The 56,592-nt window shown below is 60.4% G+C and carries 55 protein-coding genes and 4 pseudogenes (2 of these 59 cut by a window edge); 32 read left to right on the top strand and 27 right to left on the bottom strand.

The features are described from left to right. Positions 1 to 274: the start of a ParA family protein gene (locus tag ACYQ14_RS19090; protein ID WP_283838573.1), read on the bottom strand. The gene continues 617 nt to the left of window position 1, outside the view; only the first 274 of its 891 coding nucleotides appear in the window; its start codon is at positions 272 to 274; its stop codon lies off the left edge, out of view. A gap of 97 nt (positions 275 to 371) precedes the next feature. On the opposite strand from ACYQ14_RS19090, the gene ACYQ14_RS19085 reads away from it, so the two are divergent. Together ACYQ14_RS19085 and ACYQ14_RS19080 are read left to right on the top strand one after the other, a co-directional pair. Continuing rightward, complete coding sequence (locus ACYQ14_RS19085; RefSeq protein WP_459890481.1) at positions 372 to 629, top strand: hypothetical protein; 258 nt, start codon at positions 372 to 374, stop codon at positions 627 to 629. Between the two features lie 566 nt (positions 630 to 1,195). Then, a complete protein-coding gene (locus ACYQ14_RS19080) occupies positions 1,196 to 2,233 on the top strand; it encodes a PAS domain-containing sensor histidine kinase (RefSeq protein ID WP_459890478.1) in 1,038 nt (345 codons plus the stop codon). 814 nt (positions 2,234 to 3,047) lie between these two features. Here ACYQ14_RS19080 and ACYQ14_RS19075 read toward each other — a convergent pair. From ACYQ14_RS19075 to ACYQ14_RS19060, 4 genes are all read right to left on the bottom strand, one after another. Then, positions 3,048 to 4,400 carry an FAD-dependent oxidoreductase gene (locus ACYQ14_RS19075; protein WP_459890476.1) on the bottom strand — a complete coding sequence of 451 codons (1,353 nt, stop codon included), beginning with the start codon at positions 4,398 to 4,400 and terminating at the stop codon, positions 3,048 to 3,050. Between the two features lie 119 nt (positions 4,401 to 4,519). Further along, on the bottom strand, positions 4,520 to 4,774 hold the full coding sequence (locus ACYQ14_RS19070; protein WP_459890474.1) for a HalOD1 output domain-containing protein: 255 nt from the start codon (positions 4,772 to 4,774) through the stop codon (positions 4,520 to 4,522). Next, on the bottom strand, positions 4,774 to 5,382 hold the full coding sequence (locus tag ACYQ14_RS19065) for a DsrE/DsrF/DrsH-like family protein (RefSeq protein ID WP_283838578.1): 609 nt from the start codon (positions 5,380 to 5,382) through the stop codon (positions 4,774 to 4,776). Before ACYQ14_RS19065 ends, ACYQ14_RS19070 begins: the two co-directional genes overlap by 1 nt. 1 nt (position 5,383) lies before the next feature. Further along, entirely contained in the window at positions 5,384 to 5,629 is a 246-nt protein-coding gene (locus ACYQ14_RS19060; RefSeq protein ID WP_459890472.1) for a sulfurtransferase TusA family protein, read from the bottom strand. A gap of 245 nt (positions 5,630 to 5,874) precedes the next feature. On the opposite strand from ACYQ14_RS19060, the gene ACYQ14_RS19055 reads away from it, so the two are divergent. The 4 genes from ACYQ14_RS19055 to ACYQ14_RS19040 are packed head-to-tail and all read left to right on the top strand — an operon-like array spanning position 5,875 to position 9,357. Beyond that, complete coding sequence (locus ACYQ14_RS19055) at positions 5,875 to 7,068, top strand: MBL fold metallo-hydrolase (RefSeq protein ID WP_459890470.1); 1,194 nt, start codon at positions 5,875 to 5,877, stop codon at positions 7,066 to 7,068. 20 nt (positions 7,069 to 7,088) lie between these two features. Then, positions 7,089 to 7,646 carry a YeeE/YedE family protein gene (locus tag ACYQ14_RS19050; protein WP_459890468.1) on the top strand — a complete coding sequence of 186 codons (558 nt, stop codon included), beginning with the start codon at positions 7,089 to 7,091 and terminating at the stop codon, positions 7,644 to 7,646. A 55-nt stretch (positions 7,647 to 7,701) separates the two neighbouring features. Continuing rightward, positions 7,702 to 8,163 carry a YeeE/YedE family protein gene (locus ACYQ14_RS19045; RefSeq protein ID WP_459890466.1) on the top strand — a complete coding sequence of 154 codons (462 nt, stop codon included), beginning with the start codon at positions 7,702 to 7,704 and terminating at the stop codon, positions 8,161 to 8,163. Between the two features lie 24 nt (positions 8,164 to 8,187). Continuing rightward, positions 8,188 to 9,357, top strand: a complete 1,170-nt coding sequence (locus ACYQ14_RS19040; RefSeq protein ID WP_459890464.1) for an inorganic phosphate transporter — start codon at positions 8,188 to 8,190, stop codon at positions 9,355 to 9,357. Between the two features lie 27 nt (positions 9,358 to 9,384). Here the strand turns inward: ACYQ14_RS19040 and ACYQ14_RS19035 are convergent. Continuing rightward, positions 9,385 to 9,761: pseudogene (locus ACYQ14_RS19035) on the bottom strand (thioredoxin family protein). A 159-nt stretch (positions 9,762 to 9,920) separates the two neighbouring features. On the opposite strand from ACYQ14_RS19035, the gene ACYQ14_RS19030 reads away from it, so the two are divergent. From ACYQ14_RS19030 to ACYQ14_RS19010, 5 genes are all read left to right on the top strand, one after another. Further along, positions 9,921 to 11,945, top strand: a complete 2,025-nt coding sequence (locus tag ACYQ14_RS19030; RefSeq protein ID WP_459890463.1) for a heavy metal translocating P-type ATPase — start codon at positions 9,921 to 9,923, stop codon at positions 11,943 to 11,945. A 138-nt stretch (positions 11,946 to 12,083) separates the two neighbouring features. After that, positions 12,084 to 12,638 (top strand): class I SAM-dependent methyltransferase, encoded by a 555-nt coding sequence (locus tag ACYQ14_RS19025; RefSeq protein WP_459890461.1) that lies wholly within the window; start codon positions 12,084 to 12,086, stop codon positions 12,636 to 12,638. Between the two features lie 235 nt (positions 12,639 to 12,873). Continuing rightward, complete coding sequence (locus ACYQ14_RS19020) at positions 12,874 to 14,352, top strand: dihydrolipoyl dehydrogenase (RefSeq protein ID WP_459890459.1); 1,479 nt, start codon at positions 12,874 to 12,876, stop codon at positions 14,350 to 14,352. A 64-nt stretch (positions 14,353 to 14,416) separates the two neighbouring features. Next, complete coding sequence (locus ACYQ14_RS19015; protein ID WP_459890457.1) at positions 14,417 to 14,704, top strand: ZIP family metal transporter; 288 nt, start codon at positions 14,417 to 14,419, stop codon at positions 14,702 to 14,704. A 27-nt stretch (positions 14,705 to 14,731) separates the two neighbouring features. Then, positions 14,732 to 15,163: a ZIP family metal transporter gene (locus ACYQ14_RS19010; protein ID WP_459890455.1), complete on the top strand. Its 432-nt coding sequence runs from the start codon at positions 14,732 to 14,734 to the stop codon at positions 15,161 to 15,163. A gap of 161 nt (positions 15,164 to 15,324) precedes the next feature. Here the strand turns inward: ACYQ14_RS19010 and ACYQ14_RS19005 are convergent, their stop codons facing one another. Further along, entirely contained in the window at positions 15,325 to 15,903 is a 579-nt protein-coding gene (locus ACYQ14_RS19005; RefSeq protein ID WP_459890453.1) for a cytochrome C biogenesis protein, read from the bottom strand. A gap of 57 nt (positions 15,904 to 15,960) precedes the next feature. Beyond that, complete coding sequence (locus ACYQ14_RS19000) at positions 15,961 to 17,241, bottom strand: RNA-guided endonuclease InsQ/TnpB family protein (protein ID WP_459890451.1); 1,281 nt, start codon at positions 17,239 to 17,241, stop codon at positions 15,961 to 15,963. A gap of 162 nt (positions 17,242 to 17,403) precedes the next feature. On the opposite strand from ACYQ14_RS19000, the gene ACYQ14_RS18995 reads away from it, so the two are divergent. Then, positions 17,404 to 18,516, top strand: coding sequence for a transposase (locus ACYQ14_RS18995; RefSeq protein ID WP_459890449.1), 1,113 nt, complete (start codon positions 17,404 to 17,406; stop codon positions 18,514 to 18,516). A 269-nt stretch (positions 18,517 to 18,785) separates the two neighbouring features. On the opposite strand, the gene ACYQ14_RS18990 is transcribed toward ACYQ14_RS18995, so the two are convergent. The 5 genes from ACYQ14_RS18990 to ACYQ14_RS18970 all read right to left on the bottom strand — a co-directional run bounded on the left by ACYQ14_RS18990 (position 18,786) and on the right by ACYQ14_RS18970 (position 21,817). Continuing rightward, entirely contained in the window at positions 18,786 to 19,367 is a 582-nt protein-coding gene (locus ACYQ14_RS18990) for a TlpA family protein disulfide reductase (RefSeq protein WP_459890447.1), read from the bottom strand. After that, on the bottom strand, positions 19,368 to 20,066 hold the full coding sequence (locus tag ACYQ14_RS18985; RefSeq protein WP_459890445.1) for an SCO family protein: 699 nt from the start codon (positions 20,064 to 20,066) through the stop codon (positions 19,368 to 19,370). A 102-nt stretch (positions 20,067 to 20,168) separates the two neighbouring features. Beyond that, a complete protein-coding gene (locus ACYQ14_RS18980; RefSeq protein WP_283838589.1) occupies positions 20,169 to 20,435 on the bottom strand; it encodes a DUF7521 family protein in 267 nt (88 codons plus the stop codon). Beyond that, positions 20,435 to 20,800, bottom strand: a complete 366-nt coding sequence (locus ACYQ14_RS18975; RefSeq protein WP_459890443.1) for a helix-turn-helix domain-containing protein — start codon at positions 20,798 to 20,800, stop codon at positions 20,435 to 20,437. Before ACYQ14_RS18975 ends, ACYQ14_RS18980 begins: the two co-directional genes overlap by 1 nt. A 702-nt stretch (positions 20,801 to 21,502) precedes the next feature. Then, entirely contained in the window at positions 21,503 to 21,817 is a 315-nt protein-coding gene (locus ACYQ14_RS18970) for a thioredoxin family protein (protein WP_459890731.1), read from the bottom strand. A gap of 213 nt (positions 21,818 to 22,030) precedes the next feature. Between ACYQ14_RS18970 and ACYQ14_RS18965 the strand changes: the two are divergent. Next, positions 22,031 to 22,677 (top strand): annotated as a pseudogene (locus ACYQ14_RS18965) (DUF2270 domain-containing protein). Positions 22,678 to 22,684: 7 nt separating this feature from the next. Here the strand turns inward: ACYQ14_RS18965 and ACYQ14_RS18960 are convergent. Together ACYQ14_RS18960 and ACYQ14_RS18955 are read right to left on the bottom strand one after the other, a co-directional pair. Further along, on the bottom strand, positions 22,685 to 23,239 hold the full coding sequence (locus tag ACYQ14_RS18960; protein WP_459890441.1) for a hypothetical protein: 555 nt from the start codon (positions 23,237 to 23,239) through the stop codon (positions 22,685 to 22,687). Further along, complete coding sequence (locus ACYQ14_RS18955) at positions 23,236 to 23,784, bottom strand: hypothetical protein (protein ID WP_459890439.1); 549 nt, start codon at positions 23,782 to 23,784, stop codon at positions 23,236 to 23,238. The genes ACYQ14_RS18960 and ACYQ14_RS18955 overlap by 4 nt, the downstream gene beginning before the upstream one ends. Before the next feature lie 239 nt (positions 23,785 to 24,023). Between ACYQ14_RS18955 and ACYQ14_RS18950 the strand changes: the two genes are divergently transcribed. From ACYQ14_RS18950 to ACYQ14_RS18940, 3 genes are all read left to right on the top strand, one after another. Next, positions 24,024 to 24,755 (top strand): DsbA family protein, encoded by a 732-nt coding sequence (locus tag ACYQ14_RS18950; protein ID WP_459890437.1) that lies wholly within the window; start codon positions 24,024 to 24,026, stop codon positions 24,753 to 24,755. Between the two features lie 288 nt (positions 24,756 to 25,043). Beyond that, complete coding sequence (locus tag ACYQ14_RS18945; RefSeq protein ID WP_283838596.1) at positions 25,044 to 25,475, top strand: PKD domain-containing protein; 432 nt, start codon at positions 25,044 to 25,046, stop codon at positions 25,473 to 25,475. A gap of 92 nt (positions 25,476 to 25,567) precedes the next feature. Continuing rightward, a complete protein-coding gene (locus ACYQ14_RS18940) occupies positions 25,568 to 25,915 on the top strand; it encodes a DsrE family protein (protein ID WP_459890435.1) in 348 nt (115 codons plus the stop codon). Positions 25,916 to 25,963: 48 nt separating this feature from the next. Here the strand turns inward: ACYQ14_RS18940 and ACYQ14_RS18935 are convergent. Both ACYQ14_RS18935 and ACYQ14_RS18930 read right to left on the bottom strand, forming a co-directional pair. After that, positions 25,964 to 26,309, bottom strand: a pseudogene (locus ACYQ14_RS18935) (SHOCT domain-containing protein). 98 nt (positions 26,310 to 26,407) lie between these two features. Beyond that, on the bottom strand, positions 26,408 to 27,244 hold the full coding sequence (locus ACYQ14_RS18930; protein ID WP_459890433.1) for a universal stress protein: 837 nt from the start codon (positions 27,242 to 27,244) through the stop codon (positions 26,408 to 26,410). Positions 27,245 to 27,681: 437 nt separating this feature from the next. Here ACYQ14_RS18930 and ACYQ14_RS18925 point away from each other — a divergent pair, with 437 nt between their 5' ends. From ACYQ14_RS18925 to ACYQ14_RS18905, 5 genes are all read left to right on the top strand, one after another. Further along, a complete protein-coding gene (locus ACYQ14_RS18925; RefSeq protein ID WP_283839101.1) occupies positions 27,682 to 27,831 on the top strand; it encodes a DUF7512 family protein in 150 nt (49 codons plus the stop codon). Beyond that, complete coding sequence (locus ACYQ14_RS18920; protein ID WP_459890431.1) at positions 27,832 to 28,857, top strand: sulfite exporter TauE/SafE family protein; 1,026 nt, start codon at positions 27,832 to 27,834, stop codon at positions 28,855 to 28,857. It begins immediately after the preceding gene. Positions 28,858 to 28,930: 73 nt separating this feature from the next. Beyond that, a complete protein-coding gene (locus ACYQ14_RS18915) occupies positions 28,931 to 30,784 on the top strand; it encodes a cation:proton antiporter domain-containing protein (RefSeq protein WP_459890429.1) in 1,854 nt (617 codons plus the stop codon). Between the two features lie 171 nt (positions 30,785 to 30,955). Then, a complete protein-coding gene (locus ACYQ14_RS18910) occupies positions 30,956 to 31,360 on the top strand; it encodes a helix-turn-helix domain-containing protein (RefSeq protein WP_459890729.1) in 405 nt (134 codons plus the stop codon). 8 nt (positions 31,361 to 31,368) lie between these two features. After that, positions 31,369 to 32,622 (top strand): M20 family metallopeptidase, encoded by a 1,254-nt coding sequence (locus tag ACYQ14_RS18905; RefSeq protein WP_459890427.1) that lies wholly within the window; start codon positions 31,369 to 31,371, stop codon positions 32,620 to 32,622. 97 nt (positions 32,623 to 32,719) lie between these two features. Here the strand turns inward: ACYQ14_RS18905 and ACYQ14_RS18900 are convergent. Beyond that, positions 32,720 to 33,356: pseudogene (locus tag ACYQ14_RS18900) on the bottom strand (vitamin K epoxide reductase family protein). A gap of 303 nt (positions 33,357 to 33,659) precedes the next feature. On the opposite strand from ACYQ14_RS18900, the gene ACYQ14_RS18895 reads away from it, so the two are divergent. The 5 genes from ACYQ14_RS18895 to ACYQ14_RS18875 all read left to right on the top strand — a co-directional run bounded on the left by ACYQ14_RS18895 (position 33,660) and on the right by ACYQ14_RS18875 (position 38,666). After that, on the top strand, positions 33,660 to 34,778 hold the full coding sequence (locus ACYQ14_RS18895) for an aminotransferase class V-fold PLP-dependent enzyme (protein ID WP_459890425.1): 1,119 nt from the start codon (positions 33,660 to 33,662) through the stop codon (positions 34,776 to 34,778). A gap of 149 nt (positions 34,779 to 34,927) precedes the next feature. Continuing rightward, the gene (locus ACYQ14_RS18890; protein WP_283838933.1) at positions 34,928 to 35,332 is read left to right on the top strand and encodes a helix-turn-helix domain-containing protein; all 405 of its coding nucleotides are present in this window, start codon (positions 34,928 to 34,930) and stop codon (positions 35,330 to 35,332) included. Positions 35,333 to 36,346: 1,014 nt separating this feature from the next. Beyond that, the gene (locus ACYQ14_RS18885; protein ID WP_459890423.1) at positions 36,347 to 36,511 is read left to right on the top strand and encodes a hypothetical protein; all 165 of its coding nucleotides are present in this window, start codon (positions 36,347 to 36,349) and stop codon (positions 36,509 to 36,511) included. A 648-nt stretch (positions 36,512 to 37,159) separates the two neighbouring features. Next, positions 37,160 to 38,140: a DUF8073 domain-containing protein gene (locus ACYQ14_RS18880; protein WP_459890421.1), complete on the top strand. Its 981-nt coding sequence runs from the start codon at positions 37,160 to 37,162 to the stop codon at positions 38,138 to 38,140. Between the two features lie 355 nt (positions 38,141 to 38,495). Continuing rightward, positions 38,496 to 38,666, top strand: coding sequence for a hypothetical protein (locus ACYQ14_RS18875; protein WP_459890419.1), 171 nt, complete (start codon positions 38,496 to 38,498; stop codon positions 38,664 to 38,666). Between the two features lie 42 nt (positions 38,667 to 38,708). On the opposite strand, the gene ACYQ14_RS18870 is transcribed toward ACYQ14_RS18875, so the two are convergent. Next, positions 38,709 to 39,659, bottom strand: a complete 951-nt coding sequence (locus ACYQ14_RS18870; RefSeq protein ID WP_459890417.1) for a bifunctional 5,10-methylenetetrahydrofolate dehydrogenase/5,10-methenyltetrahydrofolate cyclohydrolase — start codon at positions 39,657 to 39,659, stop codon at positions 38,709 to 38,711. A 240-nt stretch (positions 39,660 to 39,899) separates the two neighbouring features. Here ACYQ14_RS18870 and epsC point away from each other — a divergent pair, with 240 nt between their 5' ends. After that, positions 39,900 to 40,760, top strand: a complete 861-nt coding sequence (gene epsC, locus ACYQ14_RS18865; RefSeq protein WP_459890415.1) for a serine O-acetyltransferase EpsC — start codon at positions 39,900 to 39,902, stop codon at positions 40,758 to 40,760. 5 nt (positions 40,761 to 40,765) lie between these two features. Here the strand turns inward: epsC and ACYQ14_RS18860 are convergent, their stop codons facing one another. The 3 genes from ACYQ14_RS18860 to ACYQ14_RS18850 form a co-directional block, all read right to left on the bottom strand. Continuing rightward, positions 40,766 to 40,894, bottom strand: a complete 129-nt coding sequence (locus tag ACYQ14_RS18860) for a hypothetical protein (protein WP_459890413.1) — start codon at positions 40,892 to 40,894, stop codon at positions 40,766 to 40,768. Next, entirely contained in the window at positions 40,891 to 41,757 is an 867-nt protein-coding gene (locus tag ACYQ14_RS18855) for a methylenetetrahydrofolate reductase (protein WP_459890411.1), read from the bottom strand. The genes ACYQ14_RS18860 and ACYQ14_RS18855 overlap by 4 nt, the downstream gene beginning before the upstream one ends. Before the next feature lie 80 nt (positions 41,758 to 41,837). Then, positions 41,838 to 43,214 carry an aminomethyltransferase family protein gene (locus tag ACYQ14_RS18850; protein WP_459890409.1) on the bottom strand — a complete coding sequence of 459 codons (1,377 nt, stop codon included), beginning with the start codon at positions 43,212 to 43,214 and terminating at the stop codon, positions 41,838 to 41,840. 493 nt (positions 43,215 to 43,707) lie between these two features. Between ACYQ14_RS18850 and ilvA the strand changes: the two genes are divergently transcribed. From ilvA to ACYQ14_RS18835, 3 genes are all read left to right on the top strand, one after another. Beyond that, positions 43,708 to 44,943 carry a threonine ammonia-lyase gene (gene ilvA, locus ACYQ14_RS18845; protein ID WP_459890408.1) on the top strand — a complete coding sequence of 412 codons (1,236 nt, stop codon included), beginning with the start codon at positions 43,708 to 43,710 and terminating at the stop codon, positions 44,941 to 44,943. Positions 44,944 to 45,251: 308 nt separating this feature from the next. Continuing rightward, on the top strand, positions 45,252 to 45,557 hold the full coding sequence (locus tag ACYQ14_RS18840; protein ID WP_459890406.1) for a hypothetical protein: 306 nt from the start codon (positions 45,252 to 45,254) through the stop codon (positions 45,555 to 45,557). A gap of 317 nt (positions 45,558 to 45,874) precedes the next feature. Next, positions 45,875 to 47,671: a BCCT family transporter gene (locus tag ACYQ14_RS18835; RefSeq protein ID WP_459890404.1), complete on the top strand. Its 1,797-nt coding sequence runs from the start codon at positions 45,875 to 45,877 to the stop codon at positions 47,669 to 47,671. 86 nt (positions 47,672 to 47,757) lie between these two features. Here the strand turns inward: ACYQ14_RS18835 and ACYQ14_RS18830 are convergent, their stop codons facing one another. From ACYQ14_RS18830 to ACYQ14_RS18810, 5 genes are all read right to left on the bottom strand, one after another. Then, positions 47,758 to 48,180, bottom strand: coding sequence for a universal stress protein (locus tag ACYQ14_RS18830; RefSeq protein WP_459890402.1), 423 nt, complete (start codon positions 48,178 to 48,180; stop codon positions 47,758 to 47,760). Positions 48,181 to 48,257: 77 nt separating this feature from the next. Beyond that, complete coding sequence (locus ACYQ14_RS18825) at positions 48,258 to 48,413, bottom strand: hypothetical protein (protein WP_283838945.1); 156 nt, start codon at positions 48,411 to 48,413, stop codon at positions 48,258 to 48,260. A gap of 37 nt (positions 48,414 to 48,450) precedes the next feature. After that, positions 48,451 to 48,651, bottom strand: a complete 201-nt coding sequence (locus ACYQ14_RS18820) for a hypothetical protein (RefSeq protein ID WP_459890400.1) — start codon at positions 48,649 to 48,651, stop codon at positions 48,451 to 48,453. 96 nt (positions 48,652 to 48,747) lie between these two features. Then, positions 48,748 to 49,173: a universal stress protein gene (locus ACYQ14_RS18815; protein ID WP_459890398.1), complete on the bottom strand. Its 426-nt coding sequence runs from the start codon at positions 49,171 to 49,173 to the stop codon at positions 48,748 to 48,750. Positions 49,174 to 49,510: 337 nt separating this feature from the next. Continuing rightward, positions 49,511 to 51,229: a formate--tetrahydrofolate ligase gene (locus ACYQ14_RS18810; RefSeq protein ID WP_459890396.1), complete on the bottom strand. Its 1,719-nt coding sequence runs from the start codon at positions 51,227 to 51,229 to the stop codon at positions 49,511 to 49,513. 346 nt (positions 51,230 to 51,575) lie between these two features. Between ACYQ14_RS18810 and folP the strand changes: the two genes are divergently transcribed. Together folP and ACYQ14_RS18800 are read left to right on the top strand one after the other, a co-directional pair. Beyond that, positions 51,576 to 54,041 carry a dihydropteroate synthase gene (folP, locus tag ACYQ14_RS18805; RefSeq protein WP_459890394.1) on the top strand — a complete coding sequence of 822 codons (2,466 nt, stop codon included), beginning with the start codon at positions 51,576 to 51,578 and terminating at the stop codon, positions 54,039 to 54,041. A gap of 389 nt (positions 54,042 to 54,430) precedes the next feature. Continuing rightward, positions 54,431 to 56,592 carry the 5' portion of a GcvT family protein gene (locus tag ACYQ14_RS18800; protein WP_459890392.1) on the top strand. Its footprint extends 370 nt past the window's final position, so only the first 2,162 of its 2,532 coding nucleotides appear in the window; its start codon is at positions 54,431 to 54,433; its stop codon lies beyond the right edge, outside the window.

Here is a 56,592-nt window from a genome sequence, read left to right as displayed (position 1 = left end):
GAAGTAAATCGAACTGATGATCTGTTGATTGAATAATGTCGGATGGAGTTGCATTACCTTCGAGGATTACGTTTCCAAGATTGGTGTCGCTTTGATATGCCTCTCTAAATCCCAATCCATTGGTTGCGTGTCCGTTCGGGTCAAGATCAGCAAATAGTGTCCGGCCATGCTCTGCAAGTTGTCGTGCAAGATTCATGGACGTTGTTGACTTTCCAACTCCTCCCTTCAATATTACTACACTCACTGCCTGTGGCGTGTCTCTCTCTATTTCCATGTTTACATCCGCGCACTCCTCATCCATAATAGGTCACTATTGTACCTATTGTGGGGTTGGGAGATTTTATTGCTGGACGAGAGAGTCATGACAGTTGATGGGCTTAAAACTACCGGGAATAGCTACTAAAGATACAATAGGTGGCTTAGGAAGCTTTTGTATTGAAGGTAGCTCACCTATCGGAACTATTGGGGCTATTGGTGCTATTGGATCTGTTGGTACTATTGAGCCTGTTGGTTCTGTTGGACCTACTGGGTCTATTGAACCTCCTGAAGGTGTAGGAAATGTTGTGTCTATTGAGGATATTCTATCTATCGTCTCTGTTATGGGGATTGGGACTGTGTACCTATTGTAACTGATGTACCTATTGTGGCAAATGGGGTCGATATACGAAAACTTTCAACACATGCTCATCCGAAATTTCTATTCGAGTTCAATACCTTGGTCTCTGGATCGCTTTTCTCCACGTGTCCCGGCCGTTCGTCCGAATACTTCGGTCACACGCCCACCTCTTCTTCCAAACCTTCTTCAGTTGCGGATCTATATGGGTCAGATAGAGAAATAGGTCAAACAGGTAACTCAGTAGAAATAGGTAGCTATCCTACCTATTGTGGCTTAGCTCGCATGTATTCGATAGCTGTCTTGGCTAAGGTAGCTATTGTAACTTCGGGACCTATCCTTACTCTGGTACTGTTTAGATTTAGGATCTCGATTGTGGATGACGATCGCGATCCTCTGTACTATCTATATGATCAGATCCACCTACTGCCTCGAGTGTAGCAGTGACATCGATGTTTACCTCATTCGAGTAGTACAGGGCATTCACGAATCGTCTAGTACTGTAGCTATCTAGTTTGTTTACATTCACAACCTCCTCGTCAAAGGCTTTTTAATGGTATTATGAGTTATCCCATTCAATTCATGAGCAAGTCAGCGGAGCCGGATTTTCAGTCGCTCGTTGACTATCTTGATGGCATAGCAATCTGGATCGTTTCTGATTTGGGAGAGTTTGAACACGTCAGTGCTGGTGCTGAGGATATTTGGGGTATCTCCGCCGAAACCATACGGAATGACCCGTCCAACCTACTCGATCAAATCCACTCGGAAGACGTTAAAACAGTTGTGTCACATATGGAAGCAGCTCCTCAGCAAATCTCTGAGGAATCATACGAGACTCGAGCTGTTCATCCAGATGGGACAGTACGGTGGGTTCATACAAGACAGATTCCGATACGAGATAGTGATGGCACTCTGCAGAGAATTGCCGGTATCTGTACGGATATTACAAGTCAAAAGCACCGTGAGCAAGAGTTTGAAGCACTCAACCGCGTTCTCCGCCACGACATCCGTAACGATTTAAGTATTCTCCTTGGGTGGGGCGAATTACTTGAAGCGTACGTCGATGACGACGGTGAAGCCATATTAGAGAAGATGATGTCGGCTGCAGATCACGTCGTGGAACTCACCGATATTGCCCGGGACTACGCCAAGACCATCGCAAATCGTGCGGAGATGGAAATCAAACCGGTTTCACTCCGTGCCATCCTCAAACAAGAGGTTGAACTGCGACGCGAATTTTTCCCACAAGCGCAGTTCACGGTCGTTGGCGAAATTCCGGATGTCGAAGTGAGAGCCAACGAGATGCTTTCTTCTGTATTCTGTAATCTCTTGAATAATGCTGTACAGCACAACGATAAGGATGAGCCTGTCGTTGAGATCCGTGTCGAGCAACGGGACGAGAACGTGACCGTTCACATCGCGGATAACGGCCCAGGAATCTCCACCGAAGTGAGAGATTCACTTTTCAATGAAGGACAGAAAGGGATAAACAGTTCAGGAACCGGTATTGGACTCTATCTTGTAAAAACCCTACTTGAGCAGTATGATGGGGATATTACGGTCACGGAAAATGACCCAACAGGGACAGAATTTTACGTTGAACTTACTCAACCCGAATAGTTCTCCCTCAACGGTGAACAACTCGTCCTACAGCCTTACTTACCGATTACTCTCCGTGAGAATCTGTGGAATTAACACTGTGAGAATACGTCTATGATACCCTCTTATCTTTCCTTGTCCGTAATAGACATTCGCCTGATTCTGAGAATAGGTGCCTATTGTAGGTAGGTAAGCTACCTCGTATGACTAAGGTAGCTATTGTACCTGAATTAAATTTTCTGGACGATAGTGCATTGGTAGTTTTCCCCGACGATGGTGCCATGGTAGTTCCTGAGGTAAGTTCTGCAATTGTGCGAGTGTCGACCTCATCCATAGGCCCTCATAGCTGTAGTCTCGTCCGAGCGGACTGATCTGAACTTGCAATTCTCTCTTGATCACTAGTCAGCCACGACCGACACTGTATACTCTATCTCGCTATACTGAACAAGGTGATCTGACAATCTCAATTTCGGGATGTGAATATCTACAAACCACTAGAATGCATACAAATTATGTGGGAACAGCGGTTGAACCTATTGACATCTCCATTTAGAACGCTATTGGAGTAAAACACCGGTCACTACACGTGCAAATTGAGCGAGAACCATATAGTACAAAGTGTCTCATCAGTGTGAGTCCGCAGATCGCCTTGCAAATCACCCAGCACACCTGAAAGACTTCGGGACGGACAGACCATCAACCTACGAATGTTGGCCAGTTCGTCCACTGATTATAGTGATGACACCGGTAATACACCCAACTTGATCGATCGCTAGGTGTGGTCTCCAGGTCGGACCAAGTCGATGAATCAGCCTGACCTATGTGCTGAATCGGCTTACGGATCAAGTTTCCCTACGAGTACCTTTGCGGCGGTGAGAATCGGGTCCCAGACAGGACTGAACGGGGGCGCGTACGCAAGATCAAGATTCTGGAGTTCGGAGACGGTTAGTCCGGTGGTCACGGCGGTCACAACCGTGTCGATTCGCTTTGTACCCTCGTGGCCGACGAGGCTCGCACCCAGCACGCGCTCGCTTTCCCGATCGGCGACCAGCGTCACGGTGAGGTCGGTCGCACCGGGATAGTAGTGGGGCCGCGTCGGCGCTTCGATCGTCACGTGAACCGGGTCGAATCCAGCCTCACGGGCGCGCTCCAGATCGATCACCCCGGTGCGTGCCACACCGAGGTCGAACGCCTTGACGATCGCGGTGCCGGCCGTTTCACCGGTCGGTGTCGGGTCGTCGGAGACCGTCGAACCGATCGCTCGGCCGGCCCGGTTCGCGGTTAACGCCAGCGGGGCGTGATCGGGTTCGCCGGTCACGGCGTTCGTCGCTTCGGTGCAGTCGCCAGCGGCGTAGACGTCCTCGACGTTGGTGCGGCTGTACTCGTCGGTCGCGATCGCACCCGTTGGACCGAGCTCGACCCCGGCTTCTTCCGCGAGTTCGACGTTCGGCGTGACGCCGACACCGACGATGACGAGATCCGCCGGAACCACCCCCTCGTCCGCGAGTTCGACCGACTCGACCGCGTCGCCGCCGGCGAACCCTTCGACGGCCGTCTCGAGGCGGAGGTCGACGCCCTGCTCGCGGAGGTGGTCCTCGACGACGCGGGCCGTCTCCTCGCCGAACGGTTGGAGGACGTGCGGGAGCATCTCGAAGATGGAAACGTCGACGCCGCGTTCGACGAGCGCCTCGGCCATCTCGACGCCAACGTAGCCGCCGCCGACGATCGCTGCCGTCTCCGGATCGACCGCGGTCACGTAATCCTCGATCGCGTCCGCCTCGTCCATGCTACGGAGGGTGAACACGCCCTCGAGGTCGATCCCGTCGAACGGCGGTTCGATCGCACGAGCGCCGGTCGCGATCAGAAGATCGCTGTAGGGCTGATCGAATCGTTCGCCGTTCGCCTCGACGGTGACGGTCTTCACCTGGGGATCGATTGCGACGACCTCGTGGCCCGTTCGGAGGTCGATGTCGCGCTCCTCGCGGAACTCCTCGGGCGTCACGGCGACGAGATCCTCAAGGTCCTCGACGGTGCCCTTCACGTAGTAGGGCATCCCGCAGGCCGCATACGAGACCCACTCCCCCTTCTCGAAGACGATCACGTCTCGGTCCGGGTCCTCGCGCTTTGCCTTGCTCGCGGCGCTCATTCCGGCCGCGTCTCCGCCAACGATGACGAACGGTGCTGTCATGGGAGATGCTAGGCTTGCGACCGCATAAAGTATTACGCAGAGTTCACAATATTGTGGTGACAAACGACGGCCATCCCGCTACACCCGTGATCGGCGGGGTCAGAAAACTCGCTGGACCGTTACTTAAGAACGACGCGACCGTCTGCGTGGACCGTCACGTCGCGCTCCCGGTAGCGAAACGAGACGCTGCCGCGGTGGGTTGGGCCGTCCTGGCGGGTCGACTTGAACAGCCGATCGAGCGCACCCGTGTCGACGATGCCGTGAGGCGGCGGTTCCAGATCGACCGGATCAACGCCATCCGCTTCGGCAACCCGTTCAACGACGCGCAGGCTCGGTCGCTCCGCCGGTCCATCGCGCTGTTCGGTTCTCGTCATCAGACGAGCAACTGGATGTCGGACTCGGCCATATGCTGGAGTGCAGTCGCCGCGCCGACACCCGTGGTGACGCCGTCGTAGAAGTCGTCTTCGTCGTAGTCCATCAACTCGATCGTCATCTGGCAGGCCTGCAGGTCGACGCCTTGATCGAGCGAGAGTTCGATCAACTCTTCGATAGTGGCAGTCCCGTTCTCGTCGATTTTCTTCTCCATCATGCGCGTAGCCATCCGGTCCATGCCGGGGATTGCGGCGACGGCGTTCGGGACCGGCATGTTCGGGTTGCCGACAGCGGAAAGCTTGAGATTCTTTGACTTCTCCTCGTGGAGAATGTCGAGTCCCCAGAACGTGTGGAAGATGACGACGTCCCAGCCGAAGGCGGCGGCTGTACTCCCGAGGATCAGCGGCGGGTACGCCATATCGAAGCTACCCTGTGTGGCGACGATGGTCATCTTCTTCTGATTGTCGCTGGTGTCTGCGTCGACCATCGACTCCTCAAGGTCCTCGACGCGCTCACGCAATTCTTGCATCTCGGCGGCGTCGAATTCCGCTTCGGGATCGGAGTTGGGATCAGCGTCGGCATCCGTCGTCGATTGGTTGTCCGTGCTCATGTTACTCCGTTTTCTTGACGTAGTGGGTGTAGCGGTCGCCGTCCTCGACCTGGTCGAGGAGCTCAACCCCGTCGGTACCATCCGCCCAACCCTGAATGTCGCTCATGCTGCCTGAATCAGTCGCCACGACTTCCAGCACGTCCCCGGCGTCGAGGTCGTCGATCGCCTGCTTGGTCTTGACGATAGGCATCGGGCAGGACTGTCCTTTCACGTCGAGCGTCTCCGTGGTCTCGTATTTTGAACTCATAGTCGATCTCTGTGCTCTGTATTGGAGCTACCATACAATATCAACCACTGCCATAAAAGGATATCGATTATTGCACTGTATACGAACATCCTCTGTTTGCAGGTCCGGCGCATATATGCCTGTAGAGCTCTGAACGCGCGTTTATAGGGTTATTATCTGATTCACTTTGCACACTATATTGTGGAATTTGGGGACAACTATGCAAACGCTTAAGGGATCGTGGCCGGTACTGAGCAGTGTACAACATGAACGACATGGACTTTCCAACGGCGGACGTCGAGATCGAATCGGTGACGCCAGCCGAGTTGAAAGGACGTATCGACGGAGGAGAGAACGTCACACTGCTCGATGCGCGGATGGAGTCGGATTACGAGGAGTGGCGCATCGACGGTGAGAACGTCGACTCAATCAACGTTCCGTACTTCGAGTTCCTCGACGAGGATCTCGATGAGGACGTTCTTGCACAGATCCCGGACGATAGGGAAGTTACGGTTCTCTGTGCGAAAGGCGGTGCCAGCGAGTTCGTCGCTGGCTCGCTCAAAGAACGCGGCTACAACGTGAACCACCTCGAGGACGGGATGAACGGCTGGGCCCGCATCTACGAGCGCGTCGAGGTCGAACGCTACGACGGCACCGGAGCGCTCTACCAGTACCAGCGCCCCTCGAGCGGTTGTCTCGGCTACTTCGTCGTCGATGGCAACGAGGCGGCCGTGATCGACCCGCTGCGTGCGTTCACGGACCGCTATTTCGAGGACGCCGCAGAACTGGGCGTCGACCTGAAATACGCCATCGACACGCACATCCACGCGGATCACATTTCGGGCGTCCGCACCCTCGTTGAAGAGGGCGTCAAGGGCGTCATCCCCGAAGCATCCGTCGACCGCGGCGTCACCTACGCCAACGAGATGGTCCTTGCCGAGGACGGCGACGAGTTCCAGATCGGTGACGCAACGATCGAGACGATCTACACGCCCGGCCACACCTCCGGTATGACCTCGTATCTGATCGACGACGAGTTGCTTGCGACGGGTGACGGCCTCTTCGTCGAGAGCGTCGCCCGCCCCGACCTCGAAGAGGGTGATGACGGCGCGCTCGAGGCGGCCTCGCAGCTCTACGAGTCACTCCAGGAGCGCGTGCTGACCCTGCCCGACCAGACGCTGATCGGCGGCGCTCACTTCAGCGCCGCCGCCGAACCCGCCGAGGACGGCACCTACACTGCACCGATCGGCCAGCTCGAGGACGAAATGGACGCCCTCACGATGGAGGAAGACGAGTTCGTGGAACTGATCCTCTCGGACATGCCGCCCCGTCCAGCCAACTACGAGGACATCATCCCGACGAACCTCGGCCAACAGGAGGTCGACGACGAGGGGGCATTCGAACTCGAGCTCGGTCCGAACAACTGCGCCGCCAGCCAGGAGTCGCTGGCAGGTGACTAACTCAACCCACACCACGTCGAATGGTAACTGAACTCTTCGCACCCGCGCTGTACGAAACGCTGTTCCCTGTTGGCATCAGCCGGTACGCCGTTGGGGGACTGCTCGTCGGTCTTGGTGCCGTCGTTATTTACCTTGGCACCGGCATTCCGGCCGGCGCGAGCACGTTTCTCGAGTCGACGCTGTCGTACGTTTCGGACCAGCCGCGGTTCCAGCAGTACGTTAGTTCGCGTGATTGGCGGGTTGTCTTCACGCTTGGGATCATCGCGGGCGCAGCCGTCTACGCCCTGACCTTCCAGTCGGGACTGGTCTCGAGTGGCCTTTACGAGCCCGGGACAACCGGCGAGTTGTACGAGGTCGGCGGGATCACGCTCTGGCTCACCGAGGTCCAGCCGTGGCGACTGTTCCTCGGCGGCATCCTCGTCGGGATCGGCACCCGGATCGGCAAGGGGTGTACCTCCGGCCACGGCGTCTGTGGCGTTGGATCGGCCTCGAAAACGTCGATCGTGGGCGTGATCACGTTCCTGATCGTGGCGGTCGGGACTGCCCAGGTCGTGATGGCACTGGGGGTGAGTCCGTAATGAGCGAGATTCTCGGACGAGAATCTCGGAAACGCGAACGGGGAGGTGACGCCCCGTGAGCGCGAAAAGACACCCGCTGTTCATGCCGTTGATCTTCGTCGGCGGCCTGATCTTCGGCTTCGGGCTCGGCTTCAGTCACATGGCCCGCCCGGAAGTCGTCCTGAACTTCTTGCAGTTCGAGGACTTCGGGCTGCTGTTCGTCATGGGCGGCGCGGCGGTCGTCTCCGGCATCGCCTTCGCGCTGGTGCCCCGACTATTCGACCGCGCACCGTTGACGGGCGACACCTACGGCCGACGGCTGAAATCGTTCGACCGCAACGTCCTGATCGGCGGCGCGATCTTCGGCGTCGGCTGGGGCCTGTCGGGGATCTGTCCCGGCGCGGCCTACGCCAGCCTCGGCGTCGGTAACGTCACGATCCTCTGGGCACTGGCCGGCATGTTCGTCGGCGCCTATATCCAAGGCTACTGGCGCAGCCACCGTACCGCGTCGGAGACGTCGGCCACAGGCGCTGACTGACGCTGTTACACGTTTCGAGCATCAATGGAACTCGCAACGATACTCCTGTTTGTCCTCGCCGCGCTCTCGAGTTTGTTCATGGCCTGGGCCATCGGTGCCGGCTCGAGCGGCGCGACCCCGTTTGCTCCCGCAGTCGGTGCCAACGCGATCGGGACGATGAAAGCCGCGTTTCTCGTCGGAACCCTCGGTTTCGCCGGCGCGGTAACCCAGGGGGCGAGCGTTTCCGAAGCCGTCGGCGGCGACCTTGTCGTTGGTATCTCGTTGCCAGTTACGAGCGTCATCGTCGTCCTCTTGATCGGAGCGGGGTTGATGGCGATCGGTATCTCCACGGGCTATCCGATTGCGACGGCATTTACGGTCACTGGCGCTGTGATTGGCGTCGGGTTCGCGCTTGGTGGCGAGCCAGCTTGGGGGAAGTACGCCGAAATCGGCGCGATGTGGGTCCTGACACCGTTTGTCGGGGGCGGACTCGCGTACGCTATCGCCAGCGTGCTTCCCAGACCGGGCGTTCCCGAACGGATCAGCGTTGCGCTGCTGGCCGGTCTCGTCGGAATAGTTGTCGCAAACCTCGAGTTCGTCCTTCTCAAAAGCGTTGGCGGGACACTTGCGTCAGCCGGCGCTACGATTCTCCAGCTCGGCGACATCGGCGTGGTCGTCGTTTCGTTCGGTGTCGGGACGGTCGCAGCACTTCTCGTTTACTGGGACGTCAGACAGGACGAGACGGGCGGGCTGCGTCGATTCCTGCTCGTTCTCGGGGGGCTCGTCGCGTTCTCCGCAGGTGCAAGTCAGGTCGGTCTCGCCGTTGGACCACTATTCCCGCTGATCGACGACGTTTCGATCGTTTCACCGATCGCAGTGTTGCTCGGTGGCGGGCTCGGGATCCTCGTCGGTTCCTGGACCGGTGCACCACGGATGATCAAAGCGGTCTCACAGGAGTACGCCTCGCTGGGACCGCGTCGCTCGATTGCGACGCTAGTCCCGTCGTTTCTTATCGCCCAGACGGCGGTCCTGCTCGGCGTTCCAATCTCGTTCAACGAAATAATCGTCAGCGCTGTCATCGGAGCCGGAATCGCTGTCGGCGGGACCAGTGGTATCAGCCCTCGAAAACTCGGGATTACCGTACTGGCCTGGATCGGATCATTTGTCCTCGCGTTCGGGCTCGGTTACGGCGCGATGGCTGTGATCAGTCTCTAATTTCGCCTTTGCTAACGAAAACCGCGTCTAGCTGTGCTGTTCGATTAGTCCCTTCAGGGTCGATCGGTCCTGAGAACCGATCAGTCGCTCGACCGGGTCACCGTCGGCATAGAGTACGAATGTCGGGACACCAGCTGCTGGGCGAGTTGCTGGTGGGCGTCAACGTTCACTTTCGCGACACCGGCATCGGTTTCGACAGCCAGCGTCTCGATCGTCGGCTCGAGCATCTGACAGGGCCCACACCAGTCGGCGTAACAGTCGACGAGGACGACGTCGTGCTCGTCGACGACCTCATCGAGGTGGGTTGCTCCCTCGATCACGATCGGTTCCGAGGGATTCTTCACCGTGCTCGTTCGTCCTCCAGTGAATCGGTCATCGCGTCCGCGTACGCACTCTGGGGGAATGAGTTGTACGTAGAGAACAATACTGTATGATCAACAGTTGATGCCGATGAGGGAGTTGCTCCGAGACCTGCTCCTTTCACAGCGCACTGTTCGAGATGCTGATTCCCGCACGCATCAAGTGACCTGAACGCTTATTCACGGCAGGGTACAACGATTCGTATGAGGTCATCTTCGAATTCCGCTTCGGCCACCGTCGACCAGCCGGCGCCGACGGAACGGCTGGATACTCGGCGGCAAGCAGTCTTCGTTATCCTCACGTTTCTCGGGATGGTCGGTGGACTCCTCGGAAGCTGGTTCGGTGCGCCACCGTGGTTCGTTTGGGGCGCGTACGGAGCTGCGTACGTGTTCGGTGGCTGGTACGGGCTCAAAGAGAGCATCAAAGCCCTTCGGGAACCGGCAGTGGAGATCGATCTGCTGATGATCATCGCCGCACTCGGTGCGCTCTACATTGGCGCGCCGTTCGAGGGGGCGATGTTGCTGTTCCTGTTTTCGCTGTCGGGCGTCCTCGAGGAGTACGCGATCGGCCGCTCGCGAACGGCGATCAAATCGCTGGTCGACATGCGTCCGGAGTCGGCGCAGATTCTTCGCGATGGGTCGGAAGCGACGACGCCGATCGAGGACGTCGAGGTCGGCGACGTGTTCGTCGTTCGCCCTGGCGAACGACTACCACTCGACGGTGTCGTTGAGTCCGGCGAGAGTACGGTCGACCAGTCGTCGCTCACCGGTGAGTCGGTTCCCGTGACGAAAGAACCCGGCGACGAGGTCTTCAGCGGGACAATCAACGAGACGGGCAGCCTCGAGGTGCGAGTCACTCGAGAGGCTACGGAGTCGGCGATCTCTCGGCTCATCACCATGGTCGAGGAGGCACAGGAGAAACGAGCACCGACCCAGCAGCTTATCGACCGCTTCGAGCAGCCCTACGTACTGGGCGTCTTCGCGATGACCGCCATCGCGATCGCGCTCCCGCTCTGGCTGCTGGATCACTCGTTCGAGCCGACGTTCTACCGCGCGATGACGCTCATGGTCGCCGCTTCTCCCTGTGCGGTCATCATCTCGACGCCGGCGGCCGTCCTCTCGGCAATCTCAACCGGCGGCCGACAAGGGGTCCTGTTCAAAGGTGGCGAACACATTGAGACGGCAGGGAACGTCGACGCAATCGCGTTCGATAAGACGGGGACGCTGACGGAAGGCAACACGCGGTTGACCGACGTCCGCGCTCGCAAGAACGGCCTGTCCACCGACGGCGGTGCGGTCAGTAGCAACCTGCTTGCAAACAGTGCCCTCGAGAACAACTCGCTAGCCGATGATCGACTGCTCTCAATCGCAGCGGCCGTTCAGGCCCGGTCGGAACACCACCTCGCCGAGGCGACCGTCGAGGCTGCCGAAGAGCAGGGGATCGAGGTGCCCGACGCGGACGACTTCGAGGCGGTCGTCGGCAAGGGCGTCCACGCGACCGTCGACGGCCAGACGATTCACATCGGAAACCCGCGGTACGTCGAGACCGTCCTCGGCGATCAGCCGATCGACGGCCGCGAGACAGGACTCGACGCGGTTCGCGACCTCGAGGACAACGGGAAGACGAGCGTCCTCGTCGTGAGCGAAACTGCCGATGACCTGCGCGTCCTCGGCTGGCTGGCCTTCACCGACACGATCCGCCCCGACGCGGCCGAGATGATCTCAAAATTGCGCGAGCGCGGCGTCGAACAGATCGTCATGCTGACGGGCGACAACGAGCGGGTCGCCCAGTACATTGGCGAGGAACTTGGCATCGACGAGGTGTACGCGGAGTTACTCCCCGAGGAGAAAGTCGACCACATCGAGGAACTACAGGAGCGCCACGAGGCTGTCGCAATGGTCGGCGACGGCGTCAACGACGCGCCCGCGCTCGCGACGGCCGACATCAGCGTCGGCATGGGTGGGGCAGGGACCGACGTAGCGCTCGAGACGGCCAACATCGTCCTCATGTCGGACAAACTCGATCGGCTCCCCTACGCGTTTGCACTCAGCAAGGAGACACGACGCACGCTGTACATCAACTTCGCTATCGCGTTCGGCGCCATCGCTATCATGGTGATCGCGATCCTCACCGCCGGGATTCCGCTGCCGGTCGCGGTGATCGGCCACGAGGGATCGACCGTTCTCGTCAGTCTAATCGGGTTACGTCTACTCCGATTCGGTGACTGAGACGAAATTATGGGCTGGGTTTCCGGTCCAATTCGACTGGAACGTGTTTCTCAACCGAAGGCAGTGGTCCGTACAACGGGACGTGCCGACCGAACACGAAAGCGCACACTCTTGTGTATCACGCCCAAAATTGTATGCATGGGATTTCACACGTTCCCCGTTGAGCGCGCCGATAAACTCGAGGACCCGTCGCGGTACCGTTTCTGTTCGCGCGAGGAACTGGTCGAGATGCTCGCGCCGGAGACCGAGGACGTCGTCGCGGATCTGGGCTCGGGAACGGGTTTTTACTCGCGGGACATCGCGCCGTTCGTCGATACGTTGTACGCGGTCGACCTGCAGGAGGAGATGCACGAGTACCATCGCGAAGAAGAACTCGCGGCGAACGTCGAACTGGTCACGGCCGGTATCGATTCGTTGCCCTTCGAGGATGACGAGCTGGACGGTGCCTTCTCGACGATGACACACCACGAATACTCCACGGATGAAACGATGGCGGAGCTCGCACGCGTGATCCGGCCGGACGGTCGTCTCGTCACCGTCGATTGGTCGGCCGACGGGACGGGCGAGGACGGACCGTCGATGGACGAACGGTTCAGAGTCGACGAGGTCGTCGATCAGCTCGAGGACGCTAGCTTTACCGTCGAGCGCGTTCACGACCGTCTGGAGACGCTGGCGGTCGTTGCTCGTCGGTAACGTCTCGCCGAGCTGTCTGGCGGTGGACCGACTTCTCGACTCGCTCGATCGGCGATAATTGACTACAGCTGTCCGTCTCAGAGTCTGACCAAGGGACGACGATTTCGATGACGCTTCCCGCAGTCGGCGCATACGATCTCGATCCCGACCCCGATCGTGCGCCGCAACGAAACCCGCCAGCGACTAGGAACGAGCGCGTGTGAGTTTAACGGCACTGGACGTCGCGATGGTCCGTATGGGAACGATCGACGAAACGTTCGATTTTCTTGTGATCGGCTCGGGGTCGGGACTGGACGTCGCGAGCGCTGCGGCCGCTCGCGGACAGTCGGTCGCCGTCGTCGAGAAAGGGCCGCTCGGCGGCACCTGCCTCAACCGGGGCTGTATCCCTTCGAAGAAACTCCTGTACCACGCCGAGGTGATGAAGACCGTCGAGCGCGCCGACGAGTTCGGTATCCACGCCGACGTAACCGACGTCAACTTCGCCGACATCGTCCGCGAGGTGAACGAGGACGTCACCGAAAGCGCTGAGTCGATCCACCACGGGTTACGAACGTCGACCCAGCACACGCTCCTCGAGGGCGAAGGGCGATTCGTCGACGACCGAACAATCGAGATCGGCGACGGCCCCGACGTCGGTGCGCGCGCCCACGCCGAGACGGTCCTCATTGCAGCCGGGACGCGACCGACGGTTCCGCCGATCGACGGCCTCGAGGACGTCGACTATCTCACCAGTACGGAGGCACTGGGACTCGAAGCGCCGCCCGACGACCTCATCATCGTCGGCGGCGGCTACATCGCGGTCGAACTCGCGCACTTTTTCGGCACGTTCGGGAGCGACGTCTCAATCGTGGGTCGTCGCCCGCACCTCCTGCCGCAGGCGGACGAGGAGGTCGCTACAGCGTTCACCGACCGTTACGCCGACCGGTTCGACGTCTACACGGGCTACGAAGCCGTCAGTGCGTCCGAGTCCAACGGCGAGATCGAGGTCGAAGCGCGACCGTATCCGGCCGCGTGGCCTGACTTGACCGAACACGAGGACGCGACCGTCACCGGCGACACGCTGTTGATCGCGGCGGGTCGGCGGCCAAACACAGATCTGCTGAACCTCGAGGCGACCGGCGTCGAGACCGACGAACGAGGGTTCGTCGCAACCGACGAGTATCTCCGTACGACAGCCGAGGGCGTCTGGGCGCTCGGCGATATCGTCGGCGAATACCTGCTGAAACACAACGCGAATCACGAAGCCGGAATCGTCGTCCGGAATCTGTTCGGCGACGACCTCGAACCGGTTGACTACACGGCGATGCCCTTCGCAGTCTTCGGCTCGCCGGAGGTGGCCGGCGTCGGCGCCACGGAGCAAGAATTGCAGGCGGACGACCGCGATCACGACCGCGAGTACGCCACACGGACGTATCGGTACGAGGACACCGCCCGCGGGAGCGCGATGAAGGTCGAGGGATTCGTGAAAGTCCTCATCGAGCCGAACGGGACGATTCTCGGCTGTCACATCGTCGGTCCCGAAGCGTCGAATCTCATCGAGGAAGTCGTCGTCGCGATGAAAGCGGGGACCGGAACCGTCTGGGATATTCGCGAGTCGGTTCACGTCCATCCCGCGCTCTCGGAGGTCGTCGATCGGGCCTTTGCGGGACAGTTCGTCCGTCGTGGGCCCGAGGCACACGACCATCACGGTCACGAGCACGACCATCACGACTGAGCGCCGTTCGAGTCCTCGTCTCCACGCATCGTGAACAATCGCGAGCGTTTGACACACCCGAAGAATGCAGGGATCGACGATGATCGCGTTTTCAGTGGAGTTCTACTGGATTGCCGCGTTCGCCATCGTCGCCGCAGTGGTGAACAGCGCGGGAATCGTCGCGATATTTCGCCACCGGGAGTGGGCGGAACGATCGCTCCCTTCCCTCATGTGTTTTGCTGCAGGGATCCTCATCACGACGCCGCTGATACACACACTCCCACACGCGATCGCGAACAACGCTGCCGCCGAATTCACGGCCCTGTTCGGATTCTTGTTCATGTACCTCTCCAACGAAATGATCAAACGCTGAACCGGCGAGGAGACGCTCGCGTTCGGGGTGACAGCCGCCGAGGGCATCGGGATCCACTCGCTGGTCGACGGCGTCGTCTACACCGTCACGTTCAACATCTCGCTTTTGACCGGGGTATTAGCCGGAACTGGGCTTGTCGTCCACGAATTCGCCGAAGGGGCGATCACGTATCTCGTCCTGTTGAAAGGAGACGTCGCGGAACGACAGGCGGCGATGTACGCGTTTTTCGTCGCGGCGTTGACGACACCGATCGGTGCCATCGTCGCCTATCCCCTGGTGAGCCGGTTGGGCGAAAGTCAGCTTGGTCTCCTGCTCGGGTTCGTCTCCGGGGTACTGATTTACGTCTCTGCAGCCCACCTGCTCCCGGAGGCACGGACCTACGAGACGGAACACTCGATGCTCGCCCTCCTGGCCGGCGTGGCGCTGGCGTTGGTCATCGTGTTCGCACGGGCGATGTGAGCTGTTCATCGCTCATCGTTCGGCGCTCATCGCGTTTTCGACCAGCCCGTCGCACCTCGTCGTCCAGGCAACCACACACTGCTCGACAGAACGACGGAACGCGTCGGGCCACCGATCGGCTCGCGGCCGTGATACGACGTGTCCCGTTAGACCGGTCGTCGTCAGTAGACGACGAGCGCTAGGTAGAGTTGGCTGACTCCGGCGACGATCATCACGGCGCCGGCGAGTCGCTTCAGATGGCCAGCGTACGCCGCGAGTCGTCCCGCACTCGCGACCAGCCCCATCCCGGTCGCGACAGTCATCCCGAGCATCAACATCACGACGCTGCCCACGTACGTCACCACCACGACTGCCGCTGCGTCGGCCGACAATGACAGCGCGCGGGCGACCACGGCGAGAAACACGGGGGCGACACACCCGGCTGCAGCGAGCGCGTAGCCGGCCCCGAATATTCCGAACCCGAGCACGCTCGAGCGGCGTTCTGGAAGCGGGATCGACAGCGACGGTACCCACCCCAGAATGACGAGCACCCCCAAACCCACCAGCAACCCGCCGACGAGCGACTCGAAGAACGTGAGTCGTGAGACCGTCGACTGGCCGAGCCAGAACGTCGCTCCCAGGAGGACAGCAAGCGTCCCCATCACACCGATGCCGGCGACCCCACCGCGGAGGAGCGCGCCACCGAGCGTCGCGTCGTCACCGTCGGTCTGACTGACGTAGAACCCGACGTACCCCGGCATTGACATCCTCTCCGCCCTGAAGGGCGAAGATTCCCGACCGCGTTGGGATATTGTGGTTTACGACGTGGCCTGGTCTTGAGGTGCGAATGCACCAGTTTCCTTGTCAAACAGGAACGCCGATGGCTGTGCCAACCAGCCGTTACTCCTATCACCGCCATCCGTGGCGGGACTCGGAGATACTTTCTGTCGAATGTTCTCAGCGCCGTTCACATCAGCGTTTGCCGTCATCCCGCACTCATCGCAGACGTACAATCCACGTTCAACACGGTTCGCGTCACGTTTGCGACCACAGCACGAACACGACTTCGACGTATCCTGCTCAGACACCTGTTCGACCGTGATACCTTCCATCTCGGCCTTGTATTCGAGCAGGTCGATGAAACGGTCGAATGCCCACGAGTGCAGGTCGAGGTTGCCGTGTTTGCCCCAGTTCTTTGCCTCGTCGTTCTCCTCGTTCTCACGAATACCAGAGAGGTCGCCAATCACGATGGTTCCGACTCTCTCCTCAACACATCGCTGGACGATGTGTTTCGAAAGCGTGTGGAAGTAGTGGGTACGCCGTCGAGACTTCTTCTGGTTTAACCGCGTAGCCTGCTCGGAGTCCGAATCATCACACCGAGCGATGCGCTTGCTGAAGTAGTAGTCGTCCTGTTTCAGACAGTTGAGTGGGTACAGTTCGGCGTGGCCGTCTTCGTAGGCGAGTGCCACGAAGTTGTTGATACCGAGGTCAACACCCACCGTCTTCTCACCGGGTGCTTCGGACACTTCGATCTCAACGTTGCAGACGAAGTGCAGTTCCCATCTATTCCCTGTCCAGACAACCCGCACCTGTTGAACGTTCTCCGCGGTGGAAAGGTCAACGTCGGGCCGGGTCTGGTACTCACAGAGGATGAAGTCCGACCAGTATTCCTTGAGATTCGAGCCTTTGGAGAGTCGAACTCGGTTGTACTGGGTGTCGAGTTTGAAGCCTTTCTGCTTGAACGTGACCGTGGAACGTGGGTGGTCGTCGCCGTGTTTGCGGTAGCCTGGTGGGTTCGCTCGCGTGTCTCCGTTGCGTCGTTTGCCGTACCAGCCGTTGAACGCCTCAGCGAGTTCTTGAAGGACTCGCTGACTTGACTGAGAATGCAGGTCATCATAGCGTTCGTGGCTCTTGAGGTACGCGGTGAGCTCACCGTGTTCGGGGATGTAGCCGATTTCATCCCAGACACGACTGATTGTCCACCGTCCGACGTTCCAGAGTTTGGACGCGGCGAACCCGAGCGAATCAAGGTCATCGCGCACCTGTGGCTGATTCCTGATGGAAGCAGTGTAGGTGCGGGTGACGACCTGTTTCGCCATAGATAACCTATGTTGATAAACCTACTTGAAAGTGTGGATTACTAGCGTGGAATATTCTACCATGCCGTTGAACGGTGGTTAATGTAGGGTAGAGCCGGATTCATTCTCGCCCTTCACAGTAGACGCCGAACCTAATTCACGACACTGCTGGTGAGGTTGTCTATGGTCAAGACAACCGAAGCAAAACAGGTCTGTGGTGCCGCATCAACCCTTGTCTATCCAGAACTTGATTTTGATATCAAGTCGTGTGGACGGTTCACGAGAGAGGACTTCGAGAAAGTCCTCTCTCGGATCGCTTTCGACCAAGAATTCGCCAACACAGGCGGAAAAACACACCAGTTGAACCAAGATGAGCCGGTTGACGTCACATCCACAGCTCGAAACCCACTTGCAAAATCGCTCCTCTACCATCTACGGAATCTGGAAGCGGACGCCATCGACGATCAGTTCGATGGCGTCCGTGACGATCTCTTCGAGATTCTTCGGAAACGTCGGCTGTTACCGAACTGTGTCGACGTTGCGATCGACCTTCACGAATGGCGGTTCTATGGCTCAGCCGAGACAGACCACGTTCTCGTCACGTATCCTGATCAGGGAACAAATCGGACGTATTGTTTTGCGACACTGTGTATCGTGGCACCTGGAACACGGTTTACGCTTGCGGTGCTCCCGCTCAAAGAGAACGGCTTTCGCGCCAAGCGCGAAGCCGTTCGAACCCTGTTAGAGACTGCTCAGACGTATGTCTCGCTTAGACACGTCTATCTTGACCGTGGCTTCTATCAGGTTCACGTTGTCGCGGAACTGGAACAACTCGGTGTCGATTACGTCGTTCGTGCACGCCCAAGCAAGGGAATGAAAGACCGTCTCAGCGTCGGCGCTGAGACGGTCGTCGATGACTATCTCATGCAACGAAAGCGAAAGCCGACTGCGTCAGTGGCTGTAACAGTCTTTGCTGTCCCACACCGATCGAAAGAGGACGAACACGTGTGGTTTGTCACAAACCGAGAGATAGAGCCAGAAGCAGCACGGGCGTACGCGGCAGCTTTCCGCCGCCGATGGGGGATTGAAACCTCATACCGGCAGATCGGTGACTTTCTTCCGAGAACGTCGTCGCCGACGTTCTCGGTGCGACTGTTCTACTTTCTGTTTGCGGTTGCACTGTACAATCTCTGGGTTCTAGCGAATGTTCTCGTCACAGATGGTACAATTCCAGGGAAGCCACCGATCTCGACGAAGATCTTCCGGGAATTTGTTCTTCCAACCGACTACGGATAGAACTCCACTCCAGACGACCGAGCTAATCGGTTAGGAAGCACCCAATGAGTGATAACGCTACGGAGCGCCGACGAGCGGCGCTCCTTCGCTCTCTCAACCGCTCCTCCACTCTCTGGACCAATTGCTACCGTCACGGAAAGTGACGAAGCAATTTGTTTCAGTCTGTTCTATATTTTGGTTCGGCGACGACTGTGAAGGGCGAGGCTTTCTCCTCGAATCACCGTAAGTCCGAATCCGATCGCCGAGAGGAACGCGGCGTCGAGCATCGGTTACGTCGCTGCCTCCGCCTCGAGCGCTCGTTCGATCCCTGCGACGAGTTTGTCTGCGGTTTTGACACCGGAGTCGGACCACTGAACGCGTCCGTCCGTATCGATCGCGACGGCGGAGGGGTAGCCGCCCGCGAGATACCGCGCGGTCAGTTCGGCAGCCGGGTCGAGGCCGAGCAGCCAGTCACCGTCGTGTTCGTCCCACCAGTCGACCAGTTCGTCCTCGGTGACGGACGAGCCGACCGCCTCGTTCGTGACCGCGAGAAACAGCACGTCCGATCCAATGCGATCGTTCGCCTCGGCCAGTGCGGGCATCTGCTCGATACACGGCGGACACCACGTCCCGAAGAAATCGACGAACGTCACCCGCTCGGTCGCCGGAATCCGAACCTCGCCAGCCTCGCTGCCAGGCGCCTCGACCGTTTCTATCGTGATCGGATCGGGAGCCGTCGTCCCCGCTCCATCCGTCGCTTCCGGGTCGTCGCTCTCGGTTTCGAACGAAGGTACCCCACGGACCGCCAGTACGCCCCCACCACCGACGACCCCGACACTGGCGAGACCAGCGAGGACGTCTCGCCGTCGCATCTACGCCGTCACCACCGTTTCGAAGTCGTCGACCACCTGCGACGGGTCGACGGTCGCTCCGTCCGGATACACACGCTCGATGCGTCCCTGCTCGTTGACGAGGAAGATGTAGTTGTAGTGGGGAAACATATACTCGAGATTCTCGTACTCGTCGGCGTCCCGTTTCTCGAGTGGCAGTCCGAACTGTTCAGTGAGGCTCGCTTTTGCATCCTCGTATCGGTTCGGACGCAAGAAGTGCCAGTTACCGGTATCGAGATCGGCCCCTTGTTGGTCAGCGTACGCTCGCAACTCGGCTTCGGTGTCGCGTTCGGGGTCGAATGTCATCGCGAGGAATGCAGCGTCGTCCCCTTCTTTGGCCGCAACCTCCTGGGCTCGCCGTAACCGCAAGAGAAGCGCGGGACACGCTCCGTCCGGACACGACGTATAAAAGAACGTCATCAGCGTAGTACGCTCGCCGACGAACTGCTCGGTTGAGACGGTCTCACCCGTCAGCGGATCCGGAAACTCGACCGCTGGAAACCCCTCACCGTAGCTCGGATGCGACGCCTCGCTCAAATCCTGTTCTGGTGACCCAAGTATGACGCCATCCGCGTGTGCTCGATTCGACTCGTCATCACCGGACGACAGCGACTCGAGACAGCCTGCAGTGGCGACGAGACTCGAGGCGACGATCGATCGGAGGCATGTACGCCGATTCATAGCTCGGTATTTCGATTCGGCTGATAAACGCTATCCGACGATTCCCTGGCTCGGAAAAATTGGTGTGTCGAGAGGATAAAATTATCTCCGGCGAAACTCGTATTACTGTTTCCAAAGCGATAGCAGTACGAGAACCATGCCGCTCGAGACTATGATCCCCTGTACGAGTGCTGCGGACGCGATCGTCGTTCCGAATACCTGATAGATGAGCCCCTCACAGATTGCGCCGACGCCAATGAAAACGAATCCGCCGGAAACGTACAGCATGGGCGTCTGTCCGCTTCGCCGGTAGCCGTGATACGCGAGGTACGCAACCACGAGGCTCAAGACGAGCGTAATTAGCTTGGCCATCAGAAACGACACTTCCACTAGTCACCACCCCGGAGATCGCTCCACAGCGACGTGAAATTGTCCGCGAGTTCGTCGCGCGTTTCGATCGTCAACGAGAGTTGGCCGTCGCTGATCTCGACGTGAAGTTCCTCGAGTGATGTTTCGAACTCGCTTCGGTGAGAGCCGTCCGAGTCGACGGTGTGGTGCTCCTCGACGAGATCGTGTTCCTGCAACGTCGAGACTCGTCGATAGATCGTCGTCAATGAGGCATCGCACTCCTCGCTGAGCGTTTTCGCAGTCTTCGGTCGATCGGCTGCAAGAAGAATCTTCCGTGCGTACTCGTCCGCAAGAATTTGGAATATATCAACCGAGTCTGCGGTGCCTCCGTGTTGCACGCAATACATTCTATTAATCACGCTCAAATAGGCCACGGTTTGCTGGTTCAGCAAATCACCGAGAGCGTCTTATACTTGCGTCAGCGTATACTCCCGGCGTTTCGCTAGTCCTCGTATCGAGTCCTGTGACAATCAACGAACTGCTGACATGGTTATTTGGGAGGGGTCGGAATACATCGAGTTATGGATCCGACGGTCGAACGGCGATGTCACCTCTTGTTCGTCTCTCGTTAGTACTCCTGACGTTCGGGATCGGATACTGTGTTATCGTCGGTACGTGTCTGGCCGACTTCATTATCGTCATCGCGGGCCTTTTCGTCAGTTGGGTGGCGTTGTTTTACTGTCTCGGTAACGCCTCGTTCTGGGGATGATTGGAGACCAATTTCCATATGATCCGTCGCTCGACGTTGCCACGACGTTCGTTCGATTCCGGTCCACAATGTCTATCCGTGTCATCCACATAGAGTGCCCGAATGGATTCAAAGACTGCGTCACGACGGTCGCTATTCGGCCTTGCAGGCGCGGCGAGCCTCTGCTGTCTGGCGCTTGCTCCTGGCGCTGTTGGGCTGGCAGGCGGTGGCGCCGCGGCTGGACTAGGCGCCGGCCTCGGACAGATCATCGTGACGGTGCTGACGCTGGGAGTCATCGGATTCGTCGTCCGCTGGCGGGCGGGCTGTTCGGCATGCGAGTAATTCAAGCGAGCCGTCGTCATCACTCTTCAGCGTGCGTTTCGAGGACGTCGACGAGCGTGTCTGCGGACTGGAAGCCGTCATCGAGTCGGTCGACTTCCTCGCCGTCTTTTAGGACGACGAACGTCGGGACGCGTCGTACGGTGAACTCGTCGGCGAGGTCCGGAACGAGCCCGGCGTTTACCGTCACCACCGCACCTGGGGCGCTCCATGCGACTACACTGAGCACCGGCCCCCTGGACGCACAGATACCACACCCGGACGTGACGAACTCGAGGAGCACGAGATCGTGGGCCTCGAGCAGGTCGTCGTACTCGGCCGCGTCGTTCAGCTGAATCGGCGTCTACGGTGCGTTCTCTGCAACACCAGTCGTTTCGTATACCGTGTCAGTCATTGAGATTTCTACGTGCCGGGACTATTTGAGAATTGTGCAATAAAAACAAGATCTTCCCTCGCCCACCGTTATTTTGAGTTGCATTCCGAAGGACGATCGAAGGCCGATGGCTGACGACACCGATACCGAGGAGCAGCGGCCGATCCGGGGTGCGAGATGGGACAAGACACGTCAGAGTTGAGTACGGTCTTTGGCGACGCCTATCGCGGAGAGTTGGATCGTGAAACGACCTGGCGATCCCGACTGGACCAGACGACGACGTGGAGCGTTACGATCATGGCTGTGATCCTCACGTGGGCGTTCTCGAGCCCCGACAATCCCCATTACGTCATTCTCGTCGGCGTGCTGGCTGTCGGCCTGTTTTGCTGGATCGAGGCTCGTCGGAACCGCGACTACGACGTCTACCGTTCTCGCGTTCGCCTCTTCTAGCAGGATCTCTTCACGAATGCGCTCGATCCGTCACGGGAGGTCGAACACGATGATTGGCGAACCGAACTGGGGGAAGATTACCGATACCCGACGTACAAGATTACGATGTTCGAGGCCGTGTCGAATCGACTTCGACGTATCTACTTCGCCCTGTTGCTCATCCCGGTCTCGTGTGGCTCTTTCGCGTGACGGCGTTCGTCACAGACGCCGCTCTCCCCGCCGCAGCAGTCGGAACGGTCCCCGGATCTGTCGTTCTCGGTGTCGTCGGAACGTTCTACGCGGCGTTACTCGTCGTAATGTTCTGGCCGCGCGAACGTGAGGCCAAAGGAGAGTTTCGTGAGGTCGAGGCTGGCGAGTGGAAAGACACGGATTGATCGTCGGTCACGCCGATGACGCACACGTCGGACACGAGCGTCGGTGGCGAACGTAAATCAACCCCACAAGCAGTGCGACCGAGACCGCACCGAGCAGGGGCCGCAGAGGATCGAAGTACGTCATGAGCGCGGACGAACCGAACAGCGCCAGAAGGACGGCGTTACAGATTGGACAGCTGACCGCCAGAAATCCGCCGACTAAACCGCCGAACGCCAGCCGATCCGTATCGGCTTCGCCGTTCTCACCGTGGCGATGATCGTGATTGAGGTCGTAATCGTAATCGCCGCCGTCGTCTCGGTCGGCTGCCTCGCCCTCACGGTCACCAGCGTTGCGGACGTCAGTCGCCAGACGCTGGGCGACGTAGACGCCCGCGAGAAGTGCGGTCAGGGTGAGAAACAGATAATCGAAGCCCGTCCGTGGCACCATCCGAACGAAAAGCGGGTTCGGAACGAGTCCGGTGACGAGACCGAACAGGGCGAACACGCCCATCGACGTGATGGCTCCCCGGACGACCGCCCGCCGGTTCGCGCCGAGTAATCGGTGGTGTCCTCTTCTTGTCACTGTGATCCCTCCAGCGAGACGACGCACTGTTCGGGATGGCCTGCTCGTCCGAGAAAGAACAACAAGAGCGTGAGACCCCCGAGTTGGAGGAACGTGCCGTCGAACGGCAGTAGCGTCAGTCCGCCGGCAAACCCGAGGAAGGCGAGCAGACCTGCCCCACAGCTCGCACAGCCGGATGCGACAAGGCCCGGAAGGATGCCGGATACACTCGTCGCACCCGAGAGGCCAACGAGCCGAAGCTGTGCGACGGCGTTGACGACGGCAACGCCGGTCAGGAGCGCGTAAGACACGATAATCGCCAGCCCCGTGATGCCGTCGGTTAGGTAGACGGACTCCGTCAGAGAGACGAGGACGTAATCGAACCAGTGGAGGCCGTCGCCCAACAGTTGCAGCGCGAACTCCGGCATCGTACTCAGTATCAACAGGCTATAGGTGCCGACCGTAACGAGGACGAAGCCGACCGTCCCGCGCCAGGACTCGAACGGATACCGTAGCGCATCCGAAAGGTTCCGGCCAAATCTGGCGGTCGAGTCGTTCCAGTTCATAACACCTTCACCCAGTTTGTGGACAGACATCTTCCGACGGGTTTCACGGACCGACGGTCGCCACTGGGCTTCGAGGACGGGCGACTCACGATTCGTCTCCGAACTGTCTCGAGCGTGCTCGATACCACGAGTAGGTGTCTCGTCGCACGATTACCACAAAGGTACTCCTCCGTTTTGCTGACTCAGCAAATCGGCGCGTCGGTTACGAGGAAGCGATGTGAACCAGCAACCGAACACGAATGTCGCTTGATCAAACGACCCGTCGGGCCGTGCTCGCCGGTTCGACCCTCGCGCTCGGTGGCGGTGGTGTCTACTATCTCTCCCGCTCGGACGATACCGACGACAGTAGCTCCCTTTCGCCGACGATGCACGCGAGCGAAGAGACGTCAGCACTCGGCGTCGACCTGGCGGGAAAACCGATCATGGGCGATTCGGACGCACCGATCGAGATCTACTACTGGACCGACTTCCAGTGTCCGATCTGTGAACAGTTTGAGCGGGAGACGCTCCCCGAACTCGTCTCGGAGTACGTCGAGTCCGGTGAACTTCGTCTCGTCTTCGTCACGCTCCCTTTCTTTGGCCCGGATTCGATGACCAGCGCTATCGCCTCCAGGTGCGTCTGGGAGCAGGTCCACGAATCGGACCCGTATGCCTACTGGGACTGGCATGCTGCGGTCTTCGCCGAACAGGGCGAGCGCAATTCGGGATGGGCCAGCGCCGACAGCCTCCTCGAAATCACCGACTCGGTTCCGGACGTCGACGCCGCCGAACTCGAGGCGTGTCTCAAGGGCGAGCGCTCGGAGTTTGAAGATGCGGTCGAAGCCGACGCGGAACAGGCAAGGGCGTTCGACATCCGCGGGACACCGACGTTCGTCGTCTTCGACCCGGAAACGGAGGCGGCTGGGACGCTAGTTGGCGCCCAGCCACTAGAGCGGTTCGCAGACGCACTCGAGCAGATACGAGAAGCGTAGCGAGAAGTCCACGGCTGAAGTTCCGAACTGACGTGCAACGGTTGTCGATTCTTGCGTTCCATTACTGCAGCGAAGGTGCTCGTCAGAAACTTGTGTGGAGGATCGATCGCGTCGCTGTTCCGTTCGGTCGCTGTTTCTGATGACGTCCAAAGAGGAATACCAGGTCCGGTCCACAAAGACAGTCTGTCTAATGCCTAATGCCGTTTATGAGGCCGTCTGGTGATAGAGATCTCCATGTATAATGATCTGACACGTCGTGTGTTCCTTGGAGCGAGTGGCGCAGTTAGTATGGCAGCACTGGCAGGATGCGGAGGACCTGGAGAAGAAAACGACACGGACGAGGAGGAACCAGATGGAGCGGATAATGGCGAGGCCGACGACGAGTGGGAAGATGTCGACGAGTTCTACTTCGAAGGCCATGTCGAGGCGTGGACCGGGCTGGAACCCGGTATCATCGACGGCGAGGACAATCCAACTATCACGCTCATCGAGGGGAACGAATACGACTTCAGGTGGATCAATGCCGACGGCGTGACGCATAATCTAGAGATACGAGACGAGGATGACGAGATCATTGACGACTATCAAAGCGACGACGTCAGCGAAGAAGGCGAAGAGACGACCCTCGAGGGTGTAGTTGCCTCTGAAGAGATGTCGGTGTACATTTGTACGTACCACGAATCGACCCAGGTCGGAGATATCGAGGTTCAGACGGACTGATTGCCGAGCTCTTCCCGTGAACTCGTTTCACTCACTTTCTCGATGGGAGGAGGGAATAGTTTATACTATTGGGACTACAATACATATCTATAATGCAACAATCGAAACCGGCAGTTGACAGTATCGGAATCGTTCTCGAGACTGCAGATCCCGAACGCGCCTGGAATGCGCTACGGTTCGGTATTACGGCAGTCGAGAACGGACACGACGTGTCAGTATTCCTGCTGGGAGAAGGCGTCGAGGCCGAGGAGATCACTGATGACCAATTCGACGTTCGTGACCGAATGGAAGCGTTCGTCGATGTCGGTGGTGACCTGCAGGCGTGTGGAACGTGTCTCGAGATTCGCAACAGCGAGGAAAGCGAGTACTGTCCGATGTCGACGATGTCGGATCTGCTCGAGATCGTGAGGGCGGCTGATCGCGTGCTGACGATCGGTTAGTAAGTGCAGAGTGACATCCAGTACAGTGCTCAGACCTCTTTGTGCTACTCACTCGTCCCGCCGTAGTCGCTCACGTCGTTGCTTGAACTCTTCGTCCGAGATATCGCCGCGGGCGTAGGCGAGTCGGAGCTCCTCGAGAGCCGGGTCATCTTCGGCGCGAGTCGAGCGGACGATAGCCCTGTACACTAGGTAGCCGACGACGAGGAGTACCAGGAGGGGGACCCAGCCAACTAACCACCTTCCCGGGCCAGTCCACGCGCCATCATTCCACATGTGCCCGCCGCCCCACATCCCCATCATCGGCCAAGGCGACAGCCATCAGGACCAGCGGGACGAGTGTGACGAGTACCGCGATGAACAATACCGTTCGGAGGAGCGTCGTGTCGTCGGCCATACGTGGCGATTCGACCGCCCTCATGATAAATGCCGGTCACAATTTCGACGCCGTCACAATATCGCTACGGTTCGAGACGCGACGGGCTGGGCCGGCATTTAGGCCGGTGGGACGAGCATCACGTTTCCGTTCGCCTGTGCGACGAGATCCTCGGAGACGCTGCCGAGCAGCAGTCTACGAAGCCGACTGTGACCACGCGAGCCGACGAGGATCGTCGTCGGGTCGACGGTGTCTTCGACGGCGAGGATTTCGTCTGCAGGATCGCCCTGTTGAACCTCGATTCGCGTCTCGATCCCCCACTTCTCGAGCTGGTCGGCCAGTTCTGCCAGCCGAGCCTCGGGGTCCGTATCTTCCGCGAGCCCCGGATCTTTCGGCGTCTCGACGTGAACGAGCGTCGCCTCCTGGGTTGCGTGACGCAGGTACGAGAACGCCTCGAACGCGCGCTCGGCGTTTTCGGAGAAGTCCGTCGCGTACAGCATCCGCTGGAAGAGGTGTTGTCTCACGACGGATGGATCGTCAGCCTCGCGCTCGATCCGGTTGACGAGCAGCGGGGTCTCCGTCGTTCGTGCGAGGTTGCGCGCCGTCGAGCCGATAACGCGGTTTTCGAGCGGGCTCTTCCCGCGCGAACCGACGACGGTGAGACTCGCGCCGATCGTCTCGGCGATGCCTCGAATGCGTCGGTGGGGCGTCCCGCGGACGACGTGTACCTCGACATCGAATCCAGCCCGTTCGATGACGCGCTCGTAGTTCCTGATCGCCTTTCGGCGTCGCTTCTCGAAGTCGATCCCGGGCATTCCTCTGTGGACGTTCGACGGAATGACCGTCACGAGATGTATCTCCTCGATCCCGATTTGTCCGAGACACTCGAGGCCGGTCTCGTTCTCGATGGTCGCCTCGCTGGCAGCCGAGAGGTCAGTGGCGAGTACCGCTTTCATACCGGCTGTAGGTACTGGCAGTATAATATTGTTTGGGTATCCCAATACCAACCGAACTCGATTGGCGATAGGGAATGATCGAGGGTGATCACGCATCGACTCGTTGTATCCGTCCGGATGCTCGATCGGACGCGGTCGTTCGCTCGTGCACCTGGTTCGCTCCCACGCTCTCGCGACGCGAGATCCACTGCCTTCGCGATGTCTATCGCGCGGAAATGATAATGCGGACGACACGACGTGCCGGCACGAATCGGCCGGTCGGCGAACCGCCTGTATCTTCATAACTTACACAGATATTTTCGTTGGATAGCCGTCGCATACTCTATAGTAATATTGTGCGTTAGTCCCAAAAGCGTTATACCGACTCTCCGAATAGAGAGTAATGAGTAGAAATCCATGATCTGTACACTATCGAACGCGAACGGGGGGTCGGACGAATGATCGAATCCGCAGCCCTCTCCGCACCGGTACAGGCGACGCTCCTCGTTGGCGTCATCCTCATCCAGGCGATCGCCCTCTACGCCGGCTACGGCGCCCTCGAGCGAGTCGCAACGCCACTGATCGACACGATTACGGACGCACGATAGATGGAGATATTCGGGCTCAGCCTAGTGCTGTTGGCGCTGTTCGTGAGCTTCGGCTTCATGGTCGGGGTTTTGTTCGGCTTCTTCGGGATGGGCGGCTCGTTCCTGATCACGCCGACGCTGCTGCTCCTCGACTATCCTGCTTCCGTCGCGATTGGGAGTGGGCTGGCGTTTTACTTCGGCACCTCGGTCATCGCCGTCCTGAAACACTACGACGTCGGTCAGGTCGACTACAAACTTGGTGCGATCCTATTCGTCGTCCTCTCGATCGGGATCGAACTCGGCAGTCGACTCGTGTTCGGCCTTGAGGCGCTCGGGATCGCCGGCCTCGTTACGGGCGTTGCGTACGTCGTCCTGCTGGCGGGGATCGGGGCGCTGTTCCTCCGCCGCGCGTCTAGGCTCGACGACGGGGACGACGAGGATGAGGACGTCGACGACGAGGACATTCCGGCGATCGGCCAGAAGATCCAGTCGTACACCGTTCCCCCAATGATCTCGTTGACATCCGGCGGTCGAGCGTCGCTGTGGACGATTTCGGGCGCCGGCGGGAGCGTCGGCCTCGTTTCGGGCCTGATCGGCGTCGGCGGTGGCTTCATCCGTATGCCCGCGATCTATTACCTGATCGGGACGCCGCTTTCGGCCGCGGTCGGGACCAGCCTGTTCGCCGGGCTGTTCTCGGGCGCGTTCGGGACGTTCACCTACGGAATGTCCGGCAGCGTCGACCTGACGGTCGTCTCCTTGCTGCTGGTCGGCAGCGCTCTCGGAGCGCGAATCGGCTCCGCGGCGACGACGACTGTCGAGGAGGACGACGTGATCGTTTACTTCGGCATCATGATGGTGCTCGCAAGCGCCGGAATTGCCCTCTCGGAACTGGCGAACTGGCTCGGAACGGGTGCGCTCGATCTGGTGAGCGTCTTCCTACTCGTCGGTTCGTCGTTTGCCGTCGCATCGATGATCCTCTACCAGGTCGTCAAGTCGACCGATAAATCGGATCCGAGTGCACAGCCAGAGACCGACAGAGGTGACTGATGAACGTGATGGAGTACCAATTCGGTATTGAACCACGTCCTACCGTGCCCGAGAGGGGCACCCACAACCAGCTGTGAGCCTCGTCGCGATCGTCGCGCTCGTGCTCGCACTCGGCGTCGCATCCCGCGTCCTCGCGGACCGGCTACGGATTCCCAGTGTCCTCTTCCTGATCTTCGCGGGGGTTGCGATCGGTCCCGAGGTGCTCGGCTTCGTCTCGCGGGAGACGTTTGGCGGCGGGCTCTCGGCGGTTGTCGGCGTCAGCGTCGCGATCATCCTCTTCGAGGGTGGGTATCACCTCCACCTCGACAAACTCCGAGAGAGTCCCACCGCGCTGACCCGCCTCGTCACCATTGGTGCAGTGGTCACCTGGCTCGGGACGGCCGCCGCCGTCGTCGTTTTCCTCGAGACGAGTCTCGAAGTCGGCCTACTGGTCGGCGCACTATTGATCGCAACTGGCCCAACTGTGATCGGGCCGATCCTCCAGGTCGTCACCGTCCGGGATCACGTCGCCGCCGTCCTCGAGGGCGAGGGCGTGATCAACGACATCACGGCGGCGATCCTGGTGGTCGTCGTCTTCGAAGTCCTCGTTGCCGGGAACGGAACGCCGGCCGCACTCGTCGGCGACTTCGCGATGCGGCTGTTCGTCGGTCTCGCGTTCGGCGCGCTCGTCGCGGGTCTCGTCTGGCTGGTGCTCGATCGCGCACGGTCCAGACCCTGTGCGGCACCGCTGCACGCTCGGTTGGTCGTCCTCGCCGGCGTCATCGTCGCCTATGCCGGTGCAGAGACGATCGCCAGTGAAACGGGCATCGCCGCCGCCGCGACGGCCGGCTTCGTTCTCGGGAACGTCGACCTCCCCTACCACGAGGACGTGATCGACTTCCTCGACGACCTCTCGGTCGTCGTGCTTTCGTTTATCTTCGTCGCGCTGGCGGCATTGATTGACTTCGCGGATATCCGCGCGGTCGGGCTGGCGGGTCTCGCCATCGTCGTCGCGGTCACGCTGGTGCTTCGTCCAGCAGTCATCTACCTCTCGACGACCGACGCGCGGTTTACGCACAACGAGCGGCTCTTCCTGAGCGCCGTCGGCCCGCGCGGAATCATCCCCGCGAGCGTCGCGACGCTGTTTGCCGTCGAGTTGCAGGCGCTCGGCCGGCCACAGGAGGCCCAGCTGCTCGCCGGGACCGTCTTTCTCATCATCTTCACGACGGTCGTCCTCCAGGCCGGCCTTGCACGACAGATCGCGGACTACCTTGAGGTATCACCAATGCGCACCATAATCATCGGCGGGGGACGGGTCGGCCTGTCTCTCGCAGAACGGCTCGAACAGGACGGAGAGAACGTACTACTGATCGATCTCGACCCCGACGCGGTCGAAAAGGCCCGCAAACGCGGCCTTCGCGCGCTCGAGGGCGACGGCACTGATGCCGACATCCTCGAGCAGGCGGGCGCTGACGACGCGAAGACGGTCATTGCAACCACGCCCGACGACGACGTCAACCTGCTGGTCTGCCAGCTCGCGAAGACGACCTACGACGTCGAGAGCGTCGCCTCCCGGGTCAACCAGCCCGACAACGTCGACGCGTTCGAATCGCTCGGCGTCCACGCGATCGACCTCTCGATGGCGACCGCGTGGTCGCTCGAGAACGTTCTCGAACGGCCGTCGCTGTCGGCGTGGATGAACGAACTCGGCCGCACCGGTGACGTCCAGGAGATCGAAGTAACGGCCACGGACCTCGTCGGGAAGACGATCGCCGACCTCAACGCGGAGATCCCCGACGGTGTCATCGTCGGATTGCTCACCCACCGAGACGGTGCGACGGAAGTCCCGACGGGCGATCACGAACTCCGGGATGGCGACCGCGTGACATTCCTCGGCCAGACCGACGCCGTCGATCGCGCCGTCAAGCGATTCCATCCCCACGACTGATACGGAATGTCGTACCGGTACACCGACGCAGCCGCTGTTCACGTCGCGGTCGCGCCGGAAACGACCGTCTGAGTTGGAAGCTTCGGTCAGCGTCCTCAGTGCTCGCCAAACCAGTATTGTGCAATACGAGCAAATCTTATGCCAGTGCGCCGCTTATGTTCGAGTATGACTATGCAGCCGTCGATAACCGATCAACTGAAACGAGATATAGCCTGTGAAGGGCTGCTCGAATGCTTACACGGACTCAAACCGCTCGACAGAGATTGCTACCGCGTGATGGTCGAGAGCGACGACCCGTTTACCATCGACGAGGTCGCCGACCGGATCGACCGCGAACGCTCGACCGCGTACCGCTCGATCCAGCGATTGCTGGGACGTGGCCTGCTCGAAAAAGAACAGATCAACTATGATCAGGGCGGCTACTACCACGTCTACTCCCCGACGGATCCCGGGCAGGTCGCGACCGACATGCGACACCAACTCAACGACTGGTACGCGAAGATGGGACAGCTCGTCCAGGAGTTCGAGGATAAATATGACTCCGTCGACGAACCGACGCCAGATGAGGCGTTCTGACTGACCCCATGTCCAGTCACGAACGTCCGCTCGAAATTCCTCGGGAACGGCTGATCGAGACGACGCTCGACCTCGTCTCCTTCGATACGTCGAATCCCCCAGGCGACACCCGCGAAATCGTCGACTGGATCGAATCGACAACCACCGACCTCGGTCTCGAAACCGAACGGGTGGCGACCGATCCGACGAAACCGAACCTGCTGGCGACGCTACCTGGTGAACGATCGACGACCCTGCTGTTCAGCGGACACCTCGACACGGTTCCGTACGATCCCGACGGCTGGTCGTACGACCCACTTGGCGAGCGCGTCGGTAATCGCCTCTACGGGAGAGGGACGACGGACATGAAGGGCGGGGTGGCCGCGATGCTCGAACTCGCCCGTGCCTTCGTCGTGGCCGATCGACGCCCACCCGTGACGCTCGAGTTTGCGTTCGTCAGCGATGAGGAAGTTGCCGGCGACGCTGGACTGCAGACGGTACTCGACGCGGATCGGCTCGCGGCCGACGCCTGCGTGATCGGCGAACCGACTGGCCCACTGAATGCCCCGTCGATCACCGTCGCCGACAAGGGCAGCCTCTGGTTGACGCTCGAGGATACCGGTGAAGCGGCCCACGGCTCGCGGCCGATGCTCGGCACTAACGCGATTGATGCGCTCTGGGACGCCCTCGAGCTGATTCGGGCGCGACTCGAGGCCTATCCCATCGCAGTTCCCGAACCGGTTGCGCCGATTCTCGAGGAGTCGATCGACTACTACGGAACGTCGATGGACGAGGACGTCGCTCGGCGCCTATTCGACCGGCCGACCGTCAATCTCGGGACGATCGAGGGCGGGGAAGCCGTCAACAGCGTCCCCCGCTTTGCCAGCGCAGAACTCGACGTGCGGCTTCCGGCAGGCGTCGACACGGAGGCCATGCTCGAGAACGTCAGGGAGTGGCTCCGCGAGAACGAGGGCGAGACCGTCTCGATCGCCGACGTCAGCTGGAGCGTTGGAACGTACGAAGCGCCCGAGTCACCGCTCGTGGACGCAACGACGGCTGCAGCGACTGCAGTTCTCGACGGCCGAGTCTACCGACGTAGCGCGACCGGCGGTGGCGATGCGAAGCGACTCCGCAACGCTGGAGTTCCGACTGTCGAGTTCGCCGTTGGAACCGATACAGTCCATGCCTGCGACGAATACACGACGGTCGAGGTGCTCGAGACGACGGCAGCGGTGTACGCACAGCTCCCGGACGCGTTCGCACGTTGGTACGCAGGCGAGTAACTCACTTTTGTTGGTTGAACACTCCTATTTTCGGATCTCGTTACAAGAGCGCTTCACCCTGAGCCCAGTGGGTTGGGAAACTCGCGCTGCCTTTCGTTTAGACGAATGGGACGGCTTCTGGCAGCGGGAGCAGGGGCACTATGAAACAGACCTACGATGGTGACCAGTCCCATCAGGACCGGGACAAGGACGACTGCGTAGTTCGTCCGCTCGAGGACGCGACCGAGGTCACTACCCATGCTGGACAACGACGGGGTCGTGCTCTGGCGGACGATCACCAGTTCGAGAGCGAACAGGACGACCGTCGCCGCGGCGGACACCATGCAGAACGGGCAGGTTTCGCCGATGACGCCCAGCTGCAGGTAGACGAAGTACGTCGAGAACACGACGCCGCTCGCCGTGATCGGCGTCAGGATCTTGATGAGCAGCGGGTGCCGGGTGTCGAACCACCAGAGGGCGAGCCCGATCGTCGTCAGGTAGTAGAATCCGCCCAGCGTCGCGAGCGGGATTCCGAAGACGTACGCCCACGGGCTGGTAATCACTTCGATACTTCCTTGAACCGGTGCATCGGCTGGGATTGCGGGAATCGCGAACAGATGGATCGCTGTCAGAATGACTGTGACGAACCAGCCGAGAATCGCGACGAACGCGAATAGGCCAAATAGCGTCGTTACTCGTGGTCAGTACTCCCACTCGTAGTCGAACGCCATCGACGATTGTGTTTCGGTCGACATACAATACTGCGTTAGCAGAGCTGGTACAAATGCGTTGTGTGTATTGCCCAATTCTATAGAAACGTATTCGAGACGAATGCTCGCGAAGTCAGTATTCGAACTGTATCGGGAATCTTGTAGTACGGGACTCTTTTCAATTCAACAGTACAGTCGCTAAAATCCACTTATACAATATCTGGCTTCGACTATCGTAGCTACCGTTGTTGATCGCCCCAGGATCTAATATTGTGTGTTAATCCCAAAACTATTATGTGGGCAACACCTTCGTTTTGACATGGGCGTATCTACAATGGGGTTGATCCGATGCTAACCCCGACAGAGCTCCGAGCCGACATTCCTGCACTGCAGGAGGCCACATATCTGAACTATGGTGCACACGGACCGAGTCCGAAGTACGTAGTCGAGGCCGCTACGGACTTCGTTCAACGCCACGAGTACGACGTGCCTGCTTCGGCTGACCCCTACGAAACGGCGTTTGGCGAGTTTGATGAAACGAGGAGCCAGGTCGCGTCATTTATTGGCGCACAACCGGACGAGATCGCCCTTACAGAGAGTACGTCCGCCGGAATCAACGCGATCGCCGGCGCGATCGACTGGCAACCCGGCGACGTCGTGGTCCGTACCGACCTCGAGCACCCGGCCGGGATTCTTCCCTGGAAGCGTCTCGAGCGTGAGGGCGTTGAGGTTCGAACCGTCGAGACCAGTGGTGGCCGACTCGACCACGAGGCATACATCGAGGCAGTCGCTGATGCGAGACTCGTTTCGTTTAGCGCCGTCACCTGGACTCACGGGACGAAACTCCAGGTGTCGGAACTCGTCGACATCGCGCACGATGCGGGCGCACTCACGCTTATCGACGCCGTTCAGGTACCGGGACAGCTGCCGATGGATGTCGCCGAGTGGGGCGCGGATGTCGTCGCCGCCGCCGGCCACAAGTGGCTGCTCGGACTTTGGGGCAGTGGCTTTCTGTACGTCGATGCCGACGTCGCCGACCGGCTCGAACCGCGTGCGGTCGGCTACCGGAGCGTCGACACGCCTACGGCGGCCGAACCAGTGTTCGCCGCGGGTGCTCGTCGCTTCGAGATCGGATCTGCGAATCCGGCCCCACACGTCGCGCTGCGAGAGGCCATCCACACAGTATCAGACGTCGGTCTCGATACTATCGAACGCCGAATCCGTGACCTCTCCGGTCGACTCGCGTCGGGCGTCCCCGAGGACCGTCTACTCAGTCCCGCATCTCCCGAGTCGGGCCTCGTAACGATTGACGTCGATGCACCCGACGAAACCGTTAGCCGCCTCAGTGACGAGGGGATCGTCGTCCGGGCGCTTCCGTCTCCGAACGCAATTCGAGTCTCGGTTCACGCTGTCAACACCGCTGCCGAAATCGACGCGCTTCTCGACCTGCTTGCCGACGATTGGTAACAGTCACTATCGGATGTCCAAGCAACGACGTCACGGTTTGATCGTTGGATCCAACCGTGGGTCTCAAACGCTAGATCCGGTGCTCATCGAACTTGCGCAATATTCACATAACCCTTATACCTGCACGGTCTCTACTTCAAAACAGAATAATGGCTAATTCGATGGCAGAACAACTCCAGCAGGACATGGAATGTGAGGGATTGCTAGAGTGTATTCACGGTCTCAAGCAACTTGATAAGGACTGCTTTCGGGTGATGGTCGAAAGCGACGAACCACTGACGATCGACGAGGTTGCGGAGGGCGTCGACCGTGAGCGATCGACCGCCTACCGCTCGATCCAGCGGCTGCTCCAGTCCGGATTTATCCAGAAAGAACAGATCAACTACGATCAGGGCGGCTACTACCACGTCTACTACCCGACGGATCCGTCCCAGATCGCCGACGATATGCAGCGAAAGCTTAACGACTGGTACGCGAAGATGGGCCAGCTCATCCAGGAGTTCGAGGACAAGTACGAGAGCGTCGACGAGAGTGCTGCGGTTGCCGAAACCTAAGCGAACGCTCCCGGCTGACCAATTTGAACTCGTCAGCCCGTCCGACCTGCGCTCGGTTCCGCGCTCGTTTTCCCGTTCGTCACCCGCGGTTGCTATTCGTCACCCACTCGCTCACTGAGACCGACCGCTGCCCGTCGGTTCCGGTGCAGCCGTCGTTTTCCGACCGTATCGGATTCCTCGAGCAAGGGCCGGGCGGTCTACCTGCGGAAACCACGACTTTTGAATTGCTTAAAGATAGCAATACTGTGGCCCTTAGCCGACAAGAGCGCTGCAATAGTCTGGCAGGGGTGTAGCCTCTTCTCGAAACGTACCCGATTAATTCGTTCGCGACGCCGACTCGAGGGAGAGGCAAACCGACAATCTCTCCGTCCGTGTCGTCGGTACCCACGATCGGAGACGCCCGATTTCGTGTTCCTACTCACCATGGAGGAAGGCAAACGGGTGATTGAAACCGGGGCGAAACTGGTACCCATACATGGCTAACACCGGAGGGACAAAGGCTGACAACTAGCCAGTCCACTCACACCCTAGTTTTTGGAACGGTGTATATCGATCAAAGTAATAACATATATTCTATTTAGACACCTACAATAATCGATATACGAACATCAGTTCCGCTGGTCTACAAGTAATTCTCTGAGTAGTTCAGTTGAAGAATTCACACACATCAGTTCTCATAACTTCACCTACTGTGTCACACGAATTGACCCCAACGCTAGACGACGATGCTCCCGCGGTGGCGGGAGCAATCGTCTATCACGCGAAGATACTTTGTAATAATGTTGATGAATTTTTGCCGGCTGCTCAACCGGGTCTCGATTCCAGTTGCTGAACTCACCGATACCTGCGACCAGAACAGAGCAGTCTTTAGCACCGAGTCGATGGTACGGCTCTACATCTACCAGACGGCCCATGACCTCACACAGTGCGAACTTGCAGATCGCCTTGCAAACCGACCAGCACTCCTGAAGGGTTTTGGGATGACCAGACCACCGATCCAGCAGAACATCTCGTATGCGGCTGTTCACATTCACCTTCGCAGCACTGCTGTACAACCTCTGGCGACTCACGGATTATCTGGTGAAAGTCGGGATGGGCCGTAATATTCGTTCACCACCCGCCGTGACCGCCAGGACGTTCATCCGGGCGGTCGGACAATATCTCTGCGAGGGTGGCTAAAACTGCGGTCACGCTCTGCAGGCCGCTTGTGGAGAGCCGCAGCACTCGTACTCTCCGCTGGATCTTGCGTGGTGAGTCGTCGTTTACTGCATATCACCAGTCGTCGGTGAACTACACCAGCCGGTCCAGATACAAATGTCTCAAATCGGACTACCTTCTCTCCGATCTCGTTTGTAGCGGTGTTAGATCCCGAAAACGTGGACGATGGGCACGTAGAATATAATCGCTTGGATTGGACGGGTTATGGATCTAACAGAATTTTTATCAGTGCGGCTTTCGCGAACCCGCCTCTTCGAACGTGAGCCGTTTTCTCGAGAAACAGGCGTTCGTTGGCTCCCAGCCAGCTCGTCGCATGATCTTGAGAACATCGCCTGGCCGGTCCCGTGGTTATCGTCGAAGTTGCAGAATTCGGAAGATGGTTTCCTACAAACCACTAGATCTCATATGTGTATTTGAAGTAACCGTCGGACAGTACGACGCGATCTATCGATCGATGAAACGGACGGAGAGTTCCGTTTCGAGACCGGAACCTTCGGCGTCGGTTGTACGTAGACACTCGCTGACTCGTTCTGGACTCGAACTACACTTAAACACCTGCAGTATTCCTCATATATTCTCATGCTTGTGCATGGTGAGATAACATATACCATGGATGTCGGCAATACCCTTCAGAACCTGGGTCTCTTTCTCGAGGAATTCGACGAGGAGGTCGGCACCATAACGAGCGTCGAATTCGCCGATCGACTCGATTCGGAAACGAGGCCGACCGCCGAGGTCGAACTGACAATACCGTCGTTATCGAGCCAACAGTGGATGTCGATCGGCCCCGACAACGTAACTGCTGACGACGACGGCCGACTCCAGTTTACCTTGGAGTCGGTACCGCTCGTTCCAACGACCAGTCCGGATTTCGAGGTCGATCCAACAAGCGTGACGATCGACGACGGGACGATAACGATCGCGCTCAGTGTCTCCGTCGCTACCGAGGATAACTCGACTGGTGGTGCTACTTTTGAAACGGACGAACGGAACTCGAGTCCGCTTGCGGTTTCCGACGACACCGACGACACGGCGACTGACGATCGAGAACGGAACGTGCCGCCGTTCAAAGACCCGGAGCTACTCACGGAGGTGTACGAATCCTGTGACACGTTCACGGAAATGAGCGAGGTTATCGAGATGGACGTCACCGCGGAGACGGTCAGGCGGTATATGATCGATTACGATATCCACGAGCCGAACTCGTATACCGACGGAACCGAGGACGGCGACTCGGGCGGGCGTCCCCAGATCGACAGCGATTCGGATGCGTCGGCACGGAGTCCCTCCGACGTCCGGTCGGCCGACGGCTCAGAACACACGCAGTCGTCGCCGGTCGTTCTCACCGACGGAATTGGGCTTCCCGAGGATGTTACCGCTGAAACACTCGTCGAGACGGTGTCGCGGTCGAATACGATCTACGAAGTCAAACAGAATCTCGGACTGGATCGAGACGAGACGCTCGAGTTGTTACGCCAACTCGACCTCGTCGACCTCGTGGTGGGTCGCGTTGCCAACGAGTCCGAGCGCAGGATCGGCCGCGAAGAGATCGTCGACCGCCTCCGCGAAGCCTCCGTTCCACAGTCCTGACGAGATAGGATGGGCCCTCGAGAACGATCGCACAGTTCGTGACGGGACGCCAGTCTCGGCGGTCGACAACCGACACCCGCGGGGAATCGAGGTCGACCCGGAAACGAGACTGCTCGGTTCGGAGATCACGAGGGAGGGAGGGGGTCGTGTTAGACGCCCGAAGTTCGAGGGTAGACGACGTGACATCCGCGTGGCGCGAGCGGTGGTTTTTCCCGGACCCCGTCGGGCTCCGAAACGTCTGACAGCACACGCGAGTCGAGGAGGTCCTCGACGACAATTGTCAGTAGTGAATGTTCGTTACGCTATCACATACCATTCCAGAATTTTTAATCCGATCGAGGCCCACTGTTCGAATATGAGTCAAGAACGTACCACGTCGGAAGAACAGCGCGGCGCGGAATACTATCTCCCCGGGACTCCCGCGATGTCTCCCTTCGATAGCCGACTCGAGCGATTCCTCAAAACCTTGTTCCGTCGTCGAGGGCGGATTCGGGCGGACCGACAGCACGAGCGCAGCGATCGCTGAAGCGGTTGCCCGGAGAGACTCCATCCTGTAGGTCGTCGAATTCTATCTGTTGGTACCTCGCCGCTCGGCGGCGCGAACGACGTTCTTCACGAGCATCGCGAGCGTGACCGGGCCGACGCCGCCGGGAACGGGAGTGATCGCGCTCGCTTTCTCCCTGGCGCTCTCGAATTCGACGTCGCCAACCACGTCGGCGGTCCTTGAACCGTGTCGACTGCTCGAGCCGTCATCCGTTTTGCTAGTTACGGGTTTGCGGTTCGCGCTCACGTCGACGACCACGGCGCCGGAGGAGAGCATCGAGCCGTCGACCAGTTCCGGAGCGCCGCTAGCGGTGACGACAATGTCCGCCTGACGGGTCACCGACGCGAGGTCGGCCGTCTTCGAGTGACAGACGGTGACGGTCGCGTTTCCCGGCGTCCTGTCTTGGAACAGCAGGTTCGCCAGCGGTTTCCCGATGATTCCGGATCGGCCGACGATTGCGACGTCTGCTCCCACGAGCGGAACGTCGTAGCTCGAAAGTAGCCGGCACACCGCTGCCGGCGTGGCCGGAACGAACCGTGGTTCGCCGGCGACGAGTCGGCCGAGGTTCTCGGGGTGGAAGCAGTCGACGTCCTTCTCGGGCTCGAGCCGCTGCCTGACCGCGGACAGCGCGACGTGGTTCGGAAGCGGAACCTGGACGAACACGCTGTCGATCTCGGAATCGGTACACAGATCCTCGATCTCCCGATGGAGGCGTCGTGACGGTTCGGACGGCTCGAGACGGACGTCCCGCGTTGCAACGCCGACATCGTCGCAGGCAGCGTGCTTCAGGTCCATAAAGCGCTCGTCGGCCGACTCCTCGCTCATCAGTACGGTCCCGAGCGTCGGAACGGTACCTTGCTCGCCGAGTTCGTGGACCCGGTCGCTCACCGCCTCGCGGATGTCCGCCGCGACCGGTTCGCCGAGGAGCAGTTCCGTCGACACGATCTGAGTTCGACGGCGACGCTCTTGTAGCATTCGGCCCGGTAGCCGATGGTTCACTACGTAGGCGGCTCCCGCGGGCAGCTCTGGATCGAGTACCGCGCGGTGTCCAGCCAGGAATCGCTCTGTGAGGCGATCTCTTGGGCCTTCGGTACTGGCTTGCCGTTATCGAACGCTCGAATAGTGTCGGCTCTTCGGCGCGACGATCGTCCATTGATTCGCGATGCGTTCGGCCATTCAACGACTTTGTACCTAGCACGCGAAGGACCAACGGACATGGAGTACAGATACACGGGCGATGCACACGCGCAACTCCTCGAGGCCTACGAGGCGGACGCCGATCCCTTCCCGACGCAGTCGTCGATGAACTTCCCGAAATCGGAACGGCGGGCGGAGATGGGACTGCTCAGACAACTTCTCTTTCCCAGGTGCTGGAACGCCGACGCCCTGCTCGAGGACAAGTCGGCGATACGGGACGTGCTGTCGGAACTGGGGCCGCTATACTGTCGCGGGATCCGCCCGTATTCGGGAACGGATCCGTCCGAAACGGTCGACGACGTGCTCGACCGGCTGCCCGAACTCCGGGCGACGCTCAAGAAGGACGTCGAGGCCGCCTACAAGGGTGATCCCGCCGCGAAGTCCTACGTCGAAGTCATCCGGTCGTATCCCGGCTTTCAGGCCATCACGATGCAACGGGTTGCACACGAACTGTACGAGGCCGGGACTCCCGAGTACGCGCGGGAACTCACCGAGTACGCGAAGACGGTGACGGGGATAGACATCCACCCGGGTGCAAAGATCGGCGAGTACTTTTTCGTCGATCACGGTACCGGCGTCGTCATCGGCGAGACGGCGACGATCGGTGACTGGGTTCGCCTCTACCAGGACGTGACGCTTGGGGCACTCCACTTCGAGGAGGAAGAAGACGAGGAGAAGACGCTGAAGAAGGGGTACAAGCGACATCCGGACATCGGAGACCACGTCGTAATCGGAGCCGGGACGAAGGTACTGGGAGCGGTCACCATCGGCAACCACGTCAGCATCGGCGCGAACTCGTGGGTTACGGAGGACGTGCCGGACAACATGATGGTGTACATCTCCGAGCACCCGACGCAGGAGCGAAAACGGGGCGAGTGAGCTGTTCAGGACCGGACCTCGACTGACGGCGGGTGATCGTCGGATCCCGATGGTGTTGTCGCCGTGAGGATCTCGAGCGACGGGTGAGAGGTGTTCTCCGAGTCGACGGCGAGCGTCGCCTCCTGCAGCGTCACTGATACCGGGCGAGGGTGTCCGCACGCCACGACTCGAGGTCCGGAACCTGGTTGAACGCGTAGATGTGAACGCCGCGGATGTCGTGGTAGGGGTCGGTCGCGTACGGCGCGAGACCTTCGATGAGTTCTTCGGGCACGTAGGTCCCCCGGGAGCCGACGAGCTGGCGGATGAAGCCGAGGACGCCGCTCGTCTTCTGGAGGAAACGGACCGAATCGCCGACGCCGACCTTTTTCGAGATACCCAGTAACCGCTGGTACTTCATAACGCCCGGAATGCCGACCTCGACCGGGAGCTCGATCCCCCGGTCACGGACGTCCGCGATCCACTCGAGGATGATGTCGGAATCGTAACACAGCTGTGTTACGATATACGTGGCGTAGGGCTCTTTCCTCTCCATTGACTCGGCGAGCACCTCGTCGTCGAGGAACGCGTGACCCTCGGGGTAGCCGGTGATGCCGACCTCCTCGAACGCGTAGTCGAGTTCCTCGAGCGCCGAGAGGAGGTCGTACGCCGAGTGAAACTCCCCCGCTGGCTCCTCGCGATCGCCACCCGGGACGAAGACGTCGGTAACTCCGGCGTCGGTGAGCCGTCCCGCGATCTCCTCGAGGTGGTCCTCGTTGCGAACGTAGCGCGCCGCGACGTGCGGGACGATCTCGTAGCCGCGACCGGTCGCTTTCTCGGTCCAGTCGATCGTCGCCTCGAGGCCGAGCGTCGGCGAGGTCGTGATCGCGACCTCCGCGCCGTCCGGGAGGTGCCCCAGTTGTTCGTCGATACTCTCGAACGGCATCAGCTCGAAGCGCGGCTCCTCGAGTAACTCCACTACCCCTTCCGCCATCGCAGTTGACTGTATCTCAGATGACATGGTCTCACTCCTGTGGTGGCTGGTCCGTTCTTCGGCACGAATGCCCGTGACCGGTTGGTTCCCACTCTCCCGGTCACGATTCACTCGGAGGACTCCTCTCTGGCGTTCAGTTTGGCCTGCTCCCGGGCGCTCGGGTTGACCGACGGCTTGAACGGGACCTCCGAGACTTTGGCGTACACCGGCTCGCCGGGTTCCTCAGCGTACTCGTCCGGAAGGTGGACCTGGAACTCCGTCCCGATGTCGCCGTCGTAGACCTCCATCGGATCGCCGTCGAGTTTCGCCGCCGGAACGAACCCGAGCGCGAGGTTCGTCTTGAGTTCGGGGTTGTACCACGGCGACGTGACGTAGCCGCAGTTCTCGCCGGTGTCGGGGTCGGAGATGAGCCAGAAGTCCGGCGCGTAGTCCCGAACCGGCTCGCCAGCCATCTTGAGGCCGACCATCTTGTGGACGAACGGGTACTCGCCGCTCTCGATTTGTGCCTGCTGCCGCTCGAGTTCTTCCTTGCCGATGTAGTCGACGTCCTTGTCGTCGGGGACCTGGTAGCCGAGGTTGACTTGGAACGGTGAGGTCTCGTGGTCCATGTCCTGGCCCCACGAGAGGATCCCTGCCGCGATACGGCGGTGGTGTGCCGGCGCGACCTGCATCCCGCCGTGATCCCTGACGGACTCGAGGACGGGATCCCAGACCGCTTCGGCGTTTTTCGAGGCGTCCCGGACGTAGATCTCGAAGCCTTTCTCGCCGGAGAAGCCGGTCTGGCTCACCAGCACCGAACAGCCGTCGATCTCGGCTTCCATCAGGCCGTAATAGGGGATTTCCTCGACTTCCTCGCCGACGACGTCGGCCATTGCGTCGACGGAGCGCGGGCCCTGAATCTGCATCGGCGCGACGTCGATCTCGTCGATCTCGACGTCGAAGTCCATGCCGACGTTGACGCCCTGGAGCCACTGCATCAGCGTCGAGTCCGAGATCGAAAACCAGAACTCGTCTTCGCCCGGTCGCAACAACACGGGGTCGTTGAGGATGCCGCCGTCCTCGTTGCAGAGGATGACGTACTTGCCACGCATCGTCTCGATCTCGGTCGCGTCCCGGGTGATGACGTGATTGGTGAGCGCCTCGGCGTCGGGCCCTTGCACGCGGATCTGTCGTTCGACCGCGACGTCCCAGAGCGTCACCCGGTTGACCAGCGCATCGTACTCCTCCATCATGCCGCCGTCTTCGGGCTCGACGAGGCCCCTCGGGTGGTAAATTCGGTTGTAGACCGTCGCCCGCCAGGCGCCGTTCTCCACGAACGATTTGTGGAAGAACGGTGACTTGCGAACGCGCGTGGAAACGAGCATCTCGATTCCTGGATCGCCGGACTGGCGCAGATTTCTCGGGAGGGTTCGATCCGACTGATCGACGCTCGGGTAGTTTGGGTGTTCCGTACTGTCCTGTTCCGGTGGCTGACTGTCAGACATTACCATGCATATGTCCCCCGTAGAATATAAAAGTAGGAGATCTCCACCACTTCAACACTCTCGAAACCGGCAATAGTGCGCCAGAAAGGGCCTCGAGAAGGGTGATAGCTTGGATTCGACGAGGCGCGGTTGCGGGAGATTTTCGTCCGACTATACATAACGTATATTTTATACGATGTGGAATTTGATCCGAACGGGTCCCGAAATCCGCACTCGATTCGGGTGATGCAGTGCATTGATAACTCTTTACACTGCTAGCTTTCAGTATCGCCCGACGTGCGTGGACGGCCACAGGAACGACACAACGCACTCGTCGGGAGCGACGCAGCGGTGAGAGAGAATGACCTTCGACGCAACCGACACGTACGATAGGACCGACGGTGAGTTTCCGTGACCCACATCATCGACGGCAACACAATGGCGAACCGAATTCAGGACGCCCTCCGCGACTGTATCGACGGCCTCGAGCCGATCGAATCCCCGTGAGACGACGATGAGTCGAGACGAACTCCCCGTCACGTTCGCTGACGTCGAAGCGGCCCGTGAGCGACTCGACGATCCGTCGATTGTCAAGCGGACGCCGGTCGAGCGGAACACGTCGCTCGAGGCGATGACCGGCGCCGCGGAGGTCGTACTCAAACTCGAGCACCTCCAGTGGACTGGCTCGTTCAAGACCCGCGGGGCGTACAACAAGATCCAGCGCTGTCTGGAGGAGGGGGAACTCGAGCGGGTCGTCGCGGCGAGCGCCGGAAATCACGCACAGGGCGTTGCCCTCGCCGCGACGAAACTCGGCGTCGACTCGACGATCGTCATGCCGACAACCGCTCCCCAGACGAAGATCGACGCCACGCGCGGCTACGGCGGGACCGTCGAACTCGTCGGAAAGGACTTCCAGGAGGCGACGAACTTCGCGCGCGAGCTAGCCGGGGAATCGGAGGCCGAGTTCGTCCACGCGTTCGACGACCCGGCGATCGTCGCCGGCCAGGGAACGCTCGGACTCGAGATGGTCGAAGACGTTCCCGAGGTCGACACCGTCGTCGTGCCGATCGGCGGCGGCGGTCTGATCAGCGGGATCGCAACTGCGTTCGCCGAACGCAGCCCCGAGACGCGGATCGTTGGCGTCCAGGCGGCGGAGGCGGCGACCGTCTCCGACAGCCTGGACAAGGGTGCCCCGCAAACGCTCGACTCGGTCGATACAATCGCGGACGGAATCGCGACGGGCGGCATCTCCGAGCTGACGCTGTCGATTATGGAGCGACACGTCGACGAGGTCGTCACGGTGACGAACGGCGAGATCGCCGAAGCCGTACTGGTTCTGCTGGAGCGAGCGAAACAGTTGGTGGAAGGGGCTGGCGCCGCCGCGGTTGCAGCGATCCGAAGCGACGCGGTCGACGTCGACGGCGAGCGCATAATGCCGCTGCTCTGTGGCGGCAACCTCGACATGACGATGCTCCGCGCGATACTCATCCACGCACTGACTCACCGCGAGCAGATCCTGCGATTGCGGGTACACATCGACGACCGACCCGGAAAGATGGCGGAGCTCTCCGGGGTTATCGCCGACCACGGTGCTAACATTCAGACCGTCCGCCACGACCGTGTCCTCGAGGACCTGGACGTCGGCGAGGCCTACCTGATCTTCCAGGTCGAAACCAGCGGTGCGGAACACGCCCGAAAGATCATCGAGGCGATCGCTGACCACGGGTACGAGGTCGACGTGGTGAACTGACCGAATCCGTCCGGTTAGAGGGAATGAACGTATTTGCTGGTTACCAAAGATAAATTCGCAATTCTTAATCCCCGGTAGTTCAAATGTCTAAGTGAATGAGAACGGAAAGGAAATCCGACGAAACGTCGACAGAAGAACTTGTTAACTATATGCCTGCCATGCCGAACGTGTCCGAGGAGCCGAATTACCTCGTGCAGTTTGTCGCCGGACTGCTCCGTCGCAGTCGCTAGAGGAGCCGATCACGCTTTTCATTACTCGAGTCCAGATACGGGGCGTGTCTTTTTGTTGTTTCAGCGGGAAGTTAGTATATGCGTCCGTTCACTGGTGGGGTGCCCCATTGCAAACGGTGTGGGTGCGGGCTTGAGGGGGACGAGGAAGGGTGTCCCAGGTGCGGGTTCAATCCGCGACAGATGGGGCTTCGCGTCTCGATGGTGTTCTTGATGGTCGTCGTGGTTTCGATGTCGGTGATCACGCTTATGATGCCCTTCTGGACGGGATTGGCGCCGTTTCTCGCCGGACTCGCGGTCGTCTCGTTCGGACTCGCCGTCGTGATGTTCGTCATTTCGTTTCTCGCCACGCCGTACCGGCTTGGTTCCATCTTCGCCCGATTTTGAGAGTTCCATCCGACGCTAGTAATGTTGGATTTTGAACTGGAGGTAATCGTAATTAACTGCCTGACGATACGATTCCTCGTAAAATATCGGTATATTTACCAAAACTATATACGGAAATGCATGGAATCGAAGTAATGGGATTGGTAATGAATGCCACTCGAGATATATTCACACGGTGAGTGGAGGTTGGACCGGGCGGTTGGAGATGGTCAGTGCGATCGACCGGGTGAGCGTGATGCTACGACCTACCGCTTCGAAACGACCGGCGGACGGCCTCGAACGGACAGAACACGACAGGACGAACACGGAGGGTAACTATGGCAGACGAAGACAAACGCGGAATACAGGAAGGTCTGTTCTACGCGGAGACGGACCGAGAACCGGGCGACAAGAACTGGCGAGGATACGGGTTCGACATCAACCCACCCGTATTTCTCATCGCGGGAGGGTTGATCATCCTCTTTATTGCCCTCTCGCTCGCGTTCCCGGATCAGGCGGGGACGGTGTATCAAGACACTCGAGTCGCAGTGTCCGATTACTTCGACTGGCTGTTCATCCTGGCCGCTAACATTTTCATTATCTTCATGGTCTATCTTGCGATAAGCAAGTACGGCTCGATACGACTCGGCGGCGTCGACGGCGAGAAGGAGTTCAGCGACATCTCGTGGGTCGCGATGCTGTTCAGCGCGGGCATGGGGATCGGCCTCATGTTCTTCGGCGTCGCCGAACCGGTGTTTCACCTCTTCGACCCGCACCTGGGTGCCGAGGCGGGAACCGAGGGTGCCGGCGAAGTGGCGCTTGCGGTGTCGCTGTTCCACTGGGGCTTTCACCCGTGGGCGATCTACGCGTTGGTCGCGCTCAGCCTGGCGTTCTTCTCGTACAATCGCGGGCTGCCACTGACCTTCCGGTCAGTGTTCTACCCGGTGCTCGGTGATCGGATCTACGGCTGGCCGGGACACTTCATCGACATCTTCACCATCTTCGCGACGCTGTTCGGCCTCGTGACCTCTCTCGGGTTAGGCGCATTGCAGATCAATGCGGGGCTGACGTTCGTTGGCCAGGAGGTGGGCGCGTTCCCCGCAGTGCCCGACTCGATCTGGGTTGCAGTCGCAATCATCGGGGTCGTCACGGGGATGGCAATCATCTCGGTCTACCTCGGCCTCGACAAGGGGATCCGACGGCTCAGCAACCTGAACCTCACGCTGATGATAATTCTTCTGGCGTCGGTGTTCGTCCTCGGGCCGACGCTGTTCATCCTCGGTGCGATGCCACAGGGCATCGGCGGCTACCTCGGCAACTTCTTCGAGCTGTCCTTCTTCGGCAACTCGTTCGACAACCACTACTTCCAGGGTTCGGAGTACTACGGCTCGGGCGGCGAGGGTGAGGGTGCCTTCCTCGTCGACTGGACGGTGTTCTACTGGGCTTGGTGGATTTCCTGGTCGCCGTTTGTCGGGATGTTCATCGCCCGAATCTCGAAGGGCCGCTCCATCCGGGAGTTCGTCGGTGGAGTGCTCCTGATCCCCGTCGTATTCTCCTTCGCCTGGTTCGCGGCGATGGGCGGGAGTGCCCTCAGCTTCGAACTGAACGAGGCGACGGAAGGGGCGATCAGCGGACCGGTGTTCGAGGTCGGCGAGGAGGTCGCGATGTTCGCGATGTTCGACCTGATGCCGGGAACGGTGCTCCTGTCCCTGCTCGCGATCACCCTGGTGACGACGTTCTTCGTGACCTCCTCGGACTCGGGCTCGCTCGTTCTCGAACACCTGAGCACCGGCGGCAAACACGAGACGCCGCCAGCCGGCCGCGTCTTCTGGGCCGCATCAGAGGGGCTAGTCGCCGCCACGTTGCTGATCGCCGGCGGCGACGCGGCCGTCGAGGCACTCCAGGCGGCCGCCATCGCCAGCGGCCTCCCGTTCACCGTTATTCTGCTGTTCATGATCTACGCCGTGATGATCGGTCTCAAGCGGGAGTACAGACTCCTCCAGTCCGACGAGTTCACCGAGTTGATAGACGATCTCGAGGAGGAAGACGAGATCGTCGTCACGAGCCAGACCGGTGACCTCGTTACCCACGTCAGGACCAGAGAGGACAGAGTTATCGACGTCAGTGACGACTGACGTCCGCTTACGTCGACACGGCAGACTATCGCTCGGACGCCGTGACGATCCTGGCACGGGGGAATCCGAACCGACCGGGTGCGGACCTAGGAGCGAACGACGGTGACCGGTTTCGGACACATCCGCACGACCTTCTCCGTGCTGGATCCGAGGTACTTCTCGAGCGTACCGCGGCCACGCTCGGCCATGACGACGGTGTCGATATCTTCTTGTTTGGCGTAGTCGACGATTTCCTGTGCGACCTTTCCGGTTGTGACCGCGCCGACGCCGTCGAGACCTCGTCCCTCGATCTGCTCTACCACGTCGGTAACGACGTCCTCGCCGTACTGTCGATACTCTTCCATCTCCGACTCGCTCACCCCGACTGTGAGGATGTACGACGCCTCCGTCTCGATGACGTAGATCACGTGTACCTCCGCGCCGAACACCTCCGCGAGATCTAGCCCGTGTTCGATCGCTTTCGACACCCTGTCGCTGCCGTCCGTCGCAATCAGTATCTTGTCTAGCATAACCGTGCTACTGTCTGAGTCTTCGTAGGGCTGTACAAAATAGTTTGTCTCCCGGGGTGTGTCATGCGCCAACCGGTTCAGTCCGTGTTGGTCTCCCTGAGATAGATGGAGAACGCGACGAACGTCAACAGTACGCCGGCGAAAAAGTGACGGCCTGCCAGAAGAAGGAGGAGGCTCGCGATGGCTAGTACCACCGCGAGAATCGTGGAAACAGTCGCGACACGTCCGGACATGTGAGAACAACTGTGGGGGCGGGACTTATACGTGTCGTCAGACCGACGACTCCCGCCACTCGGAGGCCAGGCCGACGCCGCCGAGACCCACCGCGGCGGCCCCGATGGCAATCTCCAGCAACTCACCGCCGAGGGTTCCATTGGCAAGGAGGAGTGTCCCGCCAACGAGAAGGAAGAGTCGGAGGTACGTCCGGGGGCTCCAGTGCATACGTTCTGTCCCCTCTTCGAGGGGGAGCATATCAATTGTAACGGTTCGAAAGCGCACGCGGGTCGGCGGGGCGTCCTCAGAACCGATGCGTGGAACCGGCGTCCATCCTCCCTCCGCGCTCGCTCGTCAATCCCCGGCGACGACCGTCACTGGTGTCTCGGCCATCCGCATGACTTTCTCCGCGGTACTCCCGAGGTGCCTCTCGATTGCCCCGTGACCCTGTTTACCCATGATGATGGCGTCGATGTCGTTTCCCTCGGCGTAGTCGACGATCTCCTCGGATGGGCGCCCGGTCCTGACCACGCCTTCCCCGCCGAGGTCTCGCACGGAGGCGCTCTTGATCACTTCGGTGACGGCATCCTCGCCGTATTCTCTGTAGGACTCTAGCTCCCCGTCGGAGAGACCGACGGTCAGGATGTAGCTGGCTTTGGTCTCGACCACGTACAGCGCGTGCACCTTCGCATCCATCGCCTCGGCAATGTCGAGACCGTGGTCGACGCAACTCTCGGCCTCGTCGCTGCCGTCAGTCGCGATCAGAACGTTATCGTACATTTGTACTCGTCCCCGTCTGTAGTATCGGGGGTATCTCGTATAATCCTTACCTCTGTTAACACATTTCACTATCTGATTGCGGTTCCCGGGCGGAGCGAGTCGGAGCGCAGAGCCTAGTTTGACACCAATTGTATCTCTCGCTCCTGCTTTCGATCCTCGTGACGCGTCGGTACCGCACGCGTGAAGCTGGCTCGAGAAGCCGAAGACGACGCCGAGAATAGGACCAGCCGAAGACGACGACCGACTGGAGAGCTAGAATCGATTGGAGTGGTATCCGTAGCGACCGCGTGTCCGCAGTTTCTCGACCCGGAGACGCATCTCGAGCCCGCTGTCCGGGTCAGAAGAGCCCGGAGACGTCCCCATCGGAGTGAAGATCCATCTCGGCGGCAGCAGGTTCGGCAGGAAGGCCGGGCAGCGTGAGGACGTCGGCGGTGAGCACCACGAGGAAACCGGCACCCGCCGAGGGATAGATCTCGTTTACCTCGAGCGTCCAGTCGTCGGGCGCACCCTTGCGACTCGCGTCGTCACTGAGCGAGTGGAATGTCTTCGACATACAGATCGGGACCTCGTCGAAACCGAGGTTCGCGAGCCGCTCGATGTCGTCTTCGGCGTCGCTGTGGTACTCGACGGCGTCGGCACCGTAGATTTCGGTGGCGACGGTTTCGATCTTCGATTTGATCGACGCGTCGATGTCGTAGAGCGGTTCGAACGTCGATTCGGACTCTGCAGCGTCGACCAGGCTCTCGGCGAGGTCGATCCCACCCTCTCCACCGTCGGTGAAGACGTTCGACTCGGCGACCCTGACCTCGAGTTCGTTCTCACAGTGGTCGACGACCGCGTCGACCTCCGCGTCGGAATCGTCCGGGAAGCGGTTGAGGGCGACGACGACCGGAACGCCGAACTGCTGGAGGTTGGCAACGTGTTTGTCGAGGTTCTCGAACCCGTTGCGAACCGCGTCGACGTCTTCTGCCTCGAGTTCGTCGAGGTCGGGCGGCCACATCTCTTGGCCGTGGTACTTCAGTGCTCGCACCGACGCGACGAGCGTCACCGCGTCGGGTTCCATCTCGCCGAACCGGCAGACGATGTTCATGAACTTCTCGGCGCCCAGATCGGAGCCGAAGCCGGCCTCGGTGATGAGATAGTCGGAGAGGTGGGCGGCGACCCCGTCTGCAATCAGCGAGTTGGTCCCGTGGGCGATGTTCGCGAAGGGGCCGCCGTGGACGAACGCGGGCGTGCCCTCGATCGTCTGGACGACGTTTGGTTTCAACGCGTCTTTCAGCAGGATCGCAGCGGGACCCGTCGCGCCGATGTCGTCTGCGGTAACCGGGTCGCCGCTCTCGTCGTAGGCGACGATGATGCGGGCGAGCCGTTCCTTGAGATCGTCGATCCCGTCGGCGAGACAGAGGACGGCCATCAGTTCCGATGCGGCCGTCAGGATGAACCCATCCTGACGAGGGACACCGGTGACGTCGCCGCCGAGCCCGATCACGGTCTCGCGGAGCACGCGATCGTTCATGTCGATCGCGCGCGGCCAGTTGACCCAGTTGACCGCGATGTCGAGTTCGTTCCCGTGTTTGATGTGGTTGTCGAGCATCGTCGCGATGAGGTTGTGCGCCGACGTGAGCGCGTGGAGGTCGCCGGTGAAGTGGAGGTTGATGTCCTCCATCGGGAGTACCTGGGAGTACCCTCCGCCTGCAGCGCCACCTTTGACCCCGAAGACGGGACCCAGCGACGGTTCGCGGATCGCGATGAGCGCGTCCTTGTCGATCTGATTGAACGCCTGTCCGAGCCCGACCGTCGTCACCGTCTTGCCCTCGCCCAGCGGCGTTGGGGTCATCCCGGTGACCAGAACGAGCTTGCCGTCAGCCGATCGTTCCTCGCGGATCCGCTCGATCGCCTCGAGTGTGACCTTCGCTTTGTGTTCGCCAAACAGTTGCAGGTCGTCCCGCATAAGCCCGAACGGTTCGACGACGTCGGCGATGTGGCTCGTCTCAGCGGACTGTGCGATTTCGTAGTCGGTCGGTATCGACTGGTCGGTTTCCTCAGAGCCTGTCATGTACAGATACGTTTCCGCGCTTGGTGTTAAGTGTTAACACACTTATAACGTTCCGGATACGACGTGGGTGGCGCGCCGAATCGCGGCGATAGCCGTCGTGCAGTGCCCGGTAGTTCACTCCCCTCACGAGTGCCGGAAGCCGTGGTATTGGGGTAGTACGGTACCGGCGGCGGCCTGCGGATGGCGACTGGCGCGAGTTACGTCCTCGAATCGGCGTCCGAATGTGGACGGAAGCTGACGACAGAACGGACACAGCCACACGGCAGAACGTGTATGAAAATGTACTACTTGTGGGCCGACACCGGTCAGTAGGAACTTTATTGGCTGGCGTGTGATCTACCATGTTATGGAGTACCATGAAGCCGTCTCCAGGATGGAACGACTGCGACGGCTCCGGCCGGAAATGGGGACGGAAACGACCGCTGCGATGCTTTCGAATCTGGGGGATCCACACGAGGACCTGGTCGTCGTTCAGATCGCCGGATCGAACGGCAAGGGGAGTACGGCTCGCGTTCTCGACCGAATCTTCCGAGCGGAAGGGCACACTGTCGGCTGTTACACCTCTCCTGACCTGAACGACCGGCGTGAGCGTATCACGGTCGGGGGCCGGAAGATCCCGAAACACGAGGTGGTGCGGTTCGTCGAGACCGTCTGGCCCTTCGTCGTCGACCGGGCCGTCGAGGGTGCGGCGCCGACGTTCTTCGAAGTGTTCACCGCCATGGCCTTCTGGCACTTCGACCGCGAGGACGTCGACGTCGCCGTCCTCGAGGTCGGCATCGGCGGCCGCTACGACGCGACGAGCGTGGTCGATCCCGCGGCGGCCGCGGTCACGACCGTCAGCCTCGAGCACACCGACATCCTCGGCGACACGGTCGAAGAGATCGCTCGCGACAAGGCCCAGATCGCGCCGGCGGACGCGCCGCTGGTGACCGGCGCGACGGGCGCAGCGCTGGACGCGATCCGAGAGGAGACCGACGTCGTACGGGTCAGCCTCGACGCGAAATCTGATCGCGACGGAGACTCGAGCGATCGATCGGCCGAAACAATCGACGTGGTGGCGGAAGAGACCGGGATGGTCTCGCCGACGACGTCGTCGATCTCGCTGGTCGGTCCCGACTGGGAGGTCCAGAGCCGAACGCCGCTTCTCGGTCGCCACCAGGCGGTCAACGCGGGAATCGCCGCCACGCTCGCCAGACAGATCGCCGGAACGTCCGAACGAGACATCGCGGCGGGGGTCCGCAACGTCCGGTGGCCGGGCCGGTTCGAAGTGATGGACGACGAGCCACTCACGATTCTCGACGGCGCGCACAATCCCGACGCGTGTGCGACGGTCGCGACGCTTCTCGAACGGTTCGAGTACGACGATCTCCACCTCGTGTTCGGTGCATTACGCGACAAGGACCACCCGGAGATGTGTCGGATGCTCCCGGATCCTGATCGGATTTACCTCGCCGCGGCGGACGTCGACCGTGCCCTCGGAACGGACGTGCTCGCCGAGACGTTCGACCGCGAGACGGACGCCGAGACCGATCGATTCGGGTCGATCCTCGTCGCACTTGATCGGGCACTCCGGACGGCCGAGCCGTCGGACTGCGTGCTCGTGACCGGATCACTCTCCGTCGTCGGGGAAGCCCGCGACTGGTGGACGCGGACGCTGCAATCGGTCCAGACGCCCACCGCAGAACGCGCTCGAGCAGTCATGCGGCGTGCGGACGTCCCTGCCTCGGAACGCCGGGACCGCGCGGATCGGTTTCCCCACCGAACGCTTCGGTTTCACGTCCGCCAGAAGGAGGCGTCCGAACTGCGCACGCTGATGGAGTCACTGGGCGGCACCTGTGCGGTCGCCGGTATCGGTGCGACGGATCTGCACGTCGAAGTCGTGCTCGGTGGCACGCTCGCGCAGTTTACGGATCTCGTCGTCCGACTGCGCGGGCGGGCGGTCGGCGGCCGTCGGTTGGCCGAACAGCTGACCGACGCGCTCGGCATCGGGGCCGACGACTCGAGCGGCGAGTACCCGTGGAACGAGGGGACGGCGGTGATGGGGATCCTGAACGTGACGCCGGACAGCTTCCCCGACGGTGACGAGTACGATGCGGTTGAGGACGCCGTCGCTCGCGCCGAGGAGATGGTCGCGGCGGGGGCGGACGTTGTCGACGTCGGCGGCGAATCGACCCGACTGGGAGCCGAGCCGATTCCCGCCGAGACGGAACGCGAGCGCACCCTTCCAGTTATCGAGCGCCTCGACGGGCTCGAGGCGATGGTCTCGATCGACACGCACAAACCGTCGGTCGCAGAGGCTGCGCTCGACGCGGGCGCAGACATGGTCAACGACGTCACCGGGCTCGCGGACGCGGAGATGAGACGCATCGTCGCCGAACGGGAGGTGCCAGCCGCGCTCGTGCACAGTCTCTCCGCCCCGGTCGACCCCGGTCGACAGCACACCTACGACGACGTCGTCGGCGACGTGCTCGAGCGACTCACGGAGCGTGTGCTCCTCGCCGAGCGCGCGGGGATCGATCGCTCGCGACTCGTGCTCGGCCCCGGACTCGGCTTCGGAACGACCGCCGTCGAGAGCTTCGAGTTGCTCGACCGGATCGCGGAGTTCCGTGCGCTGGGGATACCGCTGATGATTGGTCACTCCCGCAACTCGATGTTCGAGCACGCGACGCGTCGCGACGAGGATCGAGTCGTGCCGACCGCCGTCGCGATGGCGCTGGCGGCCGAGCGCGGCGTCGATCTCGTTCGTGTCCACGACGTCGTTCCGAACGCCGCCGCGATCGCCACCGCCGAGCGGACCGTCGTCGACCGGTAACCGTCGCTGCGGATCGGCATGGGACTCCGATCGTTCGGCGCTGTGGCTCCGACTGAAATTGGCCGTGCCGTTCGTCCTGGCCCGACCACAGAATCATCGGTCGAACGGCACAACCTCTAGAATGAGGGACACGTTGTGAATGTCTTGTGAGTCGCCTCGGACGCTGCTCGACTGGAGCTCGGGGCTGTTACGGGCCGGTTCGCGAACTGCCTGTCACCATCGATCGGCGTTCGAATCGCTCGTTGTATCTGTTCGGTGTCAGGTTTGCGGACGCTTAATACCCTGTGAGGTAGTACCAAATGAGCGAAGATGTTACTGTACGGTACCAACTCGAGAGTAGGGATCGACTCGAGGAACGGACGGCTACGTGACGGAGGTATCGACCGACGATGAGCGACAGCGACTTCCCGTCGAGTGCGGACACAGTCATTATCGGGACGGGCATCGTCGGGAACAGTCTCACCTATCACCTCGCAGAACAGGGTCGGGACGATATCCTGTTGATGGACAAGGGGCCGCTCCCCGATCCGGGTGGCTCGACCGGTCACGCGTCAAACTTCCTGATGCCGGTCGAGCACTCGAAGGAGATGACCCACCTCACTCGCCGGAGCATCGAACAGTACGACGACATGGACACGTTCACGAACAGCGGCGGGATCGAGGTGGCCCGGACCGACGAGCGGATGGACGAACTCGAGCGACGCGTCCAGTCGGCCAAATCGTGGGGCGAAGCCGGGCGACTGCTCACCGTCGAGGAGATCGAAGAGATGGTGCCGTACGTCAATACGGACATCATCAAGGGCGGCTTCTACAGCGAGGGTGCCGGAACCTGCGATCCGCTCCGCGCTGGCGAGGTCATGCGGGCGCGGGCGGACGATGCGATGGAGGGCGGTCTGACGCTCTCGCCGAACACCGAGGTGCTCGATCTGCACGTCGAGAACGGAGCGATCCAGGCCGTCGAAACTGACCGCGGGACGGTCGAGGCCGGCGAGGTCGTGATCGCCGCGGGGCTGTGGAGCCCCAAGATCGCCGAGATGGCCGGCGCCGAGATCCCCCTGACCCCAGCAGTCCACCAGATGGTCAGCGTCGGACCGATCTCGTTCTTCGAAGACTACGAGGGCGAAATCTCCTTCCCCGTCGTGCGGGACATGGACACCCAGATGTACGAGCGCCAGCACGGTAACGACCTCGAGGTCGGCTCTTACCAGCACCGGCCGATCCTCTGGGACGTCGAGGACATCCCCTCGATCGACGAGGCGCCGCTGTCGCCGACACAGCCGCCGCTGACCGACGACGCGTTCGAGCAGTCGATGGCCGATGCGCTCGAGATCGTTCCGGAACTGCTCGACGATCCCGAGGCCGGAATCCGCCACGAGATCGACGGGTTGCTGTCGGTCACCCCGGACGGAATGCCGCTGCTGGGTCCGATCCAGGACGTCGAGGGGCTGTGGTCGTGTGCCGCGGTCTGGATCAAGGAAGCGCCCGCGATCGGCGAGGCCGTCGCTCAGTGGATGACGCGGGGCTGGTCGGACATCGACCTCCACGGCTCGGACGTCAACCGGTTCTACGAGTACGGAACCTCCAGGAAATTTGTCGAGAACCGCGCCCACGAGGGGTTCCAGAAGATCTACGGCATCGTTCACCCGGCCGAACAGTGGCAGAGTTCCCGACCGCTGCGGACCAGCCCGTTCTACGACCGGCAGGACGCCCTCGACGCGCGGTTCTTCGAAGCCGCCGGCTGGGAACGGCCGCAGTGGTTCGAGTCCAACGAAGATCTCCTCGAGCGCTACGACGACCTCGAGGGGCTGAAACGGCCCAACGAATGGGACTCTCGGTGGTGGTCGCCGATCATCCTGGCCGAACATCTGCACATGCGGGACAACGTCGCCATGGTCGGGGACATGGGCTTTGGCAAGTTCGACTTCGTGGGTTCGGACGTCGTCGACTACATGGAACGGATGGCCGTCGGCCGGACCGACGTCGACGTCGGAAAGACGGTCTATACGCCGATTCTCGCCGAGAACGGCGGCTTCGTCTCGGACCTGACGATCGCCCGGCTCGGTCCCGAACACTACCGGGTCATCACCGGCGGGGCGGCGGCCGGCGGCGACCGCGCATGGTTCGGGGATCACATCGGCACGGACGAGGACGTGACGCTGATCGACCGCTCCGAGTCGCTGTGCACGCTCGGCGTCTGGGGCCCCGACGCCCGTGCGGTCGTCGATAGCGTGGCCGATGAGGACGTATCCCACGAAGCGTTCCCGCCATACACCGCACAGGAACTCACCATCGGCGAGGTCGACTGCTGGGCGATGCGTCTCTCCTACGTCGGCGAACGGGGCTGGGAGATATACACGTCGATGGGCCAGGGCCAGCGCCTCTGGGATATCATCGCCGAGGCCGGCGAGGAGTACGACATCCGGCCCGTCGGCATGGGTGTCTACGGAACGACCGGCCGCATGGAGAAGGGGTACCGCCTCCACGGCCACGAACTCGAACTCGAGTACACCCCGGCGGAGGCCGGACTTACGTTCCACGGCGTCAAGGACGC

This window comes from Halostagnicola bangensis, assembly GCF_054653435.1.
The sequence above is the reverse complement of the archived record's forward strand: the minus strand, read 5'-3'. Positions and strand labels throughout refer to the sequence as shown.

Bases quoted from the DNA above. Each gene is read 5' to 3' on its own strand.
- ACYQ14_RS18990 (WP_459890447.1), bottom strand. From the start codon at position 19,367: ATGCGACGGCGAGACGTCCTCGCTGGTCTCGCCAGTGTCGGGGTCGTC.
- ACYQ14_RS19000 (WP_459890451.1), bottom strand. From the start codon at position 17,241: ATGGCGAAACAGGTCGTCACCCGCACCTACACTGCTTCCATCAGGAAT.
- ilvA (WP_459890408.1), top strand. From the start codon at position 43,708: ATGAGTCGAGACGAACTCCCCGTCACGTTCGCTGACGTCGAAGCGGCC.
- ACYQ14_RS19020 (WP_459890459.1), top strand. From the start codon at position 12,874: ATGGGAACGATCGACGAAACGTTCGATTTTCTTGTGATCGGCTCGGGG.
- ACYQ14_RS18835 (WP_459890404.1), top strand. From the start codon at position 45,875: ATGGCAGACGAAGACAAACGCGGAATACAGGAAGGTCTGTTCTACGCG.
- ACYQ14_RS18905 (WP_459890427.1), top strand. From the start codon at position 31,369: ATGTCCAGTCACGAACGTCCGCTCGAAATTCCTCGGGAACGGCTGATC.
- epsC (WP_459890415.1), top strand. From the start codon at position 39,900: ATGGAGTACAGATACACGGGCGATGCACACGCGCAACTCCTCGAGGCC.
- ACYQ14_RS19070 (WP_459890474.1), bottom strand. From the start codon at position 4,774: ATGACGAGAACCGAACAGCGCGATGGACCGGCGGAGCGACCGAGCCTG.
- ACYQ14_RS18815 (WP_459890398.1), bottom strand. From the start codon at position 49,173: ATGTACGATAACGTTCTGATCGCGACTGACGGCAGCGACGAGGCCGAG.
- ACYQ14_RS18890 (WP_283838933.1), top strand. From the start codon at position 34,928: ATGGCTAATTCGATGGCAGAACAACTCCAGCAGGACATGGAATGTGAG.
- ACYQ14_RS18820 (WP_459890400.1), bottom strand. From the start codon at position 48,651: ATGCTCCCCCTCGAAGAGGGGACAGAACGTATGCACTGGAGCCCCCGG.
- ACYQ14_RS18950 (WP_459890437.1), top strand. From the start codon at position 24,024: ATGTCGCTTGATCAAACGACCCGTCGGGCCGTGCTCGCCGGTTCGACC.
- ACYQ14_RS19060 (WP_459890472.1), bottom strand. From the start codon at position 5,629: ATGAGTTCAAAATACGAGACCACGGAGACGCTCGACGTGAAAGGACAG.
- ACYQ14_RS18910 (WP_459890729.1), top strand. From the start codon at position 30,956: ATGCAGCCGTCGATAACCGATCAACTGAAACGAGATATAGCCTGTGAA.
- ACYQ14_RS18955 (WP_459890439.1), bottom strand. From the start codon at position 23,784: ATGAACTGGAACGACTCGACCGCCAGATTTGGCCGGAACCTTTCGGAT.
- ACYQ14_RS18945 (WP_283838596.1), top strand. From the start codon at position 25,044: ATGGCAGCACTGGCAGGATGCGGAGGACCTGGAGAAGAAAACGACACG.
- ACYQ14_RS18850 (WP_459890409.1), bottom strand. From the start codon at position 43,214: ATGTCTGACAGTCAGCCACCGGAACAGGACAGTACGGAACACCCAAAC.
- ACYQ14_RS19075 (WP_459890476.1), bottom strand. From the start codon at position 4,400: ATGACAGCACCGTTCGTCATCGTTGGCGGAGACGCGGCCGGAATGAGC.
- ACYQ14_RS18995 (WP_459890449.1), top strand. From the start codon at position 17,404: ATGGTCAAGACAACCGAAGCAAAACAGGTCTGTGGTGCCGCATCAACC.
- ACYQ14_RS18985 (WP_459890445.1), bottom strand. From the start codon at position 20,066: ATGAATCGGCGTACATGCCTCCGATCGATCGTCGCCTCGAGTCTCGTC.
- ACYQ14_RS18920 (WP_459890431.1), top strand. From the start codon at position 27,832: ATGGAGATATTCGGGCTCAGCCTAGTGCTGTTGGCGCTGTTCGTGAGC.
- ACYQ14_RS18880 (WP_459890421.1), top strand. From the start codon at position 37,160: ATGGATGTCGGCAATACCCTTCAGAACCTGGGTCTCTTTCTCGAGGAA.
- ACYQ14_RS18830 (WP_459890402.1), bottom strand. From the start codon at position 48,180: ATGCTAGACAAGATACTGATTGCGACGGACGGCAGCGACAGGGTGTCG.
- ACYQ14_RS18975 (WP_459890443.1), bottom strand. From the start codon at position 20,800: ATGTATTGCGTGCAACACGGAGGCACCGCAGACTCGGTTGATATATTC.
- ACYQ14_RS19080 (WP_459890478.1), top strand. From the start codon at position 1,196: ATGAGCAAGTCAGCGGAGCCGGATTTTCAGTCGCTCGTTGACTATCTT.
- ACYQ14_RS19005 (WP_459890453.1), bottom strand. From the start codon at position 15,903: ATGCCGGGGTACGTCGGGTTCTACGTCAGTCAGACCGACGGTGACGAC.
- ACYQ14_RS19085 (WP_459890481.1), top strand. From the start codon at position 372: ATGGGCTTAAAACTACCGGGAATAGCTACTAAAGATACAATAGGTGGC.
- ACYQ14_RS19015 (WP_459890457.1), top strand. From the start codon at position 14,417: ATGCAGGGATCGACGATGATCGCGTTTTCAGTGGAGTTCTACTGGATT.
- ACYQ14_RS18870 (WP_459890417.1), bottom strand. From the start codon at position 39,659: ATGCTACAAGAGCGTCGCCGTCGAACTCAGATCGTGTCGACGGAACTG.
- ACYQ14_RS19065 (WP_283838578.1), bottom strand. From the start codon at position 5,382: ATGAGCACGGACAACCAATCGACGACGGATGCCGACGCTGATCCCAAC.
- ACYQ14_RS19025 (WP_459890461.1), top strand. From the start codon at position 12,084: ATGGGATTTCACACGTTCCCCGTTGAGCGCGCCGATAAACTCGAGGAC.
- ACYQ14_RS19050 (WP_459890468.1), top strand. From the start codon at position 7,089: ATGGTAACTGAACTCTTCGCACCCGCGCTGTACGAAACGCTGTTCCCT.
- ACYQ14_RS18840 (WP_459890406.1), top strand. From the start codon at position 45,252: ATGCGTCCGTTCACTGGTGGGGTGCCCCATTGCAAACGGTGTGGGTGC.
- folP (WP_459890394.1), top strand. From the start codon at position 51,576: ATGGAGTACCATGAAGCCGTCTCCAGGATGGAACGACTGCGACGGCTC.
- ACYQ14_RS18885 (WP_459890423.1), top strand. From the start codon at position 36,347: ATGCGGCTGTTCACATTCACCTTCGCAGCACTGCTGTACAACCTCTGG.
- ACYQ14_RS18825 (WP_283838945.1), bottom strand. From the start codon at position 48,413: ATGTCCGGACGTGTCGCGACTGTTTCCACGATTCTCGCGGTGGTACTA.
- ACYQ14_RS18930 (WP_459890433.1), bottom strand. From the start codon at position 27,244: ATGAAAGCGGTACTCGCCACTGACCTCTCGGCTGCCAGCGAGGCGACC.
- ACYQ14_RS19040 (WP_459890464.1), top strand. From the start codon at position 8,188: ATGGAACTCGCAACGATACTCCTGTTTGTCCTCGCCGCGCTCTCGAGT.
- ACYQ14_RS19055 (WP_459890470.1), top strand. From the start codon at position 5,875: ATGAACGACATGGACTTTCCAACGGCGGACGTCGAGATCGAATCGGTG.
- ACYQ14_RS18810 (WP_459890396.1), bottom strand. From the start codon at position 51,229: ATGACAGGCTCTGAGGAAACCGACCAGTCGATACCGACCGACTACGAA.
- ACYQ14_RS18940 (WP_459890435.1), top strand. From the start codon at position 25,568: ATGCAACAATCGAAACCGGCAGTTGACAGTATCGGAATCGTTCTCGAG.
- ACYQ14_RS18925 (WP_283839101.1), top strand. From the start codon at position 27,682: ATGATCGAATCCGCAGCCCTCTCCGCACCGGTACAGGCGACGCTCCTC.
- ACYQ14_RS18895 (WP_459890425.1), top strand. From the start codon at position 33,660: ATGCTAACCCCGACAGAGCTCCGAGCCGACATTCCTGCACTGCAGGAG.
- ACYQ14_RS18875 (WP_459890419.1), top strand. From the start codon at position 38,496: ATGAGTCAAGAACGTACCACGTCGGAAGAACAGCGCGGCGCGGAATAC.
- ACYQ14_RS19030 (WP_459890463.1), top strand. From the start codon at position 9,921: ATGAGGTCATCTTCGAATTCCGCTTCGGCCACCGTCGACCAGCCGGCG.
- ACYQ14_RS18855 (WP_459890411.1), bottom strand. From the start codon at position 41,757: ATGTCATCTGAGATACAGTCAACTGCGATGGCGGAAGGGGTAGTGGAG.